The following is a 57,188-nucleotide window of genomic DNA, read 5'->3' on the forward strand; positions in this document are numbered from 1 at the left end:
CTCGATCAGTTCGCGGGTTTCGATCCGCACCGGTTCGAATTCGCGCCGGCCTTCGCGGGTGAGGTTGAGGATGGCCGAGATCAGCCGGTCCATCTTGGCGATCGAGGATTTGATGAAGCCCAGCGCCTCGGTGAAGTCTTCCGACAATTGCTTGTCGGGTCCTTCGAGGACGGGCTCGGCGCTATCGGTGGCGTTGTCAGCCGTCGCCGGCGCGGCCGATTGCGCGCGCGCCAGGGTCGCGATCCGCTTGAAGATGTCGCTGCGCAGTTCCTCGAGCTCGCTGGTAAAGCCCATGATGTTTACCAGCGGCGAGCGCAGATCGTGGCTGACGATATAGGCGAAGCGCTGGATCTCGTCATTGGCTTCGCGCAGATCGGCGGTGCGCTCGTCGATCGTGGTCTCGAGGTGGATATTGTTGTCGCGCAATTGGGTTTCGGCATCGTCGCGGGCGCGCGAGGAGCGGCGCACCAGGAAGATCGAGATGCCGGCGAGCGCGATCACGAGGCCGGAACCCGCCACCGTCACCGCCGAGGCCAGTTGTTGCGTGCGGTCCGCGGTCGCGGTGCGCAGGGCGAACAGCCGGTTCTCCTCGGCGCGCATCGCGTTGCTGAGGTCGCCGATCTTCTGGACGGCGTCGCTGTTGCCGGCCTCACGCAGCATCGCGATGCCGCCGGCGAGGTCGTTGCGTTTGACGAATGCGATGGCCTTGGCAAATTCGGCAAGCCGGGCTTCGACCGGCGGCCGCAGCCGCCGGGCGTTCTCGGCCTGGACCGGATTGTCCGAGGTTAGCCGGGTCAGCTTGTCGATATCGGGGAGGATGGTCGCGGTGGCGGACTCGTGCTCGGTCAGGAAGCGAGGCTCTGAGGTCAGGAGATAGCCGCGCGCCGAGCTTTCGGCGCGGCGGATCTGCAACAGCAACGTCGAAAGCTGGTTCTCGACCTCGACCGTATGCACGACCTTGCCGCTGTCCTTGCGGGCCTCATGAACGAGAATGACCGATAAGGCGCTGATCCCCACCAGCACCGAAAATCCCGCCGCAAGCAGCAGGATTTGCCCCAAAGCGCGGCGGCGCTGGGCTTTAGTGTTCACAATGATCTCGCGTCATGAACAAACGAAACAAACCGCCCCTGCCAGACAGGCCCCCAATACCGCTCAACGCCCAGGGGGAACGATTGGTTCCACGGGCAAAAGGGGCCGGTTCAGGGCGTTACTCAGGAAGTCTTGGTCTTTTCGGCCTGGCCGGCGAGATACTGCTCCAGCCAATGGATGTGGTAGTCGCCGTCGATGATACCGGGCTCGCGGACCAGGGCGCGGAACAGCGGCAGGGTGGTCTCGATACCTTCGACCACCATCTCGTCCAGCGCGCGGCGCAGCCGCATCAGGCATTCGCCGCGGGTCTTGCCGTGAACGATCAGCTTGCCGACCAGCGAGTCGTAATAGGGCGGGATGACGTAACCCTGATAGACGGCGGAATCGATCCGGACGCCGAGGCCGCCGGGTGGATGGAATTGCGTGATCTTGCCCGGCGAGGGACGAAACGTCTGCGGATTTTCCGCATTGATGCGGCATTCGATGGCGTGGCCGATGATGGCGATCTCGTCCTGCGTCGCCGGCAGGTCGCCGCCGGCGGCGATGCGGATCTGTTCCAGCACGAGGTCGATATCGGTGATGCTTTCGGTGACGGGATGCTCGACCTGGATGCGGGTGTTCATTTCGATGAAATAGAACTCGCCGTCCTCGTACAGAAACTCGATGGTGCCGACACCGAGATATTTCATGTCCTGCATCGCCTTGGCGCAGGTGGCGCCGATCTTGGCGCGTGCGGCGGCAGAGAGAACCGGTGAGGGGCCTTCTTCCCAGACCTTCTGGTGACGGCGCTGCAGCGAACAGTCGCGTTCGCCGAGATGGATGGCGCCGCCGCGGCCGTCGCCCAGCACCTGGATCTCGATGTGGCGCGGCCTGGTCAGATATTTCTCGAGATAGACCGAAGCGTCGCCGAACGCGGATTTGGCCTCGTTGGAGGCGGTCGAGAGCGCCATCAACAGCTCATCGGCCGTGTGCGCGACTTTCATGCCGCGTCCGCCGCCGCCGGCAGCGGCTTTGACCAGCACCGGAAACCCGATCGCCTTGCCGATCGCCATCGCGTCGTCTTCGGGGCCGACCGCGCCATCGGAGCCGGGCACCACGGGAATGCCGAGCTTCTTGGCGGTCTTCTTGGCTTCGATCTTGTCGCCCATCAGGCGGATGTGCTCGGCTTTCGGGCCGATGAAATGCAGATTGTGCTCGGCGAGGATTTCGGCGAAGCGGGCGTTCTCGGACAGGAAGCCGTAGCCGGGATGCACCGCATCGGCGCCGGTGATCTCGCAGGCCGCGAGCAGCGAGGGGATGTTGAGATAGCTGTCTTTTGACGGCGGCGGCCCGATGCAGACGCTTTCGTCGGCAAGCCGCACATGCATCGCGTCGGCGTCGGCGGTGGAATGCACGGCGACCGTGGAGATGCCGAGTTCCTTGCACGCACGCAGCACGCGAAGGGCGATCTCGCCGCGATTGGCTATCAGGATCTTGTCGAACATCGCAGCGCCTGACGTTGACGGATTCTATTCAATGATCACCAACGGCTCGCCGAATTCGACCGGTTGGCCGTCCTCGACGAGAATCTGCGTCACGGTGCCCGCGCGCGGCGATGGAATCTGGTTCATCGTCTTCATGGCTTCGATGATCAGCAGGGTCTGTCCCACCGACACCTTGGTGCCGACCTCGATGAACGGCTTGGCGCCGGGTTCGGGCGCCGAGTAGGCGGTGCCGACCATCGGCGAGGGGACGGCGCCGGGATGTTTGGCCAGATCGGCGATCGCCGCCGGGGTCACGTTGGCGGCCGGTGCCCCGTGCGCCGACGGGGCCTGCTGGTAATTGCCCGGCATCGAAGCTGTGACGGTGATGTTGCGCGCCACGCGCACCCGCAGGCCGGCGCGCTCGATCTCGATTTCGGTGAGGCTGGTTTCGTCCAGCAGCAACGCCAGTTCGCGGATCAGCGCACTGTCGTCGCTCTTGAAATTTGCGGCTGATTTGTTGTCAGGCTTGCTAGCCATATGCGGGGTCCGGAATTCTCTGGGGGATGACGGCTGAGGCGCCAGGCTTTTGATTATCAGGCTTTTGCCTTGACGCCGATTTTGGCGGCAAGGCCGTTGATTGCGAGCCGGTAACCGTCGATCCCGAACCCGCACAGCGATGCGAAGGCGGCTTTGGCCGTGAACGAATGGTGCCGGAAACTCTCGCGAGCGTGAATATTGCTGATGTGCACTTCAACGGTCGGGATTTTCACTCCGACCAGCGCGTCGTGCAGCGCGATCGAGGTGTGGGAATAGCCGCCGGCATTGATGATGATGCCGACCGTTTTCTTGGCGCGGGCCTCATGGATGAAATCAATCAGCTCGCCTTCGCGGTTGGACTGCCGGCAATCGGCCACAAGGCCGAATTGAGCGGCCGCCTCCGCGCACAATTTCTCGACATCGGCGAGGGTGGCATGGCCATAGGTCTCGGGCTCGCGCGTCCCCAACAAATTGAGGTTCGGGCCGTTGAGTACAAGGATTGTCGGTTGGGCCATCCGGATTCCAGCAAAGGGGGGCGGGTAGATCGCGGGGGGTTATAGGTAACAACGCGGCCAAGGGGAAGCCTGATGGGGGTTTTGAACACCCTTCAAGCGCCTCAACCGGTTCGTAAAAAGGCCTATGGAACCTACGGAAATCACTCATTAACCAAGGTTAAAGAGCGCGAAGTCCCGACGCAAAAGGGGCGGGCATTGCTGCCCACCCCCCAATTGCCGTCACTGCGAAGGACGTTAGCCCTCGATGATGTAGACGATCTCATGCGTCTGCGGGCGCACGATCACATAGCGGCCTTTGACCAGGATGACCTGATAGCCGCGCCATTCCGGATAGATCTCGACGATCCGCGGCGGAAGCGGATAGAAGGTGACCGAGCTCGGAACCCGCGTGCCAACCGAGATATTGAAGTTGACGTTGGTGGTTTCCCGGATGCTCGTCTCCGACTTGATGGCGGTTGTGATCTGCGAGCGCTTTTCAGCCGGAGGTGCTGCGGTTGCCGAAGTCGCGGCGTTGCCGGTGGTGGCGCCCGACTTGCTGTCGGTCTGGGCCGTGCCGGTCTTGCTGTCCGCCGCACCCTTGCTGTCGGTTGCGCTCTTGGAGTCCATGCCGGTCTTGCTGTCGCGGCCCTCGGCCTTCATGTCCTTGCCGCCCTTGGGTTCGGTCTCGGAGCGCATGCTCTTCTCACCGGCGGGCGACTTGGTGTCCTGAGCGCTCTTGCTCGACGGCATCTTCTCGTTGGATTCCGCGCCCTTTGCGCCCTTCATGTCGGAAGCGCCGCCGCTGTCGCGCTGCATCGTGCCCGACCCGGCTCCGCCCGGTGACGGCGCGGTCTGCTGGGTCGCGGGACCAGCCGACGGCGACTCTTTGCTCATGCCGGTGCCCTGCGCATTTGCAAAGCCCGTTCCGGCGATCAGTGCCGCGACGGCGGCTGAAATCAGAAAACGATTAGACATAGAATTCTCCTCACGTGGATGCATTGCCCGCACCGACAACGAAAGGAGATGTGCGATGTTCCTGCCCAATCGCGGTTCCATCAGATTAGTTTGATGAATGCGGGGTGAATTTGAAACTCAACTTGGCAAGACGCGTTTTCTTGACCCGAACCGTTGCCCCCCGCATCAAGTTCGGGGCAGGCGTTCGCTCGAAAACGCTGTTAACCGCAGGCCCAGTCGAACTCCATCGTTTCGAGATCGAGCTGAGCGTTGCCGCCGCCGAAATTGAAGCCGCCGAAATGCTCTTCGATTTCGAGATAGGTCGCGCTGTACTTCGGCGTCCATTGGCAGGGAAACATCGTGCCGCCGAGATGATTGCGCCCGGACAGCCGCTCCAGTTCGAACCGCTCGGCGCCCTTGCTGTAGGGCGCGATGTAATCGCCGAGTTCATCCTTGTGCAACAGCTTGTCGCGCGGCGGACGGCCGACATTGGGATCGCCGTCACGCACCGCGACCGCAATGCCGTAGGCGTGGTGGCCGATCTCGGGCACGCGCCCGAACAGCCGGTACCAGTACTTGTTGGCGATCTCATCGACGCTGTCATAGCTGGCGATCTGAAGATCGAAAGCCGCGCGCGCCGAACCGCTCTCAAGCCAAGGCGGCGCCGGATTCGCTTGCAGCAGCGCGTTGCCGGCGAGGCGAGGGGGCTGACACAGCGGTCCTGCGAACTCGGCTTCCGTCAACCAGATCGCTGCGAAATTGTGGTCGATGACGTCTTTCATCCGGAATTCCATCCGGTGCCGATTCTGCTTGTAGAGCCAGAACGGCAACAGATCGGGATCGGCCGGACGGTCCGATGCCTCCGACGTGAGATATTCGGCGATCGTCTCGACTTCGCTCGGCTCGTCATGCTGCTGATCGGCGAACATCGTGAGCGCGACATAGTCCGCGCCTTTGGTGCGATACTGCTCGGGCAGCTTCAGCGTGAAGCAGGGCTGCATCGGAAAGCCGTCATACGGGCTGAGCGGCCATTGGCTCTCGCTAATTCCGGGCGGCAGGCCGTAGCACCAGCCGTGATCGGTATTGGTCCCGCGGGCGGGCGCGGTCTTGAGGAGTTCGAGGTCGTAGGCGGTGGTTGGCGGCGTCAGGCTCATGCGGGGGTCCTGTTGGTGCGAGCCCTCTTAGTGCCTGGTAGCGTCGCCGCGGTTCAGCCGCAGCAGGCATGCGGCAAAAAAAATCCGGCTGCGATGCAGCCGGATTTTGTCCGTCGAATGATACAGGGCGTTTGGCTTCAGCAGGTCGCCTTGCCGCAGCGGGCGATGCTGATCTTTTCCTTGAGGCTTTCGACGCCGACCGCGCCGATCACGACCTGCTTGCCGATCACATAGCTCGGGGTGCCGTTCATGCCCATGGCCTCGGCGAGCTTCATGTTCTCCTCGAGGGTGGCGCGGATTTCGGGGCTTGCCAGATCCTTTTCGAGCCTGGCCATGTCGAGGCCGGCTTCCTTGGCGACCGCAAGCGCGCGGGCCTTGTCGGCGGCACCGCGGCCGGTGAGCAGCTTCTGGTGGAAGTCGAGATATTTCTTTCCGGTCGGATCCTGCATCCGCACCGCGACCCCGACCTGGGCGGCTTCGACTGAACCTGTGCTCAGCACCGGGAATTCCTTGAGCACGACCTTCAGCTTGGGATCGCCCTTCATCAATTCCATCATGTCGAGCATCGCGCGCTTGCAGTAGCCGCAATTGTAATCGAAGAACTCGACGAAGGTGACGTCGCCGTCCTTGTTGCCGAGCGTCACGTTGCGCGGCGAGTTGAAGATCGCATTGGCGTTCTTGGCGATGCTGGCCTGATGCTTCTCGGCTTCGGCGGCGGACTGGCGCCTGGTCAGTTCGGCCATCGCCTCTTCCAGCACCTCGGGATGGGCGATCAGGTACTCCCGGACGATGTTCTCGATGTCTTTGCGCTGGACATCGGAGAAGCTCTGCGCGGAAGCCGGCAGCGACGCGCCGCACAGGGCGATCGCGAACAGGGCGGAAGCAAGGTAACGGAGCAAAGGCATCGGTAAATCCTTGGGTGGCGAGTTCCGGGCCGTTCTCATGAAGGCCGGCACTTGGAATACGCTTGGTGTCCAGGTTCGGTTGTCGTGCAACTCAGTTTATTTCCGGTAGCGGCGCTAGTTGCTTCTTTGGCCGGGAAGCGGTTTGGCGCTCACAATATCGTCAGCTTTGACCCATCCCGGGGTCCCGATCGCGAACCGCGTCTTGGCCCGCGAGGCGAGGTCGCGCGCGGTCTTGTTGTCGCCGCGGAGGTACGCGGCCTGGGCCGATGCCAGATCGGCCTGCGCGTAGTCGCCCTTGCGGCCATAGGCCATCGCGAGCTGCATGTAGCCGATCGGGGCTTCGGTCTCGCGCGCCAGCGCCGCGCGCAGGATGGCGATCGCCTCTTCAGTGTAGGCCTTGTTGTCGGACGCCACCAGCGCCTGCCCAAGCAGCATCTCGATGAGCGGGGCGTTGTTGGAAAGCTGTACCGCCTTGCGCAGCGGCGCGATGGCCTCGGCCGGCTTGCCGCCTTCCAGCAAAGCCTGTCCGCGGAGTTCGTAGAAATAGGCATTGGCCGGTTGCAGCTGGATCAGGCTGTCGATCTGGGCCAGCGCGCTGCGCAGGTCGCCATGCAGATAGGTGGTGATGGCGCGCGCATAACGCGCGGGCACGCCGGTGTTGGACAGCGGATAGCGCCGGAAGACGGTGTCCTGCCGCTCCATGAAGCCGGAGATCTTGGCGCGCACCATGTCGTGGCGCATTTGCAGGGCGGGGTCGTCCTTCTTGTCCCAATAGGGGCTGGAACGGGCGAGCTCTTCCAAGGCGCGGACGCGCTCGGCCGGCATCGGGTGCGACTGCACGTAGGGGTCGGCGCCGCGCGCCGCGAACAGGCTCTCATCGGAGAAGCGCTTGAAGGTCTCAAACATGCCGCGGGCCGACTGGCCGGTGGCATTGAGGAATTTCACCCCGGCCTTGTCGGCGTTTTCCTCCTGCTGCCGTACATAGGAAAGCAGAGTGCGCTTGATCACCTCGGCGGGTGCCGACATCGCGGCGGCGCCGGCATTGGCCAGCCCGCTGTTGCCGCCACCGCGCGAGCCCGCCACCATGGCGCCGGCGCCGAGCAGCATGGCGATGATCATCTGGGTCTGCGCGTCCGCCAGCCGCTCGCGAAGTTTTGAGAGGTGACCGCCGGCCAGATGGCCGGTCTCGTGCGCGAGCACGCCGATGATCTGGTTCGGTGTCTCCGATTGCATCATCGCGCCGTAGTTGACGAAGATGCGGCGGCCGTCGGCAACGAAAGCGTTGAAGACGCCTTCGTTGATGATCACCATCTGGATGTTCTGCTTCTCCATGCCGGCGGCGCGCAGGATCGGCCTTGTGTAGTCGCGCAGCAATTGCTCCGACTCGGTGTCGCGCAGCACCGGGGGGCCCTTGTTCTGGGCCGCCGCGAGCGTCGGCGTCATGACAAGCGCGGCCGCCGTGGCGAGGGCGGTCAGTTTCAGCGTCGTTTTGCGGTGCGCGAGGCGGAACAACATGAAGCGATCTATTGGGCGTTGGCGGCGGAACTGGCGGTCAATCGGCGCTCGGGCCGAGCAGCCCTGATTAGATCAGAACCGAACGCCAGTCTCTTGTTTTGACGCTTTTTTCTTCCCGCGGACCAGTATCCACTTGGCTTGAAAGCGCTATAAGGAGCCACCGAATACGGCCAGTCTGGGGCGGTAACGGGTGCCGGAACTCGAAATCGGCGCGAACCGATCAAATTGCAGATAGCGATGCTCGAATCGACTCTTAGGGACGCTGCGAACACCCTGCTAACGGCTTCCAGCCGGAGCGATGTTCCACCTTTCATGGTGATGGACGTGATGGCGGCGGCGGCCCGCATCGAGGCGGCCGGCGGCCACGTCATTCACATGGAGGTCGGCCAGCCGGCAGCGCCCGCTCCAAAGACCGCGCTGGCGGCGGCGCGTCTCGCGCTCGACGACGGCCGGATTGATTATACCTCCGCGCTCGGCATTCCCTCGCTGCGGGCGCGCATCGCCCGGCACTACCGCGATACTTACGGTTGTAGCGTTGATCCTGAGCGGATCGTGGTCACCACGGGCTCGTCGGGCGGCTTCATCCTGGCCTTTCTTGCGATGTTCGAACCGGGCGACCGCGTGGCGGTGAGCGTGCCCGGTTATCCGCCGTACCGGCACATCCTCACCGCGCTCGGCTGCGAGTCGGTGCTGATCGAGACCACGAGCGCGACACGCCACGCGCTGACCGGCGAAGCCTTGCTGGCGGCGCATCGCAAGACGCCCCTCAAGGGCGTGCTGGTCGGCAGTCCCGCCAATCCGACGGGAACCATGATGTCGCGGGAGGCGCTCACCAGCCTGATGGCGGCGGCCGAGAGCGCCGGCATTCGCTTCATCTCGGACGAGATCTATCACGGTCTCGATTACGCGTTCCCGGCGGTGTCGGCCGCCGAGTTGTCGCCGCAGGCGCTGGTAATCAATTCATTCTCGAAATATTTCTGCATGACCGGCTGGCGCGTCGGCTGGATGGTGGTGCCGGAGCCGCTGGTGCGGCCGATCGAACGTTTGCAGCAGAACCTGTCGATCTCGGTGCCGACGCTGTCGCAGATCGCAGCCGAGGCCGCGTTCGAGGGGGCGGCGGAAATGGAAGCGATCAAGCGCGGCTATCAGGAGAACCGCCGCATCCTGATCGATGGATTGCCGAAGGCCGGCCTGACCAATTTCCTGCCGGCCGACGGCGCGTTCTATCTCTATGCCGACGTCTCGCAGTTCACATCCGACAGCTTTGAATTCGCCAGCCGGATGCTGGAGAAAGCCCACGTCGCGGCGACGCCGGGCGTCGATTTCGACCCGATCCATGGACGCGCCTTCGTGCGCTTCTCCTATGCGCGCTCTTCCGACGAGATGCGCGAAGCCGTGAGCCGCATCGCGAAGTGGCTCGGGTAGGGCGCATCAGCCACCATCACTCATCCATATCTGCCATCTAGATCGGGGAACCATCTTGTCCGACACATCTCAGCCTGTCGCTGCACCGCATTTTCCGCTCGCCGCCGTTCTGTGGCCGCATCCTGCAGATCGCTCCGGTCTGTTGCGCGGCGCGATCCTGGTTGCATTGGGAACCGCGTTGCTGACCCTGTCGGCAAAGGTCAATCTGCCTTTGCCCTACGTGCCGATGACGCTGCAGACGCTGGTCGTATTGATGATCGGGGCGGCCTATGGCTGGCGCCTCGGCAGCGCAACCATCGTGGCCTATCTCGCCGAAGGCGCGATCGGATTTCCGGTATTCGCGGGCCCCACCGGCGGTCTTGCGCCGTTGCTCGGTCCCACGGCCGGATATCTCTACGGCTTCGTGGCGGCGGCCTTCGTCACGGGATGGCTGAGCGAGCGTGGCTGGGATCGGTCAGTACCCCTGCTTTTCGTCGCCATGGGACTCGGCCACGTCATCATTCTTGCGGCCGGGTTTGCCTGGCTGGCATTTGGCATCAAGCTCGGCGTTGAAAAGGCGTGGCTGGTTGGAATAGCGCCGTTCGTCGCGGCGTCGCTGATCAAGAACGCGCTCGGCGCTACGCTCATGCCTTTGTTGCGGCGCCCATTCGACCGCCGCTGACCGATCCCGTTCGGACCCCGCAGCAATGCCCCTGATTTCCGCTGGCTGAAATAATTTGGCTGTGCTAGCGGGCGGAGGTGTGGCAGAACGCCGCAGGTCGAACGGGAATATACGTCATGGCGGCAACGATTGCGGCTGACGCGCCGGTGCGCGCAGGCAAGGCCTGGTACAAAATCCTCTACGTCCAGGTGCTGATCGCCATCGTGCTCGGCGCGCTGGTCGGCTGGCTGTGGCCGACGCTCGCGACCAACGACTGGATCAAGGCGCTCGGCGACGGCTTCATCAAGCTGATCAAGATGGTGATCGCGCCGATCATCTTCTGCACAGTGGTGTCGGGCATCGCCCATATCCAGGACGCCAAGAAGGTCGGCCGCATCGGCATCAAGGCGCTGATCTATTTCGAAATCGTCTCGACCTTTGCGCTGGTGATCGGGGTGTTCGTCGGCAATCTGGTCAGGCCGGGCCACGGCTTCGGCGGCGCGATGGCTGACGCGGCCAAGGTCGCCGGTTTTGCCAAACAGGCCGAGGCCCAGAAGTCCGTCGATTTCTTCCTGCACATCATTCCCGACACCGTCGTCGGCGCGTTCGCGCAGGGTGAAATCCTGCAGGTGCTGCTGTTTTCGATCCTGTTCGGCTTTTCGCTGATGGCGCTTGGCAAGCGGGGCCATACCATGCGTTCCTTCATCGACGACGCCGCGCACGCGGTGTTCGGCGTGATCGCAATCGTGATGCGGGCCGCGCCGATCGGCGCGTTCGGCGCCATGGCCTACACGATCGGCAAGTTCGGCACCGGCGCCATCGTGAACCTGATCGGGCTGATCGCGACCTTCTATCTCACGGCGGCGCTGTTCGTCCTGGTCGTGCTCGGCACCATCGCGCGCATGGTCGGATTCTCGATTCTCAAGTTTCTGTCCTACATCAAGGACGAACTCCTGATCGTGCTCGGCACCTCGTCGTCCGAAAGCGCGCTTCCGTCGCTGATGGAAAAGCTGGAGCGGCTCGGCTGTTCCAAGTCGGTCGTCGGCCTCGTGGTGCCGACCGGCTACTCGTTCAACCTCGACGGCACCAACATCTACATGACGCTGGCGACGCTGTTCATCGCGCAGGCGCTCGGTTTCGATCTCACGATAGGCCAGCAGATTACTATCCTGCTGGTGGCGATGCTGACCTCGAAGGGCGCCTCGGGCATCACAGGTGCGGGCTTTATCACGCTGGCGGCGACGCTCGCCGTGGTCGATCCGCGGCTGGTGCCCGGCATGGCGATCGTGCTCGGCATCGACAAGTTCATGAGCGAGTGCCGCGCGCTGACCAACCTCTGCGGCAACGGCGTCGCCTGCGTCGTGGTGTCGTGGTGGGAGGGCGAACTCGATCAAGAGAAGCTGCACGCCAATCTCAACAGGCAGATCGATCCGACCGACATGGAGACGGCGCTGACGACCGATTGACGATCGCTTTTTTGAGGATCGCGTTGTTGCAACAAAAAACCGCCCGGTGTTGCCGGGCGGTTTTTCCGTTTGAATTCAGGTCGTCCTTACTCGCCGCTGCCGAAACGCCGTGACCACCAGCCGGCCTTGCGCGGCGCGGCTTCGCTGGCCGCGGCAGGCGCGGGTTCAACAGGCGCGGGAGCAGGGGCCGTTGCCGCCGGCTCCGCCTCGCTATGGCTGACGGCCGGTGCGGGCTCGGACGGGGCGCTGGTCAGGAACGAGACTTTTTCGCGCACGGTCGAACGCCGCCGCGCGGCGGCCCGGTCGGCCTCCTGTGCGGTTTCCTCGGGCGTCGGCGTCGGCGCGCTGCTGACGGTTTCGGGCGAGGCGTGTTCGGCGGGCTGCCACTGCGGTTGCGGCGGCTGCGAAACGGGCTCGGGTTCGACCAATGTCGGCGCCGGCTCGGCCGAGGGGCCGTCGAAATCGGCAACCGCGCTGGCGACTTCCGAAACCGGGGTCGGTCCGAGTTCGTCCGAGATCGATCCGGCGAGACCATCTTCCGGTCCGCTGCCACGCCGGCGGCGTCCACCGCGACGTCCGCGACGGCGCGGGCGGCGCTCGCCGTTTGGTCCCTGTTCGCCGCGCGCAACGGCACCCTGTTCGTCGCCCTCGTCGTCGTCGGCTTCGCCGTCGTCGGCAACCGTGACCGCGCCATCAGCGCTTTCGGGTGCAACGCGCAGGGCGTCATTGTCGTCGCGCGGGGCTGCCCCTTCACGCGGCTCGCCACGGCCGCGGCGGCGCCGGCGGCGCTTGCGGCGGTGGCCGTCGGCTTCGCTTTCACCGGCGACTTCTTCGCCGCCGGCGGCTTCCTCGGTCAGGCCTTCGGTCTCTTCGGTCTCGACTTCACCTTCGATGTCGAACGGCTCTTCGTCGTCATAGGCTTCCTCGACTTGGGACGGGAACGCCGCGGCCTGCGCCGCCAGCAAGGCCTTGGCGGCTTCCAGCGTGTGCACCTGTTCGCCGCGATCGATGATGAACGATTGCTGGCCGGCCACCGTGGGATCGGCAACGATCGCAAGCGTGACCTTGAAGGCGTTTTCGAGATCGCGCAGATGTCCGCGCTTGTGGTTGAGGACGTAGAGCGCGACGTCGGTGCGGGTGCGCACCACCAGATTGTGGGTCGCGCCCTTCATCAGAATTTCTTCGATGCCGCGCAGCAATTGCAGCGCCACCGACGACACCGAGCGGACATGGCCGCTGCCGCCGCAATGCGCGCAGGGCTCGGTCGAACTCTCCAGCACGCTGGCGCGGATGCGCTGGCGCGACATTTCCAACAGGCCGAAATGCGAGATGCGGCCGACCTGGATGCGGGCGCGGTCCTGCCGCAGGCAGTCGCTCAGCTTGCGCTCGACCGCGCGGTTGTTGCGCTTCTCGTCCATGTCGATGAAGTCGATGACGATCAGGCCGGCAAGATCGCGCAGACGCAGCTGCCGCGCGACTTCCTCTGAGGCTTCGAGGTTGGTCTTGAGCGCGGTGTCCTCGATGTGGTGCTCGCGGGTCGATCGGCCGGAGTTGACGTCGATCGAGACCAAAGCTTCGGTCTGGTTGATGACGATGTAGCCGCCCGAGCGCAATTGCACCGTCGGCGAGAACATCGCATCGAGCTGGCTCTCGACGCCCATCCTTGAGAACAGCGGCTGGCCGTCGCGATATTGCCGGACCGCCCGCACGTTCGAGGGCATCAGCATCTTCATGAAGTCGCGGGCTTCATCGTAGCCGGCCTGGCCGGCGACCTGGATTTCGTCGATTTCCTTGTTGTAGAGGTCGCGCAGCGAGCGCTTGATCAGCGAGCCTTCCTCGTAGACCAGCGTCGGGGCCTGCGACTTCAGCGTCATGTCGCGCACGGTTTCCCACATGCGGATCAGATATTCGAAGTCGCGCTTGATTTCGGGCTTGGTGCGCGAGGCGCCGGCGGTGCGCAGGATGATGCCCATGCCCTCGGGCACGTCGAGATCCTGCACCACTTCCTTGAGCCGCGAACGGTCCTGGGCCGAGGTGATCTTGCGGCTGATGCCGCCGCCGCGGGCGGTGTTGGGCATCAGCACGGCGTAACGGCCGGCCAATGACAGATAGGTGGTCAGCGCCGCGCCCTTGTTGCCGCGCTCTTCCTTGACGACCTGCACCAGCATGACCTGGCGGCGCTTGATGACTTCCTGGATCTTGTACTGGCGGCGCGGACGGAAGGCGCGCTCCGGCACTTCCTCGAGCACATCGTCGCCACCGACGGATTCGACGACTTCCTCTTCGGCATCGTCGCCATCGTCTTCATCATCGTCGTCTTGCTCGTCGCCTTCCGGCGCGGGGGCACGATCCTCGTGGGAGGCGGCGGCGTATTCCTCGCCGGCATACTCGGCGCGCGGCGCGTCATCGGCATGGGCGGCGTTTTCGAGCGCGTGTTCGTCGCCGTGCCGTGCATCATGCGCCGGCTCGTCGTGATGCGCATGAACCTCGTGGCTTTCGGCGCTGGCCGTTACCTCTGCCGGCGCGGCGACGGCCTCAACCGGTGCCGCATCGGATTGGAATGAAGCTACCGGGGCTTCGGCCGCGGCATGATCAGGGGTGTTATCCTGGACGTGTTCTTGGACGCGATCTTGGGCGTGCTCTTGGACGTGGTCTTCCTGGGGGCGACCCTGTTCATGCGAATGATCGTCGTGATCATGCGCAACATACCCATGATCGTGGCCGTGGTCGGCTGTATCGGCGGGATGGTGATCGCCATCATGGGCGCGGGCTTCGTCGGGGTGTGCGCCTTCATGCAAGCGCTGCGCCTCGCCCTCATAGGGCTGGGCGGCCTGCGCCGGATCGATCGCGGCGTTGTCGACGACGTCACTCTGGACCCGTTCGCCATGGCCGCGGCGGCGGGCGTTGCGGTGGCGCGAACGGCCGCGGTGACGGTTGGAGGAGCGGTTCTCGCTCTCTTCCTCGGCCTCGCGATGGGCGCGTTCGTCGGCCTCGATCAGCGCCTGCCGGTCGGCGACCGGGATCTGGTAATAGTCGGGATGGATTTCGCTGAAGGCCAGGAAGCCGTGGCGGTTGCCGCCATATTCGATGAAGGCCGCCTGCAGTGACGGCTCTACGCGCGTGACCTTGGCGAGGTAGATATTGCCGCGCAGTTGTTTGCGCTGGGCGGTCTCGAAATCAAATTCTTCGACGCGATTGCCGCGGACCACGACGACCCGGGTCTCTTCCGGGTGGGTGGCATCGATCAACATCTTGTTGGGCATTTTGGAGCTCTTGACGGCGGCGGGCGCGGTGCATGGCGCGCGCATATTGCGCGGCCCGGTGACGCGACGGTCCACCTGATTCGGGGGTGAGGGGAAGGCCAAAACGCAAACCTTGGCGCCGCGCCGAACGGGGAGCCACCGGAACAAAACGACGTGCGAAGCTTTCGCTTCGCGTCGGCGCGATCGTTCGGTGGATCCTGGTCGGCAACACAGTCTGGCGCATCAAGCGTCGGCCCGTCTGAACATGTTGGCGGCAAAATTGACCGCCGTGTCTATCGCTGAAGGCCCGGCGCGGCGCATTCGCGCTCGCCGGCCATCGCATATCGGACCATTTTGGGGTCCAGATAATCAGTTCTGCCGTGTCTCAAACCGTCCCTGGAGCAAGATAGTACCTTGCAAGTTAGTACCTGGGATCGGACGCCGCTCGGGCTCGAAACCGCCTCTCCGTGTCAGCCGCGCGCAGCGCTGGCTGGTGGAGGGATCGGGAAAGACGCAGGTCCCTTCGACTTGGAAGGTTCCGGCGCTGCACCGGGAGGCTGAACGCGACACAACCGGGAGTATTAGCCGTCAGCACCTCGTACATACGTGGATTGCCCGCCGGGTGCAAGGGAGCGTCAGGGAGCGTCAAGGCAGCGTCAAGGCAGCGTCGCAGCACGGCAACACTCATCCCTTTTCGCTTTTCGACCCTTAAGCTTCGATTAACCCTGTGGTTCTAATGCGGTAAGAGGGCTGCCTTGGAGGCGTCGAATCGTTGGCTAACCGCGCAAATCACCGGGTTTTGCTGGGGTGCGGCCTGTTGTGCGCCGCAGCATTGGCGTGTGCCAATTTCATCACCCCGAGCGCTGCGCAGGGGCCTTCGCCTGGACCCGCTGCGGCAAGCGCCTCGAATTTTCCGGTGGCCTCCGATGCAAGGCTGGCCGGCGACAGCAAACAAACCCGCTTCGTCCTCGATCTCGACAGGCCGATCCAGTTTCGCGCCTTTGCGCTGGCCGATCCCTATCGCGTGGTCGTCGATATTCCCCAGGTCAGCTTCAAGCTGGCCGCGGGCACCGGCAGCACGGGGCGCGGGCTGGTCAAGGCGTTCCGCTATGGCCTCGTCATGCCGGGCGGTTCGCGAATCGTGTTTGACCTGACGGGACCGGCCAAGGTCGCCAAATCCTATGTGCTGGAAGCGGCCAACGACCAGCCGCCGCGGCTGGTGCTGGAGCTGGAAGAGGTGGACCGGACCGCCTTCGTGCAATTGCTGGCGCCCGAGAATCGCCCCGAACTGAGGCCGGCGATTGCTTCCGCCAATGCCGCGGTCGGTCCGGACGATGCGCCGGCGGCGGCAAAGCCCGCGCAGGCGCAGGATACCCGACCCCTGATCGTGATCGATCCCGGCCATGGCGGCATCGACAACGGCACCCAGGCCGGCGGCGAGATGGAAAAGAATCTGGTGCTGGGATTTGGCCTCGCGCTGCGCGATCGCATCGAGAAATCAGGCAAATACCGCGTCGTCATGACCCGTACGGACGATACGTTCATTCCACTGAACGACCGCGTGAAGGTCGCGCGCACCCAGTCGGCCGCACTGTTCGTCTCGATCCATGCCGACGCCCTGCCGCGCCGGGAGGGCGATGCCCACGGCGCCACCATCTACACCTTGTCCGACAAGGCCTCCGACGCTGAAGCCGAGCGGCTGGCCGAGGCCGAGAACAAGTCGGACGCCATTGGCGGCGTCAATCTCACCGACGAGCCGACCGAAGTCGCCGACATCCTGATCGACCTCGCGCAGCGCGAGACCCGAACGTTTTCAAACCGGTTCGCCCGCATCTTGATGGGCGAGATGAAGACCACGGTGCGGATGCACAAGCACCCGTTGAAATCCGCCGGCTTCCGCGTCTTGAAGGCGCCGGACGTGCCCTCGGTGCTGGTCGAACTCGGCTATGTCTCGAACAAGGGCGACCTCGAGCTCCTGATGTCGGAGAACTGGCGGAACAAGACCGTCGGATCGATGGCGCAGGCGATTGATGCATTTTTCGCCAAACGGCTGGCAACCGCCGGACCCGGCAAATGAAAAGCCGTATGAAAATGCTGATTAAATGCACGCGATGCTGTGAAGGAAGCCCTAGTTTGGCCACAGCGGCAGCGGTATAGAAAACTACCGCAGGGTCTTCGGAATCGGCCATTATTGTCCGTCGGCCCCTTTATTGTTGGTACGCGCAACGACGGGTCCGTCGGGCGAGGGCTTGAGCGCTTCGATTTGCGCTTGGATTTTGATGGCAAGGCAGACGCCGCAAGTCACGGCGCAAGGGTTGGAACGGAACTTCGATCATGCGCTTGCTGGTGCGGTTTTTGGGATTCTTGTTCGCTGCCGGAACCGTGGTGTTCCTGGTGGGCGTCGCCGGCGTCGCCGGCGCGATCTGGCATTTCTCCAAGGACTTGCCGGATTATTCGCAGCTTCAGGATTATGAACCGCCTGTGATGACGCGCGTGCACGCCTCAGACGGCGCGCTGCTCGGCGAGTATTCCAAGGAGCGCCGACTCTATCTGCCTATCCAGGCGGTGCCGAAACTCGTCATCAACGCGTTCCTCGCCGCCGAAGACAAGAACTTCTACGAGCATGGCGGCATCGACTTCACCGGCATGGCGCGCGCGGCGGTGCTGTATGCGCAGAACTACGGCTCCAACCGCCGGCCGCAGGGTGCGTCGACCATCACCCAGCAGGTCGCAAAGAACTTCCTGTTGACCAATGAGGTCTCCTTCGCCCGCAAGATCAAGGAAGCCTTGCTGGCGATGCGTATCGAGCGCGCCTATTCGAAGGATCGCATCCTCGAACTCTATCTCAATGAAATCTATCTCGGCCTCGGCGCCTACGGCATCGCGGCGGCGTCGCTGGTCTATTTCGACAAGTCGGTGAACGAGCTTACGATCTCGGAAGCCTCGTATCTGGCGGCGCTGCCGAAAGCGCCGGCGGCGCTGCATCCGGTGCGCAACCGCGACCGCGCGATCGAACGCCGTAACTACGTCGTCGATCGTCTCGTCGAAAACGGCTGGATCAAGCAGGCCGATGCCGACAAGGCGCGCAAGGATCAACTCCTGGTCACCAGCCGCGGTACCGGCGCGCATATCTTCGCCGGCGAGTATTTCGCCGAGGAAGTCCGGCGCGACATCTTCGAACGTTACGGCGAAAAGAAGCTCTATGAAGGTGGCCTCTCGGTCCGGGCGACGCTCGACCCGAAGATGCAGGTGATGGCGCGCAAGACCATGGCGGCCGGCATGGTCAATTACGATGAGGCGCAGGGCTGGCGGGGTGCGCCAAGCAAGCTCGACATTACCGGCGATTGGGGCGTGAAGCTGGCCGACGTCAAGGCGCTGAGCGATATCTCGCCCTGGCGGATGGCTGTGGTGCTGGAGACCAGCGACCAGTCGGCCCGGGTCGGTTTCCAGCCCGGACGCGAGCTCGGCGGCGCCGTCGCCAAGCAACGGCAGACCGGCATCATCACCATCGATGGCGTCAAATGGGCCAAGGCGGCGTCGGGGCCGACCAAGGGCAGAACGCCGACATCGGTCGCGCAAGTGCTCGCACCGGGCGACGTGATTTATGTCGATCCGCTGTTCGGCAAGGACGGCAATCCGGTGGAGGGGCAGTATCGCCTGCGCCAATTGCCTGAAGTGTCGGGTGCGATGGTGGCAATGGATCCCTGGACCGGCCGCGTGCTGGCCATGGTCGGCGGATTCTCGTTCGACCAGAGCCAGTTCAACCGCGCGACGCAGGCGTACCGGCAGCCGGGTTCCTCGTTCAAACCGCTGGTCTATTCAGCGGCCATGGACAATGGCTACACGCCGTCGACCGTGGTGGTCGACGCGCCGATTGAAATCGATCAGGGGCAGGGCGCCGGCGTCTGGCGCCCGGAAAACTATTCGTCCGGCAAGTACAACGGTCCGGTGACGCTGCGCAATGCGCTGCGGCAGTCGCTCAACACGGTGACGGTGCGGCTGGCGCAGGACATCGGCATGCCCCTGATTGGCGAATATTCGCGGCGCTTCGGCGTTTACGACGAACTGCCGAACTATCTGTCCTATTCGCTTGGCGCCGGCGAAACCACGGTCATGCGCATGGTCACGGCCTATTCGATGTTCGCCAATGGCGGCCGCCGCGTGAAGCCGACTTTGATCGATCGCATCCAGGACCGCTACGGGCACACCATCTACAAGCATGACGCGCGCGAATGCCGCGGCTGCGACGCGCCCGGCGGCTGGAAGAATCAGCCCGAACCGCAACTGGTCGACCGCCGCGAGCAGGTGCTCGATCCGATGACGGCCTATCAGATCACCTCGATGATGGAGTATGTCGTGCAGGCCGGCACCGCGACTGTCGTGAAGGAAGTCGGCAAGCCGATCGCCGGCAAGACCGGAACCACCAACGATGCGAAGGACGCTTGGTTCATCGGCTTCTCGCCGGACCTCGTGGTCGGCATCTATGTCGGCTACGACAAGCCGCGCACCCTCGGTGGCAAGGCGACCGGCGGTGCGCTGGCCGCGCCGATCGCACGCGACTTCCTCAAGCTCGCGCTCGCCGACAAGGCCGCGATCCCGTTCAAGGTGCCGGCCGGAATCAAGCTGGTTCGCGTCGATGCCAAGAGCGGCATGCGCGCAGGTCCCGGCGAAGGTGGCCGGACCATCCTGGAAGCCTTCAAGCCGGGTACCGCGCCGCCGGACAATTACTCCGTCATTGGCGTGGCCGATGCCGACGGGCGCGCCCCGCAGGGATATCAGGGCGGATATCAGGGGGGATACCAGTCGCCCGACTCTGGCCACATCATGCGGCCCGGCGGGCTGTACTAGGCTCGTTGGTGTGAAGAAACCGCTTGGGACCGAACCCCAGGCGGATTGCGCTTTGTAAGAGACGCCGCTACATCCCTGCGAACACTAACTCTATATCTTGACGCGTTTTCTTCACGCGAACCAGTACCCACTTCGCTTGAAAACGCTATATTAGCGGTTTGCACCGCAGATCAGAGACACCATGCGCGCCGAAGTCGAACGCCTCGTTGAAGAGATCAAGCAGTCAGTCGGGCTGCTGAGGAGGCATCTTTGACGTCGAACAGTCCACGGCACGGCTGGCCGAGCTGAACAAGCTCGCCGAAGATCCCAATCTCTGGAACGATCCGCAGAAGGCCCAGAAGCTGATGCAGGAGCGCACCTCGCTGGAGGATGCGCTGCAGGGCATCGGCAAGGTCGAGCGCGAACTCAGCGACAATGTCGAGATGATCGAACTCGGCGAAGCCGAGAACGATGCCGGTGTCGTCACCGAAGCCGAGAACGCACTGAAGGCGCTGAAAAAGGAAGTGGCGCGCCGCGAGCTCGAGGCGCTGCTGTCGGGCGAGGCGGACCGGTTCGATTCCTATCTCGAAGTCCATGCCGGCGCGGGTGGCACCGAAAGCCAGGACTGGGCCGAGATGCTGCTGCGCATGTATACGCGCTGGGCCGAGAAGCACGGCTTCAAGATCGAATATCTGGAAGAAACACAAGGCGAAGAAGCCGGCATCAAATCCGCCACCATCCAGATCTCGGGCCACAACGCCTATGGCTGGCTCAAGACCGAGGCGGGCGTGCACCGGCTGGTGCGGATCTCGCCGTACGATTCCAACGCGCGCCGGCATACCTCGTTCTCGTCGGTCGCGATCTTTCCCGTGGTCGACAACAGCATCAAGATCGACATCGCGGAGTCCGACGTGCGCACCGACACCATGCGCTCGGGTGGTGCCGGCGGTCAGCACGTCAACAAGACCGAATCCGCGGTGCGGCTGACGCATATTCCGACCGGCGTCGCCGTGGTCTGTCAGGCCGGCCGCTCGCAGCACAAGAACCGCGCGCAGGCCTGGGACATGTTGCGCGCGCGGCTCTACGAAATCGAGCTGAAGAAGCGCGAGGAGCAGGCCGCGGCCGATCAGGCCGCCAAGACCGATATCGGCTGGGGTCACCAGATCCGCTCCTACGTGTTGCAGCCCTATCAGATGGTCAAGGATTTGCGCACCGGTGTGCAGACCTCGGACACGTCAGGCGTGCTCGACGGCGATCTCGATGAGTTCATGGCCGCGACGCTGGCACAGCGTGCGTTCGGCACCTCGCCCGGTTCGGTCGAGGATGTGGATTAACCCATGACGACGACAGTCGCTTTCATCGGCCTTGGCCGCATGGGCCACGGCATGGCGGGCCGCTATCTCGACGCCGGCTTTTCGGTTGCGATCTGGAATCGCAGCAAGGCCAAAGCCGAGGATCTGATCGCGCGCGGCGCGCGCTGGGCGGCTTCACCGGCGGCTGCGGCCGAGGGCGCGGATGCCGTCGTCACCATGGTCGCCGATGACGGAGCGTCTCGCGCCGTGTGGCTCGGCCAGGATGGCGCGGCCGCGAAGATGAAGCCCGGCACGCTGGCGATCGAATGCTCCACGGTGTCGTACCAGCACGCGCTCGACCTGGCGCGTGAACTGCGCGGGCGCGAGTTGATCTACATCGATTGCCCCGTCACCGGCCTGCCGAGCGCGGCGGCCGCCGGGAAGCTGACGCTGCTGGTTGGCGCCGACACAGCTGATCTCGATCGGGCAAAACCATATCTGGCGCCGATCAGCGACATAGTCCGGCACTTTGGCGCTGTCGGCACCGGCACCGTCTTCAAGCTGATCAACAATCTGATGGGCGCGGTGCAGATCGCAAGTCTGGCCGAAGGCATCGCGATGGCCGAGCAGGCAGGGCTGGACATGAACCTTGTGGCGGAAGCGCTGGCGACCGGCGCGGTCGCGAGCCCGCAGGTGATCCGTCATTCAAAGCGCATGGTGGCGCGCGATTTCTCCGGCGCGTCGTTCACGGCGGCGCTCCGCCACAAGGATGCCGCCTATGCGGTGCAGTTGGCCGAAAGCCTGCTGGCCCGAACGCCGCCGGTCGGCCGCGCCGCGGTGGAAGCCTATGCCCATGCCAAGGCCGAGATGCCCGACGACGACGAAGGCAGGATGATCGAGATCGTGTCGCGCCCGAAATAGGCGCGTACGTGTTCGGAAATCGGGTGGGCAAGGCTCGCGGGCCGGAATAGATCTGCGCCGAATGCAGATATGAGCCGTACATGACCACCGCCGACAACAGGATCGACGCCCGCGACTGGTCGCTGCTCGGCGTGCTTTCGATCCTGTGGGGCGGCTCGTTCTTTTTCAACGGCGTGGTGCTGCGGGAATTGCCGCCGCTGACACTGGTGCTGCTGCGCGTGGCGCTAGCCTCGATCGTCCTGCTGCCCTTGCTGTGGGTCTACCGGATTGATTTTCCCAAAGGGATTGCAGGCTGGAAGCCGTTCTTCGCGATCGGGCTCTTCAACAACGTCTTGCCGTTCTCGCTGATCGTGGCGGGGCAGACGACGATCCCGAGCGGGCTGGCCTCGATCCTCAACGCCACCACGCCGTTGTTTACCGTTGTGGTGATGGCGGCGGCCGGCGAAGAGAAGCTGCAGGCGCGGCGGATCGCGGGCGTCGTGGTCGGCTTGATCGGCGTCGTCATCCTGCGTGGCTGGAGTTTGGACGGCGACGGATTCTGGGGCGAGCAGGGCATCGGCATCCTGCTCTGCCTCACCGGCGCGTTCAGCTATGGCTTGTCGGCGCTCGTGGCGCGACGGCTGCTGTCGAACTCGCCGCCGCTGGGGACGGCGACGTTTCAGTTGCTGGCTTCGAGCGTCATGATGGTGATTGTCGCCGGCTTCGTCGACCGTCCCTGGCAATTGCCGATGCCGGGGCTTGCGACGTGGGGCGCTGTGATCGGTCTGGCTGTCCTGTCGACGGCGCTGGCCTACATCGTGTTCTTCCAGATCCTGCGGCGCTCAGGCGCGACCAATGTCATGCTGGTGACGCTATTGATTCCGGTCACCGCCATCGTGCTCGGCTATTTGGTGCTGGGCGAACAGATTTCGCCGCGCGAGATCGCGGGCGCGCTGGTGATTGGCAGCGCACTGCTGTTGATCGACGGGCGGGTGCTCGGGTTGTTTCGATGGCCGGCCGTCGTCGGATAGCTAGCCGTTGTTTTCGGTGAATTTCTTGTAGATCCAGCGCCTGCCGTCATGGCGCCGCCAAACCTTGCCGGTCAGCAACCGTCCGGTGATGGATCGCCGAGGAATGAAAATCTTCCGCAAGTGCCAGACTTCGGCCCAGGCGGGCTTCGGACTGAGGCTCAATATTCGTAACCGCTCCTGGCTTTCCGCATGCATGGCGCGCGCTCACGATTTAACGAGGCCGCCGGGCGGAAAATGATCGCCCGACGGCGAAGTTAACAGGGGTTGGAACGAACAAATCGTCCACTGCATGCACGATAGCGCGCGGCGGTCGTGATGCAATTGAAGTCGCTGGTTAAGCTAACCTGTCAACCTTACCGGCGGCTCTTCCATTGCGCGAACCAGCTTGAAAATCTTCCGTTGTCGCGCTCGCCGCCGTGCCAGGCGGCATAGACCGCGCCGTTGTCTGCCACCAACACGACGGCATCGAGGCCTTTGGAACGGCGCAGCGTGTCGATGGCTTGCTGCGGCGTTTGCGCGATTGGACCTGCGACATTGAAGGACGTGTTGACGGATATCTCGACGCCGATGTGACGGCCGAGCGCCTTCAGATAAGCGTGGGTGAGGGGATCGTCATCCGCATTGACGATCTGAATCCGGCCGGTGCCGTCGGCATGAATCACGGCCGGAATCTTGTCGCGTGCGCCCGGCTTCGATTGCGCCGTCAGCACCATGTAATTGTAGGCGTTGTAACCGGCATCGGAGGCGCCCGGCAGCAGCTCGAAATATTGGTGGGCAGCTTCCAGCGTTGCCATCGGCGCCAGCGGGCGGATCGCCTCGCGGTATTTGACGCGCTCGTTGAGCCGCTCTCGCGCGTTGGGGTCACAGGGATTGGCGAGGATCGAGCGGTGGCCGAGCGCGCGCGGTCCGGTCTCGGCGGCGCCCTGATAGAGCGCAATCACGCCGCTCTGCGCGACCACAAACGCCGTCAGGTCGGCGACGGCGTCGCGTCCATCAGCGGTCGAGATATCACCAATGCGCTGCGAGGCGATGTCATCGGCTTCCAGCGCGCTCGCGATGGCTTCATTTGACGGCGGCAGGCCGCAATAGAACGCATGCGTCATCGGCGCGCCGCGCGGGGCGCCCGCCAGATGCGCGAACAGCCACGCCGCGCCGATGGTGACGCCGGGATCGCCGGGCACCGGCGGCACCCACAGATGCAGGCGCGCCTTGCGCTGCTGGGCGTCGGCGAACCAGGCTTCATTGAAATGTTCGAGCAGGCGCATGTTGCCGATCGCGTTCAGCGCGACGCCGCCGGTCAGCACCAGCCGGCTCGCGCCTGTGACGCGCAACAGGTGGTCCACGACATGGATCATGGCGTCCTCGAACACCAATTGCGTCGCGGCCGCCTTGTCGAGGCGTTCCTTGGTGTCGGGACGGTGATGGATGTCCTCGACACGCAGCACCGCGTCGGGATTCCAGAGCTGCTCGGGCTTGAGCGCTGGTCCAAGGATGTCGGTGAGCGCCGTCTTGTAAGGGTTGTCGAACGGGTCGCAATACCAGTTGGCCATCGCGCGGTTGAGCCTGACTTCGCCGGCTTCGCCGAAGTGCAGGACGTTTCGCAGCCGCGCGTAATACGGATTTGTCGCGCGGTTCATGTCGCCCCAGGCGGCCGCGCCCATATAGCGGCCCTCGCTGGAGAGCCAAGTCCAGCCGCCCTGCGTTGAAGAGATCACGCTGTAGAACGCACCCAATGAATCGAACATGCTGTCGTTGCAGTAGAGCCGGCGCATCTTGGCGTGCTGGACGACGTACAACGAGATCGACCCCTGATCGCCGGTGCCATCGAGCACCGCGACCGCCACCCGCTCGCCGTCGTCGGCGAAGGGCGACGCCGCATAGGAAAACCAGGCATGGTTGTCGTGATGCGGCAGGCAGATCAGCGGCAGGCGTTCGGAAAGCCCCATTTGCTTCGCAAGGATCTTCGGCGTGCGCGTCATCTGGTCGAGACGTCGTCCGTCGAAGCCCGCGGCTTCGGTGGTGCGCAGCAGCTTGAGGCTTTGCGGGATTTCTTCCAGCACCGAGCGTGCCAGTGTTCCCGCCAATGTCGGGTAGTCCCAGCTGGTCAGCCAGGCGTCGATATCGGCGATGTCGCGCCCGATGCCACGCAAGGCTGCAACCATCGCATCGACAGAGGCGCGCGGATATTCCGTCGTGTGCTTGTTGCCGGAAAAACGTTCTTCCTCGTTGTTGAGGATCAGGTGGGGGCCATGGGCCTGCGTTACCTCGACCAGCGCCACGCCCGAATTGTGCGTGCCGGGCGCGCCGAGGCCGGCGAGATAGACCGTTTCCCCGCGCGCGAGCTTGTCGCGCACCTTCGCGATGCGCGCATCGGCAAATTTCGAGCCGAGCTGGTGAAAGCCGGCCGCGCCAAACGTCTTCGCCGCCAGCCATCGCGCGGCGCGGAATCCGCCGGCGGCGAGCTTCGGATGTCGGGGACCAATGCGTGTCGTCGGGTTCAATTCCAAGGCGGCCTTGCAGGGGAAACGTGTCGCCATGCATCAATCATAAAAGGCGGCGCGCAACAATGCTGTTTCATCCAGCGGATTAAGCGGCCGCTTGCCAGCCCGCGCGCGGCTTGCGACACTTTGCCGAACGACTTCTTTCCGATCGAGCAGATGCAGCTGATGAAGTTCAACGGCATAAGCTGGGAGCTGTTCGGCGATATCATCGCGGGTGAGGTTGGGCACTAAGCCAGCATTGATTGGTTCAGCTCATCCTGCGCAGGGTCGAGGACGGCGTTTCGCCGAATTTCTTGCCGTAAGCGCGCGCCATGCGGCTGAGATGGGTAAATCCGAGTTCGAATGCGATCTCCGTGATGCTCTCGCCGGGGCGTGCGCTGGTCAGCCGGGCATTGAGGTGCGCCAGCCTGATATCGAGCAGCATCTGCGAAATCGACGTGCCGAAATGGCGGCGGAAGCCGATCTGCAGCGCGCGGATGCCGATGCCGGTGATTTCGGCGAGTTGGGCCAGATCGAGCGGCTCGGCGGCGTGGGCATGCAGGCAATCCCGCGCCCGCCGCAACGGCCGCGGCAGCGTTTCGGCGCGGCCGCCGAACACCTGCATCGCTACGCTCCGGCTGTGGTGCTGACCGTGGAGCAGGGCGCCGAGCAGCGCCTCGCGCAATTCGGCCGCGGCAACCGGTGCCAGGCGGCGGCTGGGTCCGAGACGCTCGGCCAGATCGACCAGGTCAGCGGCCCCTGACAGCAGCTCGCGCCCGCAGGCCTGGTTGAGATCGATCGCCGGCGTAAACTCGACCGCACCCGCCGGCTTTCCTGAAAGCGCTGCGGCCCGCTGTTCGACCAGCCGCCGGTCCACCAGAAGGATGAGTTGGGCGCAATCGCCATCCCATGTCATCCGCGTCGGGATGGTCGGGGAAAGCAGCGAAGCGCGCGTGCCCGGGCTGCTTTCAACCTCGCAGGCCGCGGTTGCGATCCGCGCTGATCCGTGCAGCGGAATCTGCAGCAGAAAAAAGCGGTCGAGGCAGCCGGGATCGATCGATACCGATCCGCCATAGGCGACGTAGTTGATGGAGAACCCTTCGAAGGCGGCGCAATTGTGCTGGGCGTAAAAACCCGGCGCCGACGGGCGAGTGGGCGTCAACTGATGGGGGCAGAAGATGCGTCCGATCGCCTCGGCGGCGGCATCGACATCGCCGGTCGATACGCGATTGAACGCGGCCAGCCTCGCGTCTTGAACCCTTTCGGCAACGGCTGCGCCCATCGTCCTCACACGGCCTTCGGGGTTGTTTGAACCCTATAATATCTCCGGGACGGGTGCTTGGAAAGGCGATTTGGCAACGGATCGTGCCCGATCGTTGCGCCGCCGGCGACATCAGCGCCACGATGATCGTGCGCCGCAACATCACCCGTGCCGTCCAAAAGAAATTCTTCGGCCCCGATGGCGGATTCGTTTTGCGGCTAGACGGCCGGGTGGGTTCGCCGCAGCCTGCGCAAATACGACTGATCTTGACCGATTAACCATCCAACAGGAGACGGCACATGGCAGCACTCGAAAAGGGGATCACCGCTGATGGCACCGGCTACGGCGGCGTGACCTGGAATATCCTGGGCCAGGTCTATTTCCCGAAGGCGGTGACCGATTCCACCTTCGCCTTCGAGACCAACAGCGACCCCGGCCAGTTCGTGCCGGTCCATATCCATCCGACCCAGGACGAATTCATTCTGGTGCAGGAAGGCGAACTCGATCTCAAGCTCGACGGCGTCTGGGTCAAGGCGAAGGCCGGCGACCTGGTGCGGCTGCCGCGCGGCATTCCGCACGGTTACTTCAACAAGTCAGACAAGCCGGCGCGCGCGCTGTTCTGGGTGTCGCCGATGCAGAAGCTCGAAGCGCTATTCAACCGGCTGCACAACATGACCGACCCCGCGGAGGTGGTCCGGGTTTCGGCCGAGCACGAGGTGAACTTCCTGCCGCCCGAGGCCAACGAATAGCGGCGAGCTTTCACCTTCACGTCGGAGACAAATCCATGGTCAAGCAAAAGCAGATCTGCATCATCGGCGCCGGCGTGTCCGGGCTTGCTGCGGCCAAGGCATTTTCGTCGCGCGGACACCGCGTCACCATTGTCGAGCGCAGCGGCGATCTCGGCGGCGTGTGGGAGCCGGCAAGATCCTATCCTGATGTGCAGACCCAAAGCCCGAAAGAGCTTTACCGCTACACCGACAAGGCCATGCCGGCATCCTATCCGGAATGGCCGAAGGGCCCGCAGGTTCATGCCTATCTTGCCGAATACGCCCGCGATCATGGCCTCGATCGCCTGATCCGCTTCAATACCGAGGTGGTGCAGATGAATAGCCGCCCGGACTCCAAGCCGGGCTGGCGGCTCGACCTTCGCGGCCCCGCCGGCAGCACGCCGGAGGACTTTGACTTCGTCGCGGTTTGCATCGGGCAGTTCAACGAACCGAAGACCCTCAGCCTTCGCGGCGAGGACGCGTTCAAGGCGCAGGGCGGACGCATCCTGCACTCCTCGCAATACAACGATGCCGGCCTCGCCAAGGGCAAGAAGGTGGTTGTGCTGGGCGGCTCGAAATCGGCCACCGACATTGCGGTCAACGCGGTCAATTCCGGCGCCAGCGCGGTCACGCTGGTGTACCGCGAGCCGGTGTGGCGGATTCCCTACTTCATCGGCGGCCTGATCAACTTCAAGCGCATCCTCTACATCCGCGCGCAGGAGGAGATGTTCAAGAGCTGGGGCATCGGCGCGCTGTCGCGGTTCAAGCACGCGGTGGCGAAGCCGTTTGTCTGGGCCAACTGGCGCGGCCTGGAAAGCATGCTGAAGCTGCAGCTCAAGCTGAAGAAATGCGACATGGTTCCGAAGCAGCGCATCGAGGATGGCGTCAATTGCTCGGTGCCGATTGCCACGCCGGACTTCTTTCCGATGGTGGCCGATGGCCGGATCAAGGCGATCCGCGGCAGCTTCGATCACTATGACGGCAACAGCATCGTGATGACCGGCGGCGAGCGCGTTGCAGCCGACCTCGCCATCCTGGCCATCGGCTACAAGCTCGGCGTGCCGTTCCTGCCGCAGGCGCTTCGTGACCGACTGGTGGACGGCGACGGCCAGTACAGGCTCTACCGGCTGATCGCCAATCCGGATCTGCCGGACATGGGTTTTGTCGGCTTCAACTCCAGTTTCTGCACGGTGCTGTGCGCCGATCTGGCGGCAAACTGGCTGGTCCGTTACGCCGACGGCCAGCTTGCGCAGCAGCCGAGCCCCGCCGAGATGCGTGACAACATCGAACTGATGCTGCATTTCAAACGCGTGGAGCGGCCGGCGGCCGGCGTCTATGGCGGGCTGTGCGTGGCGCCCTACCATTTCAAGCATTTTGACGAGTTGCTCGCCGACATCGGGACAACAACACGCCGGCGCAGCGCGCTGGCGGAGAAATTTACCCCACCCGACGCGGATGCGTATGCGCGGTTTCTCGCTTCTGCACCGGACTATAAGGTATCGGCATGAAGTGGGGAGACGGCCAATAACCGAGCTAGGCCGCGCTCCGGCTCGCAGGATTTCCCAACGATCGAGGCCGCCGGATTGACAGGTGGCCCGGGCGGCTGCGGCGGCGGTGGAATGGGCGGAGGCGATAAGGGCGCGGACGGTGCATTAATACCGCTGGTCGAGGCTCATCTTACTTTGCATGGGGTTGTTTTCGCGATTTTTTATCTGCGGAGGCGGGAACGGGATCATTGGCGCTTCGCGCTGACCTCTAGCCGGAGCTGAGCCGCACACCGGCGCGCAAAAACTTCTGCGGGTCGACCGCGTCGCCGTCGATCCGTGTTTCATAATGCAGATGCGGACCGGTTGAGCGGCCGGTTGAGCCGACCGCACCGATCACCTGTCCGATCTTGACGACGTCGCCGACCCTGACGTGGATCTCCGACAGATGGCCGTAGCGGGTCGATAGCCCGTTGCCGTGGTCGATCTCGACCATGCGGCCATAGCCGCCCATCCATCCCGATGAAGCCACTTTGCCGTTCGCGGTCGCGCGCACGGGATCGCCGGTCGCGGCGCGGAAATCGAGGCCGGTATGCATCGCCGGCCGACCAAGGAAAGGATCGCTGCGGACGCCGAAGCCGGAGGTAAACTCGACCTCGCCGACGACGGGTTTGCGATAGGGCACCAGCGCCAGAGTCCGATTCAACCGCTCGACCTGGGCACGGGTGGCGTTGATCCGGTTGAGCTGGCGCTCGAACGGGCCGGCATCGGCGCCAAGCTTCACCGGCACGAAGGGGCCGCCGACGCCCGAACGCGGCGTCGCGGCTTCGAGCTGCGCCATGTCGAGGCCGAGATCGGTGAACACGCCGCGCATCCGGCGGACGCGCGATTCCATGCTGTCTTCTACCGAGCTCAGCGCCGCCATCTGGCGCCGCTCGACCTGGTCAAGCGACGTCTGCAGCCGGACCAGGACGTTGTCGACGCCTTGAACCTTGGCGTACTGGTTGGCTTGCTGCTTGGCCACGACCGGAGCGCGCGACTCCAGACGGGCTTCACGATCCGGCGGCGCCACAAAGATCACGGTGTCGCTGATCGGGCTGGGCTTCGGTGTCCCGGAAGCGGGGCTCTCGGCGGCGGCGCCGCGGGCCGACGGCCGGATCGATCCGGTGGCCGTGCTGTCCGGAATCGAGCCGAGCGCGGTGGCGCGGGATTCCAGCGCGGTCTGGCGCTTCATGATCTGGTCGAGCTTCTGGTCGAACTGTTCCTGGTCGAGCAATTGGCGGCTGGTGGTGCGATCGACCTTGGCGCGCAGCTCGGCGATGCGGTCTTCATAGGCGTACTGCATCTCGGCCTGGCGGGCGATTAGCCGAGTCAGGACGTCGTCGCGAAAGGCGAAATAGGTGGCGGTCGCCGCCGACCACATTCCGAGCACGACGACCGTGCCGACGACGATCCAGAACACCACGGGCCCGAACCGCACCTGCTTGCCGGCATGGACAATGGCATATCCGTCATTGGCCGGGGGCAGCGCCGCGGCCTGCGCCACGGGACGTCGCGCCCGGCTGTCATGGGGATGATGGTGCTGGTGGTACTCGGAATGATGACCGGAACGGTACGACATCGGCTCTCCCGCGCCGGTCGGACAGGGGTTCCGTACGGCTGAATTTGCGAGGCCGATTTGACCCACTCATGGTTAATTTTTGGGAAATGGAACCTGGAAAACTATAATCCTTGCGCTGCGGCCAACACGTCGTCGGCGTGGCCATCGACCCGTACATTGCGCCAGATTTTCGCGATCTTGCCGTCCTTGCCGATCAGAACGGTGGTGCGAAGAATCCCAAGGAAGGTCCTGCCATACATGGATTTTTCGCCCCAGGCGCCATACGCCTCCAGCATCTCATGTTTCTCATCCGAAATCAGAGGAATCGAGAGCTGGTGCTTGTCGCGAAAGGACTCCTGGGCCCGTACGGTGTCGGCGGAGATGCCGAGCACCGCCGTTCCGCTTTCGGCGAAGGCGTCCTTGAGCCGGGTGAAGTCGATCGCCTCCCTGGTGCAGCCGGGGGTGTCGGCGCGGGGGTAGAAGAACAGCACCAGTTTTTGGCCGGCGTAATCGGCCAGGGCGACGCTGTCGCCGCCGTCCCGGGGCAGCCGGAAGCCGGGCGCTTTGGCGCCTTCAGCCAGCGCAGCCGCCGGTCCGGGCGCGGGGAGCGGCTTTTCGGCCGGCTTGGGAATCGGCCCGGAATCGGATTTCGGCGTCGCCGATAGGTTGGATTTTAACGATTTCGACGCCGGCTTGTGGGATTCTTTGGTCGAAGCGCTTTTGGCTGCTTTGCCTGATTTTGTTGCGACCGCCTTGCCGGCCTTGGCCGCGGGCGCTTTGACTGGAGCTTTCGAGCTACTGCGGGCTGCCTTCGCCGGGATCGTTTTTTGGGCGGATTTCTTGGCAGGCGCCTTCGCGGATGACTTGGCAGGTGTCTTTGCGGGTGTCTTTGCGGATCCCTTGGAGGATTTCTTGCGCGTTTTCTTGGACATACGCCTTCCTTTCGTCGCTTTCGGCGGATCAACCAATAGGGTATTGCGGGTCTTGTCCCGGCCTATCGGATTCGCTCCGGCTGCTGGGCAAGTTTGATGACCTCGGAGTATGGTTACAAGGAATTCGACGCACCACCCGTCCGCTCGTTGACGGCCCGTTTGATTAAGTCGGCGATTGAGTCCTTGGGCTGGGCTACGAGTAACAGTATTAATCGAGGATTGGCAGCGATGCCGGCACGGGAGCGCTCGATACAGATCGATGGGCGCGCCTGCGGCGACGATCAACCTCAGCGCCAGCACCGAGAGGCAATGGCTAGGAATAGTTCGCCCCAAAGTCCTGGGCTCCAAGGTTCTGGGCTCAAAGGTCTTGGACCCCAAGGTTCGGGGCGCCAAGATCTTGGGCGACAAGGGTCGAATCCGCATGCTGAGGCTCAAATCTCGCAATGGGATGACGAGGCCGGCTGGGATACCGACCAGGACGAGGCGGCGCGCTACCGCGCGCGGCGGCTATTGTCCCGTTCCAATTCCCGTTTTCACCGCTTCAGCGACAACGTTTCAGCGCTGAACCGATGGATCAGCGGCGAACGTTGGGTCAAGCGCCTATCGGTTGTGATTGCGGTGCTGGCCGTGATCTTTGCCAGCTGTTTCGGCGGGCTTTGGTGGCGGCTCGGCGCCGGCCCGATCAATCTCGACCTGGCGACGCCCTGGCTTGCGAAGGCGATCGAGGAAAATATCGGGCACGGCAATACGGTCGAGGTCGGTGGCACGCAAATCGAGCGCGCCGGCAGAATTCGAATCGCGGTGCGTATCCGCGACATCGTGGTCAGGGATCGCGACCAGGCCATTGTCGCAAGCGCCCCGAAGGCCGAGGTGAGATTATCCGGCACCGCGTTGTTGATGGGGCGGCTTCGCGCCGAGAGCCTCAATCTGGTCGATGCCGAACTCGCGGTACGAATCACGCCGGATGGCCAGGTGACGGTATCGGCTGGTGACACGGCCAAACCATTGGCGACCGGCGTAGCCTCGAAGCGCGACGCTGGCCTGGCGCCCACATTCCCGCGGCCGGCACCGCCGCCTGGCACGCCGGCGCCCGAGACGGCACAGAACGGATTGCTGGCCGGCCTCGATTGGCTCGACAGCCTGAGCCTGACCGGTCTCGACGGACAAAATCTCAACGAGATCGGCTTGAAGAACGGCAATCTGGTCGTCGACGACCAGCAGCGCGGCAACAAGTGGACCTTCGACAATATCAGCATGAGCCTTCGCCGGCCGAACGCCGGTGGGGTGGCGCTGAGCGTTGGCGAGGAGGGCGCCCGGCCATGGTCGCTGCGGGCGGTGATCGGGCCACCGACCAACGGCGTGCGCTCGGTCGATCTGCGTGCCGACAAGGTACCGGCGGCCAATATTCTGCTGGCGATGCGGGTCAAGGATCTCACCTACAGCGCAAACCTGCCGCTGTCGGGTGAACTGAAAGGCGAACTCGGCCGCGATGGCCTGCCGACCTATTTCCGTGGCAAGCTGACCGCTGGTGCCGGCAACATCATCGACAGCGATACGCCCGATTATCCGATGGCGATCGATGCGGCGGAAATGAACGTCGAATGGGATTCGGCGCGGCGCGTGCTGGTCGCCCCGTTCAAGATCGTTTCCGGCGCCAACCGGGTTACGCTGCTCGGCCATCTCGAGCCGCCGAATGGAACCACGACCGAATGGCAGGCCGGGTTGAGCGGCGGCACTATCGTGCTAGCCGGCAATGAGGGCGAACAGCCGCTGATCTTCAATCGCATCGCGATCGGCATGCGCTTCGACACCGACAGGAAGCGCTTTCTGCTGACGCAGGCAGATATCAGCAATGGCGAGATCGGCGTCGCTGGAACCGGCAGCGTCGATTATTCCGGCGAGGCGCGGCTCCAGCTTGGCTTTGCCGGTACGCCGATGTCGGCCTCCGCGCTCAAGCGGATGTGGCCGGTCCTGATCGTGCCGGAAGTGCGCGAATGGGTGATTGAGCGGATCGAACGCGGCACGCTCCAGCGCATCGAGGTCGGCGTCAATTCGCCGGTGCGAAACTTGTCGCGCAAAGGCCCGCCGATTCCCGACGACGGCCTGGCGGTCACTATCACGGCGACCGGCGTGACGGTGCGCCCCGTCGATGACATGCCGGTCGTGCGCGACGCCGACCTGAAGGCACGCGTGACGGGTCGCACCGCTACCGTCAACATCGGCCAGGGCATCGCCGATACGCCGGCCGGTCGCAAGGTCACGATTTCGGATTTCACCTTCGAGGTGCCGGACATGGCGCCGAAGCCATCGCCGTCGAAGGTGAAATTCCGCATGGATGGAACCATTGCGGCCGCGGCCGAGATCCTGGCATCCGATCGCCTCAGCGACGTCTCCGCCAATTTCATCGATCCGAACGCGAGCAAGGGGACAGTGACGGCTAACATCATGCTCGGCATGCCGGTCAAGGGCGTGCTGACCAAGGCCGACACGACTTATGCTGTGACCGCCGATCTCGGCGGGGTCTCCATCGACAAGCTGGTGATGAACCAGAAGCTGGAGGCGAACACGCTGAAGGTCGTTGCCAACAACAACGGCTATCAGGTCAGGGGCGACGTCAAGATCAACGGCCAGCAGGCGTCGCTGGATTATCGCAAGCCGAACGAGGGCGACGCCGATATCAGGCTGTCGGCGACGCTGGATGACGCCAGCCGCGCGCGGCTTGGGCTGGATCTTGGTCCAGCCGTTAGCGGCGCGATTCCAGTCAAACTGGTCGGCAAGATCGGCGATAACGACACCCGCGTCGGCATCGAGGCCGATCTTACCTCGCTCCGGCTCGACAACATCCTGCCGGGTTGGGTCAAGGTGCCGGGCAGGTCCGGCAAGGCGACGTTCAGCGTCGTCAAGAAGGAGCAGTCGACGCTGTTCCAGGACATCGTCGTCGACGGCGGCGGCGTCTCGATCAAGGGCTCGCTGGAAGTCGACGCGAATGGCGAGCTAATGACCGCGAACTTCCCGACCTATTCGCCGTCGGAAGGCGACAAGACCTCGCTGAAAGCCGAACGCAATGCCGATGGCGTCGTGAAGGTGACGATGCGCGGCGACGTGTTCGATGGCCGCGGCTTCCTCAAATCGGCCATCTCGGGCAAGGAAGCCGACGCCAAGAAGACCAAGAACATCGATCTGGATATCGACGTCAAGCTCGGCGCGGTCGCCGGCCACAATGGCGAGGCGCTGCGCAGCGTCGATGCCAAGATGTCCCGGCGCAATGGCGTCATCAAGACGTTTGCGATGACCGGCAAGGTCGGGCGCGATACGCCGGTGACCGCCGATTTGCGCGGTCGTGTTCAGGGGCAGGGGCGTGACCTGATCATTCTGCAGACCAATGACGCCGGCGCGTTCCTCCGCTTCACCGACACCAACTCGAAGGTCTTCGGCGGTCAGCTCTCGCTCGCGATGGAGCCGCCGACGGTCGAACCATCAGCCAAAGATGGCCTGATCAATATCCGCGACTTCTCCGTCAAAGGCGTCCCTGAACTGGAGCGCGCGGCAGCGGGTGGACCGGCAGGCGTACAAAACGGCGTGTCGTTCTCGGCGTTGCGCGCGGAATTCACCCGGCAGAGCGGACACCTCACGATCCGGGACGGCGTCGTGAAGGGCCCGACGATCGGCGCCACCATCGAAGGCACGCTCGACTATATCGGCAACTCCGTACGCATGAGCGGGACCTTCGTTCCGATGTACGGACTCAACAATATGTTCGGCCAGATTCCCGTGCTCGGCCTGTTCCTCGGCGGCGGCAGCAATGAGGGCCTGATCGGCGTCACCTATGAGGTCGTCGGCACGCCGGCCGCGCCGGTGCTGCGCGTCAATCCGATTTCAGCGATGGCGCCCGGCGTGCTGCGCAAGATCTTCGAATTCAACACGGGCAAGCAGAACAACCCGATCGAATTCCCGCCGACCAATAATTAGGGCGTGAGCCGTTGAGGGGTTTTGTCATCAGCGATTGATCTGGCCAATCGGCATCGTCCCGCGCTAGCTTTAAAAAAACCGGGAGGCTGGCGTCATGCAGATCACCAACGTCCGTGCGCACCATATCCGTATCCCCTATGACGCCGGCGTGGCGAGCTTCAAGCAGGGCGCCTCGGCGATATCGGCACTCGAAATCGTTCTTGTCGAGGTCTCGACCGATGCGGGACTGACCGGCTGGGGGGATGCCTTCAGCTATGTGTGCCCGCGATCCTGTGCCACCGCCATCGATGAAATGATTGCGCCGCAGGCCCGGGGTCTCGAGGTCCCCGACGCCGCCGGCATTCCCGCCTTCATGGACCGTATCCAGCGCAATCTGCATCTGTTCGGCCGCTACGGCATCACGATGTTCGCGATCTCCGCGCTCGATATCGCGTTGTGGGATCTCGCGGCACGCGTGCAGGGCGTCCCGCTGCACCGCCTGTTGGGTGCGCGCAAACGGGCGCGGATTCCGGCCTATGCCAGCCTGCTGCGGATCGGAACACCCGATCTCGTCGCCAGCGAATGCGAGACGGCGCTGCGGCGCGGTTACACCGCCATCAAGCTTCATGAGACGACGGCGCCGGCCGTATTCGCCGCACGGCGCGCGATCGGCGACGGCATCCCGCTGATGGTCGATATGAACTGCCCGATGACGTCGGCGGAAGCCATCGCCTTCGCGCATGAATGCAAGGCGGCCGCACCGATGTTCCTGGAGGAGCCGGTGTGGCCGCCGGAAGATTTTGCCGCGCTGGCCGAGACCCGCACGAAGGGCGGGCTCGATATCGCCGCCGGCGAGAATGCCTGCACGGTTTACCAGTTCCGCCAGATGATGGAGGCGGGTGCGGTCAGCTACGCGCAGCCCTCGGTCACCAAGGTCGGTGGCATCACCGAATATCTGAAGGTGGTTGAGCTGGCCGACGAGATAGGCGTCAGGCTCGCGCCGCATTCGCCCTATTTCGGTCCGGGCCTTCTGGCGACGCTGCAGTTGCTGTCGTTGCGGGACGACAAAACCTTCGTCGAGTTCTTTTACATGAACCGTGCCGCGTGCCTGTGGCGCGGTGCGATCGATGTCGGCGCCGATGGTACGGTCGCGGTGCCGGAAGCGCCGGGGCTTGGCTACGAGCCGGACCGCGAGGTCATGGAGCGGTTTCGGGTCTAGCGGGTGCTTCACCCGGCCGTACGGCCCTTGTTGTGGCCCTGTACCGCCGTCGAAGGCGGCGTCAGGAACGCATCGAAGCGCTCCTTGACGATGGCGTAACATTCGCATGACGCCTTCTCCAGGCCCGCCCGGTCGAGTACCTGGATGGTGCCGCGGCGATAATGGATGAGACCGGCGGTCTGCATTGATTGTGCGGCAAGCGTTACGGATTTCCGGTTCGCGCCGAGCATATGCGAAAGAAACTCGTGGGTGTAAGGCAGCGCTTCCCCGCCGGCGCGGTCGTGCATCATCAACAACCACCTGCACATTCGCTCTTCCGTCGTGTGCATGGAATTGCAGGCAACCGTCTGCTGAACCTGGGAAAGCAGGGTCTCCGAGTAACTAACGAACAGGTCGCGCACGTGTTCGCTGTTTTTGAATTCGTGTTGCAATAGCTCGATCGGGCAGCGAACCGTATGACCCGGGAGTTGCACGAGACAGCGGTTGAACGAGACACGGCTATACATGGCTGCAAACAGGCCGAACGCGCCTTCGCGTCCGATGTTGGCCGTCTCGATGGCGGCGCCATTCTCCAGAACGGTCAATAGCGACAGAACCGAGCCTTGCGGAAAATAGGCGTGTTTGAGCAGACCGCCGGCATCGCAGACCATCTCTTCGAGTTCGAAATCGATCGGCTCGAGGTGGGAATCTATTCGCCTGCGGCTGCCTGGCTCCAGGGCGCCGAGCAGTTGATTGCTTCGCGGGTCATAATCCATTTGCGCCTGGGGCATCGCTTACGGCCGTGATGATCCGAGTGCTTCGGACCGATTTTAGGCACGGCGATTGGCGGATCAGATTTGCACTAATAAGCGGCTCAAGTCTGAGCAAAACAGCTCAGTGGACATTGCTGGGTTCCCGATAGGGATGGCCCAAGGGAGGCGCCAGCGTACACAGCGCCTCGACCAGCGCCGCAATCTGGTAAGGCTTTGCGAGAAAGCAGCTGTCCTGCGGAAGTTCGAAGGGCTGTAGCCGAACTTGTCCCGATACGACGAGAATTTTGATTGGCGGCCAGCGGTTGCGCACCGCGTGGGCCAATTGTAATCCGTTCATGCTGCCGGGCATGTCGATATCTGTGAGCAGCAACGCAATGTCCAAGCGGGATTCCAGCAGCGCCATCGCCGCGTCTGCATCAGCAGCTTCTATGACTGCAAAGCCTGCTTCCTCAACAATCTCTGCGACGCACATCCGCAGCAGTGTGTCGTCCTCTACGATCAGAACGATGGTCGGTGATTTGCTGGGCAATTCTGCAGCCATATTGACGGGAACTTTCCAAAACGGGCTACTGGCTGCCGTGTCCCTGATTGGCCTGCTCGGTCAAATCGGCTGCCATCCGTAGACACTGCGCCTTCAATTCCGGGGCGAGCGACATGGATGCGAGTTCAATGAGGTCCGATGCCAGGCGCAGGCACTCGAGGTCGCGCTTTCGGTTGCTTTCGGAATCGGGCATGCGCACCTCCTGGAAGGTGTGAGTGATCGCACACCGCCTTTCGTGCTGTCGGTGGTCCACACCACAGACCATGACCCACGTATTCGTGATGCTGCAGGAGCGGGCGCTCACGCACCGGGGCGCTGAAGTGAGCTGTTTTGCTCAGACTGACCAACGCCGGGCTGCCATAATGCTCTGAAAGCACTGGCTGAAATCTGAACTGATCCCTGGCGAAGGCCGTGCTCGGGAGGTCCGCGATTGCATTTGCCGTCTGACGCAGTTCAGGAACTATTTAAGTTTCCTGCAGAATCGCCTGATCGGGACGAGCTTCCATACCGACTTCGGCAGCAATCCCTGCTCGGCGAGTTCGGCCGAATCGCCATGCAAACCCGCGACTACCGACAAATCCTGCAGCGGGCCACGGAGTTTTGCGCCGACGGGCTTCAGACGCGATTCGCCAAAGTCTTGGAATATGTGCCGGAAGAAGACCACCTGAGGGTGCGCGCCGGCGTCGGCTGGGACCTCGACACCATTGATAACGTGTCGCTCACCGCCGATCTCGGATCGCCGGCCGGATACGCCTACCAAACCGGGGCCACGGTTATCTCAAATCACCTGGATGTGGAGACCCGTTTCCGGACACCCCAGCTCCTGAAGGATCACGGCGTCAGGCGCGCGATCAACGTGCTGATCGAAAAGGGCGGGGAGGGCAAAACGTTCTTCGGCGTATTGGAGGTCGATAGCGCCGATCCCGGCCAGTTTGACGAGGCGGATGCCGACTTTCTGGCCGGCTTTGCTGGCCTGCTCGGCGTCGCCATCGAACGTCAGCAGGCGGACGCCAAACTGCAGGAGGCACTTGAGCACCAGGCGCTGCTGACGCGGGAGATGAGCCACCGCGTCAAGAACAGTCTAACTTCCGTGGTCGGATTGCTGCGCGTCCAGGCCCGTTCGGCTCTATCCCCGGATGTCAGAAATGCGCTTGAGGATGCAAGCCTGCGCGTCGACACCATCGCCCAGGTACATGATCATCTATGGCGTAGTTCGCACGTCGGTTTTGTCGAACTCGTAGACTTCATGAACGAGCTTTGCAAAAAGCTGAAAGGTACGACGGATGGCCATACGCTGCACTGCCATGCCGACCCAATGCTGCTTTCGGCTGACCATGCCATTCCATTGGGACTCCTGATCAACGAACTCGTTACAAACGCGGTGAAATACGCCTACCCCGAAGGCGGTGGCGTCATCGAGGTCAGTGCGCGGGAAATCGATGAACATCTTCATGTCGAGGTTTCCGACCATGGCGTCGGCCTTCCGCACGGCTTCGACATTGATCAGCCGCAAACCAGTCTGGGGTTCAAGGTGATCGTCGGCATGGTGCGGCAGCTTCAAGGCCACCTGACGCTCACCTCCGGAAATCCCAAAGGGGCACATTTCCTGCTCGACCTGCCTATCCTTCCCCAAGTCAAAGAATAGATTGCGTCGCCTCTCGCGCTGTTCGATCCAGGCAGAACACGTGAAGATGTCGCAGGAACCAATGGGCCAGCGGCCTATTGGTCTCCTGACACATCAACCCCCGGAGAAATTATGAAAACGCTCACCCTCGCGCTGGCAGCCGGCGCTGCGGCGTTGTTTACCACTGCTGCCTCGGCGGCTCCGCTTTCCATTGGCCCGGTCGCATCGGACAGCCATATTCAGAACGTACGCATGGTTTGCGACGAAGACGGCCGTTGCTGGCGTGAGCGCGGGGAGCGCCGCGTCATCCTTCGCGAGTCTCGCGACTCGTATGGCTATGCGCCGCGCGAGCGCTATATCGAGCGCCGCGGCTATGAAGAGCGCGGACCCGGTATTGGAATTCATGCGCCCGGCGTGAGCATTGGTGTCGGCGGCGGTCGCTACTGAGCCACGCGCTGCGAATGACCAAAGATCTGCCCGGCCGACTTTGTTCGGTCGGGCATGATCAATCTTATACAGGCAGATGCGGACCAGCCTGCAATGCTGGCGCTGCGGCCAACCGCTGAGGTGACGATATGCATATGTCGGGCGAGAGTTTGCTGGTCATCTTGTTTGTCGGTCTCGTGGCCGGCTGGCTCGCGGGCCAAATCGTGCAGGGGACTGGTTTTGGGATCGTCGGCGATCTCCTTATCGGGATTGTGGGCGCCTTTATCGGAAGTTGGCTGTTGCCGCAGCTCGGCATTCATCTCGGAACCGGAATCATCAGCGCAATCATCAATGCGACCATCGGCGCGATATTGCTACTCGTCGTCGTGCGGCTGGTTCGTGGTGGCGGTCGATGGCGAAGGAGCTGGTGGCGCCCGTGATGACAATTGCGCCGTCCCTGGATTGTGTCGTCAGCGCCGCAGCGCCGGCACCACCAGGAACGGGATCAATCCCAGCACCACGTTGACCAGCGCGAACACGAACAGCGCGTTATAGTTGTGGGTCCAGTCATGGATCAGGCCGCCGGCCCATGAGCCCAGTCCCGAGCCGAGGCCGCTGCCGATCGAAATGGTGCCGAAGATGGTGCCGACCCGTTTGCCGCGGAAAATGTTCAGTGCCGTCGCGGTGATCAGCGGCCCGCGCGAGCCGATCATGCTGCCGAAAGAGATGATGAAGCCGGTCAGCAGCCAGTAGTTCGGATAATATTGCAGCAGCCAGAGCAGGATGATGCCGACGATCGAAACGCCGTAGCTGAACAGCACTGACGGCCTGCGGCCGATGATGCCGTCCAGCGTCGAGATCCCGAGCATGCCGAACAGCAGCACCACGCCGGAAAAACCCCAGGCCGTGGCGGCCTCGAGGGGCGGGAAGCCGGCGTCGATCAGATACGCCACGATCTGCGCTGTGATGGCGTACATCGCCACCGCGGTGAAAAAGAAGGTCGAGAACAGCGCCCAGAAGACGTGGTTGAGCATCGCGCTCTTCAGTGTCCAGCCATCATCGACCAGGCCGTCGTCGGTCTTCTTGACGACATGCGGCGAGCCGGTCGCGAACAGCCGCCACGGCATCAGCAGCAGCGGCAGCAACAGACACAGCGCGGCGATGCCGAACCATTGATAGGCATCGCGCCAGCCGATGCGGTCGATCAAGAGCTGCGAGGCCGGCAACAGCACCAGGATGCCCGCACCGGTCGCCGAATAGAGGATCGCCATCGCGGTTGGCAATCGCGGCCCGAACCAGCGGCCGAGCAGGATCGAATTCGGCACCACGCCGATCAGCGCGATGCCGATGCCGACGCACAATCCGGTGGAGAGTTGGAACTGCCACAGCGCCTGTGCGCGGGAGGCGACCAGGAACGAGCCGCCGAGCAGCAGCAATCCAAGCGAATAGACGAGGCGGGGTCCTGAGCGGTCGAACAGCCGGCCGACGAACGGCGCCATCAGCCCGCCCGCGAGCCAGGTCAGCGAATAGACCGAGACCACTTCGGCGCGGTCCCAGGCGAAACTCTCCGCGATCGGTTTCAGGAAAACCGTAAAACTCTCGCCAAGGCCGCGGCCGACCACCGACAACGCAAAGCACAGCGCCAGCACGTTGAGGGCCGTGCGCGCCGGCTTGAGCGGCGGAGTCAACGAGTCTCCCCTTGGCGTCTTTTGATCCATGGAAGGCAGGGAGCGCGTTTCTGCGCCGCCGAGCAAGCGCGTAAAGCGAATGCGCCTATGCAGGCTTGAGCAGGACGTGCTTCTTCTTGCCCATCGACAGCTTGATGACGCCTTCCTGCGTGAGATTATCCGCGTTCAGGACCATCTTCTCGTCGGTCACGGCAGCATCATTGACGCGCAGCCCGCCGCCTTTGATCTGGCGGCGCGCCTCGCCGTTCGATGCGACGAGGCCGGCCTTGACGAATGCTGCGAGGACGCCGATGCCGGCATCAAGTTCGCCGCGCGGAATTTCTACCGTCGGCAGGCTTTCCGAGACCGCGCCTTCCTCAAACGTCTGCCGCGCGGTTTCGGAAGCGGTGTCGGCGGCATCGCGGCCGTGCAGCAGCGCGGTTGCTTCCGTTGCCAGCACCTTCTTGGCTTCGTTGATCTCGCCGCCCTGCAGCACCGCAAGCTTGTTGATTTCGCTCATCGGCAGGATCGTGAACAGCTTCAGGAATTTCACGACGTCGGCGTCCTCGACGTTGCGCCAGTATTGCCAGAAATCGTATGGCGAGAACGCGTCGGCGTTGAGCCACACCGCTCCTTGCGCGGTCTTGCCCATCTTGGCGCCCGAGGCTGTGGTGAGCAGCGGCGTGGTCAGTGCGAACAACTGTTCCGTGCCCATGCGGCGGCCGAGATCGACGCCGTTGACGATGTTGCCCCATTGGTCGGAGCCGCCCATCTGCAAGCGGCAGCCGGTGCGCCGGGCCAGCTCGACGAAGTCATAGGCCTGGCAGACCATGTAGTTGAACTCGATGAAGCTCATCTCCTGCTCGCGTTCGAGCCGCAGGCGCACCGAGTCCATCGTCAACATGCGGTTGACCGAGAAATGCCGGCCGATGTCGCGCAGCATTTCGATCCAGTTCAGCTTGGTCAGCCATTCGGCGTTGTCGAGCATGATGGCGTCGCTGGCGCCGTTGCCGTAGCGCAGCACCTTTGAGAACACACCGCGGATCGAAGCCTTGTTGGCCTCGATTTCCGCGATCGAGCGGATCGCCCGCGACTCGTCCTTGCCGGAGGGATCGCCCACCATGGTGGTGCCGCCGCCCATCAGGGTGATCGGCTTGTTGCCGCTTTGCTGCAGCCAGTGCAGCATCATCATGGTCAGGTAATTGCCGATATGCAGCGACGGCGCGGTACAATCGTAGCCGACATAGGCGGTCGCCTGGCCTTTCGCGGCGAGCGCGTCGAGGCCGTCGAAATCGGAACATTGGTGGATGAAGCCGCGTTCCTGTAAAATGTTCAGGAAATCTGATTTAAATGCGGTCATTGGTCTGCGACTCTGATCATTCTATTTTCACGGTAATTGTAACGAGTTGCGGAACCATAGCGGAATGGGCTGCCGCAAGCGCTTGCGGTGTGGCATTATAAGATGTCCGTGTTTGGCACAAGCTGGTCGTCGTCGGCGGGACGATTCGAGCAGGGCGTGGCGAAGGCACGATTACGATGATGTTGACGGCCATAGGTTTGATGAGCGGTACCTCGCTCGACGGGGTCGATGTCGCCATGATCGAAACCGATGGCCGGAAAGTCCGGGCTTTTGGGCCATCCGGATATCGACCCTACAGCGAAATGGAGCGCCGCCTGCTGCGCCAGGCGCTGTACGAGGCCGTCAACCTGCCGCAGCGCGATGCGCGGCCTGGCGTCCTGCGGGACGCCGAACAGGCCGTCACTTTGGCCCATGCCGAGGCGGTGGCGGCCTTTACCGCGCAACACCGCATTTCCGCCCAGGACATCGACATCGTCGGCTTTCACGGCCAGACCGTGCTGCACCGGCCCGAGCGCCGATTGACGGTACAGATCGGCGATGCCGCAGCCTTGGCAAAGGCGATCCACATCCCCGTCATGCATGATTTCCGCGCCGCCGACGTCGCTGCCGGCGGGCAGGGCGCGCCGTTCGTGCCGGTCTATCACCGCGCGCTGGCCCAGTCGCTCGAGCGCGAGGGTCCGATCGTCGTGGTTAACATCGGCGGGGTCTCCAACATCACCTATATCGACGGGACCGACACGCTGATCGCCTGCGACACCGGGCCCGGCAACGCGCTGCTCGACGACCACATGTACCGTGTCCTGAACCAGCGCTTCGACACCGCCGGCCAGACCGCCGCGCAAGGCAAGGTCAATGACGCCTGGATTGCCCGCGCGCTGGCGCTGCCGTTCTTCACAAGACCGCCGCCCAAATCGCTCGACCGCAATGATTTTGCCGCGCTCAAGGTCGACGGGATGTCGCCCGCGGACGGCGCCGCGACCCTGACCGCGTTCACGGCCGCATCGATCGCCCGGATCGTGCCGCTGCTGCCGAAGGTGCCGAAGAGCTGGATCGTGGCCGGCGGCGGCGCCCGCAACCTGACCATGCTGCGGATGCTGCGCGATCGGCTTCAGCCTGCGGCCGTCGAGGCTGCGGATGGGCTCGGCTGGGCCTCGGATGCGATCGAGGCGCAGGCCTTCGGCTTCCTCGCGGCGCGAGGGCTCAAAGGCCTGCCGCTGAGCTATCCGGCCACCACGGGGGTGCCGATCCCGATGACCGGGGGGCTGATGGCCCGGCCGTAGCGGCCGGGATCAAGATCTGTTGTGCAACTGCATTGATCTTGACGACTACATGCACGTGCATCTAATTTGATGCAAATGCATGAAGCGAGCCGTTTGGCCTCGCCCTTGGAGGTCGTCATGACGGCAAAACTCACTTTGATCAGCCACAAGCTTTGTCCCTACGTTCAGCGCGCCGTTATCGCGCTGAACGAGAAGGGTGTGCCGTTCGAGCGCGTCGATATCGACCTCGCCAACAAGCCGGACTGGTTCCTGAAGTTGTCGCCGCTCGGCAAGGTGCCGGTGCTGATCGTGCGCAGCGAGGACGGCGAGGTCGCGCTGTTCGAGAGCAACGTGATCTGCGAGTACATCGAGGAAACCCAAACGGGTGCAAAACTGCATCCGCAGGACGCGTTGCAGCGGGCGCAGCACCGCGCATGGATGGAATTCGGCTCGACGATCCTGAGCGAGCTGTGGGGCCTCGAGACGACAGGCGATGCCGCGGTGTTTGAAGCCAAACGCGTCGCGGTGGCCGCGAAGTTCGCACGCGTCGAGGAGGCGCTGGGTTCGGGTCCATTCTTTGCCGGCGAGAAATTTAGTCTCGTGGACGCCGTGTTCGCGCCAATCTTCCGCTACTTCGATGTGTTCGACGAACTGATCGACCTCTCGATCTTCGCAGAGACGCCGAAGGTGCGCGCATGGCGGACGGAACTGGCAAAACGGGACAGTGTCCGCAACGCCGTCGGCACCGACTATCCACAATTGCTGCACGCGTTCCTGGTTCGCCATAACGCGCACATGCTGAAATTGGCAGCGTGAACGCGTAGGATGGGTTGAGCTCTTCGCGAAACCCATCACTCATTCTCGGGCAGCAATAGATGGGTTTCGCGAAGGAGCTCAACCCATCCTACAATTCTACAATTCCGTGGCCATTTTCGCGAGCGTCGCGATCGTGTTCATGTTGCGCGCGGTGCCTGCTTTCGCGGCAGGGATCACCAGTTTCGATCGCCCGATGCCGTCGCCGTAGTGGACGAAGATCTCGCGCGAGCCCAATCCGATTTCTTCGTCCTTGCGGCCTTTGACGGCGGCCAGCGTATCGGCCGGTGGCTTGGCATCGAGGAATATCGCTACCGTCCGGTTGCCCGGCGCCTTTGGAAACGGATTGTTGTTCAGAACGGCCTGCATCTCGGCCGCGGTGCGCACCATGACGCCGACGGCTTTGCCGGCATAGGCTTCAAGCCGCGCTTCGAGCGCCTTCTTGACCGCAGATTCGGATTTGCGGCTCGTGAACACCACATTGCCGCTGGCGATGTAGGTGCGGACGCTATCGAACCCGAGCGCCTCGCACATCGTCTTGAGCCCGCTCATCGGCAGCTTGCCGGTGCCGCCGACATTGACGGCACGCAGCAAAGCGACGAAGGCGGTCATCGCAAACGGCTTGATTTAGCGGACGTTGGCGAGCCGCATGTCGAGATAGCCGGTCACCGTTTCCATCAGCGGCTGCAATTTGCCGTCGAAGAAATGGTTGGCGCCGGGGATGACCTGCTGGTCGATCACGATGCCCTTTTGCGTCTTGAGCTTCTCGACCAGCGTGTTGACGTCCTTCGGCGGCACCACCGCATCCTTTTCGCCATGCACGATCAGGCCCGACGACGGGCAGGGCGCGAGGAACGAGAAGTCGTAGAGATTGGCCGGCGGCGCGATCGAAATAAAACCTTCGACCTCGGGCCGGCGCATCAACAGCTGCATGCCGATCCAGGCGCCGAACGAAAAGCCCGCGACCCAGCAGGCGCGCGCTTCGGGATTGATGGTCTGCGCCCAGTCGAGCGCGGACGCCGCGTCCGACAATTCGCCGGTGCCGTGGTCGAACGATCCCTGGCTGCGGCCGACGCCGCGGAAATTGAAGCGCAGCACCGAAAAGCCGCGATGCGCGAAGGCGTAGTAGCACTGGTAGACGATCTGGTGATTCATCGTGCCGTGAAACTGCGGATGCGGATGCAGGATCATCGCGATCGGCGCGTTCTTCTGCTTCGCCGGATGATAGCGGCCTTCGAGACGGCCTGCGGGACCGGTGAAAATAACTTCGGGCATGGATGATCCTTGGAAGTGCTTCTTGGCGACGGAATTGATCCGCGGAGAAACGGCAATCAGGCGTCGTTTGGGAGATGCGCGCGCGGCGCCCCGTGAACTGTCGGCCGCGTTCTAACATGAGGCGAGGGGCAAAAAGCAAGGTTTTTATGCGCCCGCAGCCGGGCAAGGGTGAATCCGGCGCCGGGGATAAGTATTTGATGGATTTTAGAGATTTCTTTTCGCCGAGAGCCGCCTCGGTGCCGCCATGGCAAGTCGGCCGCTCAACTTGAAGCGGTAATGCGTTCAAGCGAGGCGATGGCGTTGCGGTAGCGCCGGCTGCCCACAGCGGTCTGTCCGGTGTCGAAGGTAAGCTCGAAATCTCCCGATGGCTTCAACGCCACGGCGGTCACCCGGTCGAGATTGGCCAGCCGTGTGCGGTGGACGCGTGCCAGTTTGAAGCGCGCAAGCTGAGCCTCGGCCGCTGCCAGCGTTCCGCGGACCAAATGGCCTCGACCATCGGCGAGGCTATATTCGACATAGTTCCCGGCCGAACTGATCCAGATAATCTCTTTGGGTTCGATGCGGATGCGGGTGGTGCCGTCGCGAAGCCAGACCATATGCGGCAGCTCTTCGGCTGCCGTGGCGGGGGCGGCCGCCGCAACCGCCCCGATCTCCCGTCGGCTGTCGATCAGCCACATGCCGCCACCGATCAACAGGCAGGTGACCGCGTCCTTGCGAGCCTCATAGAGCACGGTCGCGAGCGAGAGGTGGAAATCATAGCTGCCGCCGAGCATCCACAGCACGAGTTTACGCAACGCCACCATCCCGGTGATGTGCACGGCGGAGAAGACGATGATCGCCGCGATCACCAGCGCGATACGGACCAGCCCGCGCGGTTCCCGGCGGATTCGCCTGACGGCGGCGAACAGGGCCGGCGCCAGCAGGATGATGACGGCAATGCTGGTCATCTCCCAGAGCAGCGGCGTCTTGAGGTTATACGGGCCGCCGCGCCGGGCGATGTCGTCCGCGATCGACAGCGCATTGACGCTGCCGATCGCAAGCGCGACCGCCCCGACCCCGGCATAGACCAGCCAGTCGGCGCCGGTTATCCCGCGAAGCAATCCGCTGGTCCCACGCGAGGTCGTCTCGTCCCAAGCAGGCTGGTTTTGATCCCAAACCGGCTCGACGCCACGGCCATCAGGCGCATTTTTGACGTCGGTCATCCAACTTCGTCGCACATTGAGGGATCAAGCCATGTGGCAGCAAACCATATCACAATCACCGGACAGCGCTCCCGGCTCCGATCGGCGCATCGATCTCGACTGGGTGCGGATCGCAGCCTTCGGCCTCCTGATCTTCTACCATGTCGGCATGCTCTACGTTTCCTGGGGCTTCCACATCAAGAGCGCGCATCGGATCGTTGCGCTGGAACCGGTGATGCTGGTGCTCAATCCGTGGCGGCTGGCGCTGTTGTTCCTGGTTTCGGGCGTGGCGACCCGCTTCATGCTGGGCAAATACAAACTGGGGCCGCTGCTGCGGTCGCGGTCGGCGCGGCTATTGATACCCCTGGTGTTCGGCATGCTGGTGATCGTGCCGTCGCAGGCCTATGACCAGATCGTCGAGGCGCTTGGCTATCCGGCCGGCTTCGTCGATTTCTACCAGCGGCATTATTTCGCTTTCGGGCCGCAATTCTGCCCAACCCCCTGCATCCTGCTGCCGACCTGGAACCATCTCTGGTTCGTAGCCTATCTGTGGGTCTACACGGTGGCGCTGGGCGGCGTGCTGTGGCTGGCTCCGGGGCTTCTCGGCTGGATCGAGCGGCGGCTGGCATCCGCGCTGTCGGGCGTGCTGCTGCTGGTCGTGCCGCCGCTGCTGCTTGCGGCCTATCGCCTGGTCCTGCTGCCGCACTTTCCATCGACGCACGCGCTGTTCGGCGACTGGTACAATCACGCGCTGTTCGCGACCGTCTTCCTGTTCGGCTTCGTGCTGGTCCGCGCTACGGCCGTCTGGGAGGCGATGGAGCGTCTGCGCTGGCTGGCGCTGTCGCTGGCGGCCGGATTCTTTTTGTCCTTTCTCGCCGTGCGGGCGAACAGGTACGGCGGCGTGCCGCTGAAAATGTATGCCGGCGTTGCCTACGCTTCTTATCAATGGCTTTGCATGGTCGCGCTGCTCGGCTTCGCGCGGCGATGGCTGACCGCGGATTCGCCGGCGCGGCGCTATCTCACCGATGCGATCTTCCCGTATTACATCGTGCACCAGACCGCGATCATCATGATTGCGCATGCTTTGCACGGACAGGGTCTGCCAGCCTGGCTTGAGGCGGGGATCGTCATTTTTGGAACGATCGCGGCCTGTGTGGCGACCTATGAGATCGTTCGGCGCGTCACTATCTTGAGGCCCTTGTTCGGATTGCGGATGGCATCCGAACCGGCCATGCCGGTGCGGGCGAGGAGCCAGCCCGCGCAATGATTGGCCGCCTGGAAGCGTTTTCGAGCGAAGTGGATGCCGGTTCGCACAGCAATCAAGTTTACGCAGATTGCGTAGACTTATCTGCGGTAGAAAACGCGTCAAAACAAGAGACTAGAGCTTCGGTTCTGATTCAATCAGAACCGATAATGCTCTAGGGAAACGTGCTAAGACGGCGCATGCCCGACCGGATCTATCTCGACTGGAACGCGACCACGCCGCTTCGCCCGGAAGCCAAGGCGGCGATGGCGGCGGCCTGGGAGTTCGCCGGCAACCCGTCCTCGGTCCACGCCGAGGGCCGCCAGGCGCGCCGGCTGGTCGAGGACGCCCGCGCCGCGGTCGCCGCGGCGGTCGGCGCCCGGCCGCAGGACGTGGTCTTTTTGTCAGGTGGAACCGAGGCCAACGTGCTGGCGCTGACGCCGGGCTTGCGGCGGGGCGCGGGGCAGCCGGTTCAACGGCTGCTGGTGTCGGCCATCGAACACGCCTCTGTGCTGTCGGGCGGACGCTTTCCACCCGACACGATCAAGACCATCAAGGTCACGGCCTCAGGCCTTGTTGACCTCGACCATCTGCGCGAGCTGTTGGACGGCCCTCCCGCGCTGGTATCGGTGATGCTGGCCAATAATGAGACCGGTGCCATTCAGCCGGTGGCGGAGGTGGCCCGGATCGTCCATCAGGCCGGCGGGCTGCTGCATGTCGATGCGATCCAGGCATTCGGGAAAATAACCTTTGATATCAACTCGATCGAAGCCGATCTGATCACGCTTTCTGCGCACAAGATCGGCGGCCCCAAGGGTGTCGGTGCTGTGGTGTTGGCCGGGGACGTGCAGGGGCTGGAGCCGCTGCTGCGCGGCGGCGGACAGGAACTGGGCCGCCGGGCGGGCACCGAGAATGTGGCCGGGATTTCGGCGTTCGGGGCCGCTGCCAGAGCGGCGATGGCAGCGCTGGGCACGGATGCGGGACGGCTGCAGGGGCTGAAGGATCGCCTCGAGGACGGTCTGAAGCAGACGCCGGGGATGATCGTGTTCGCTGAACCTGCTCCGCGGTTGCCCAATACCACACTGTTCACCGTTCCCGGCCTAAAGGCCGAAACGGCCGTAATTGGCTTCGATCTCGCCGGTATTGCGGTATCGTCTGGCTCGGCCTGCTCGTCGGGCAAGGTCCAGCCGTCGCATGTCCTGGACGCGATGGGCCAGGGCCGGGAACTGGCTCAGGGAGCTGTGCGGCTCAGTCTGGGGTGGTCTACATCACAGACAGAGATTGAATTGGCCCTCAAGGCTTGGCGAACGCTCGCCAATACCTTACTTAAGAGCGACGAAACACAGGTTGAACGGTTCTAAGCAATCGGTTCTGAACCAATCAGGATCGATCAGGCCGGAACCGCCGGATTGATCCACCGCGGTCCTTGAAACCGCGAGCGGAGGATGAAATGGCTGCCGTACAGGAGACGGTCGATCGCGTCAGGCAGATCGACGTCGACCAATATCGATATGGATTTGAGACGCTGATCGAGTCCGACAAGGCTCCAAAAGGGCTGTCGGAAGACACCGTCCGCTTCATCTCCGCAAAAAAGAACGAGCCGGCCTGGATGCTGGAATGGCGTCTGGAGGCCTATCGCCGCTGGCTGACCATGACCGAGCCGCAATGGGCCCGCGTCAACTATCCCAAGATCGATTACCAGGATCTCTATTACTATTCGGCGCCGAAGCCGAAGAAGACGATCGGTTCGCTCGACGAGATCGATCCCGACATCCTGAAGACCTACGAGAAGCTCGGCATTCCCTTGCGCGAAGTCGAGGTGCTGGAAGGCGTCGTACGCCCCGAGGGCCAGCGCAAGATCGCGGTCGACGCTGTCTTCGATTCGGTATCGGTCGCAACCACGTTCCAGAAGGAGCTGAAGCAGGCCGGCGTGATCTTCATGCCGATCTCGGAAGCGATCCGCGAACACCCTGAACTCGTGAAGAAGTATCTCGGCACGGTCGTGCCGACCTCGGACAATTATTTCGCGACGCTGAACTCGGCTGTCTTCTCCGACGGGTCGTTCGTCTACGTGCCGCCGGGCGTGCGCTGCCCGATGGAGTTGTCGACTTACTTCCGCATCAACGAGCGCAACACCGGCCAGTTCGAGCGCACGCTCATCATCGCCGACAAGGGCTCTTACGTCAGCTACCTCGAAGGCTGTACTGCGCCGCAGCGCGACGAGAACCAGCTGCACGCTGCCGTCGTCGAACTCGTCACGCTCGACGATGCCGAGATCAAATATTCGACCGTGCAGAACTGGTACCCCGGCAACTCCGAAGGCAAGGGCGGCATCTACAATTTCGTCACCAAGCGTGGCGACTGCCGCGGCAACAATTCCAAGATATCCTGGACCCAGGTCGAGACCGGATCGGCGATCACCTGGAAATACCCGAGCTGCATCTTGCGCGGCGACAACTCGCGCGGCGAGTTCTATTCGATCGCGATTTCGAACGGTCACCAGCAGGTCGACTCCGGCACCAAGATGATCCATCTCGGCAAGAACACGACGAGCCGGATCATCTCCAAGGGTATCGCCGCCGGCGTCTCGCAAAACACCTATCGCGGCCTCGTCACCGCCCACCGGAAAGCAACGGGCGCGCGCAACTTCACCGCCTGCGATTCGCTCCTGATCGGCGATAAATGCGGCGCGCACACCGTGCCGTATGTGGAAGCCAAGAACTCCTCGGCGCTGTTCGAGCACGAAGCCACCACGTCGAAGATTTCGGAAGACGTGCTGTTCTACTGCGTGCAGCGCGGGCTCAGCCAGGAAGAAGCCGTCGGCCTCGTGGTCAACGGTTTTGTGAAGGACGTGCTGCAGCAACTGCCGATGGAGTTCGCGGTGGAAGCGCAGAAGCTGATCTCGATCTCGCTGGAGGGGAGTGTTGGCTGATGGTTGAGCCGGACAATCTCGTGTTGGAACAGCTGCCGGTGATCCGTGGTGATCTCGGCAAGCTGTTCAACGAGATGCAGACCATGCGGGTGGAATTGACGGCAATGCGCCAGCACATGGCGGGAATGCTGACCATACAGGAACATGATCACGTTGATATCGCTGACATCAAGAGCCGCCTCGATCGCATCGAGAAGCGCCTTGAACTGGCGGAATAACTTTAGGACCGAACACAATGTCACTGCTTGAAGTCAAAGATCTGAAAGTCCGTGTCGAGGAGCGTGAGATTCTCCATGGGCTGTCGCTCACGGTAAACCCGGGCGAGGTGCACGCGATCATGGGGCCGAACGGCTCCGGCAAATCGACGCTGTCGCACGTCATCGCCGGCAAGCCCGGCTACGAAGTCACCGGCGGCGAAATCCTGTTCAGGGGCGAGGACCTCCTGGAGATGTCCCCGGACGAGCGCGCCGCCAAGGGCGTGTTCCTGGCGTTTCAGTATCCGGTCGAGATTCCCGGCGTCGCCACCATGAACTTCCTGCACGTGGCGCTGAATGCGCAGCGCAAGGCGCGCGGCGAGAGCCAGCTGACGACGCCGGAATTCCTGAAGAAGGCCTATGCCGCGGCGGCCAGCCTGAACATTCCGCGCGACATGCTCAAGCGCGGCGTCAATGTCGGGTTTTCCGGCGGCGAGAAGAAGCGCAACGAGATTCTGCAGATGGCGCTGTTCGAGCCGGCCGTCTGCATCCTCGACGAAATGGATTCCGGCCTCGACATCGACGCGCTGCGCGTCGCGGCCGACGGCGTCAACGCGCTGCGTTCGCAGGGCAGGGCCATGGTCGTCATCACCCACTACCAGCGGCTGCTCAACTACATCGTGCCGGATTTCGTGCACGTGATGTCCAAGGGCCGCGTCGTCAAAAGCGGCGGCAAGGAACTGGCGCTGGAGCTCGAGGCTTCCGGCTACGCCCAGTTCGAAGACGCAGCCTGAGGCGGGATACGGATTTTGTGATGAATGTGGCTTTGGTAAAAAACGAGACCGGGAGCGCGCTGAGCGACAGCTTTGCGATCGCGCGCGACCGGCTTCCCGGCACCGGCAAGGTCGCTGCGGCGCGCGAGGCGGCTTTCGCAGCCTATGCGCAAGCGGGCTTGCCGCATCGCCGGATCGAGGACTGGAAATACACGGATTTGCGCGCGCTGATGCGCGAGGTGCTGCCGCTGGCGCCCGCGCCGGATACCGCGGAGTTTTCGCGCGCGGCTAGCGCCGCCAAGCTGCACGCCATCGACGGCGTCCGCCGGCTGGTGTTGGTCGACGGCGTCTTTGCGCCAAAGCTTTCCGAACTCGGCGGTCTCGAGAAGGGCCTTGTCATCCGCACCCTGCGCGAGGCGCTGGAAACCGGCGACGCCGCGCTTCAGGCGCTGCTGTTCACGCCTGACAATGCCAATCCCATGGTGGCGCTGAATAGCGCGATGATGACCGACGGCGTGGTGATCGATGTCGCGGACGGCGTCGTGCTGACGCAGCCGCTGCAGATCGTCCATATCGCCAGCGGTACGGTGCCGGCGGCGATGTTCACGCGCTCGCTGCTGCGCCTCGGCAAGGATGCCGGTGCGACCCTGGTTGAAAGCTATATCGCGGCCGAAGGCGCCAAGGCCTATCAGGTTCACGATTCCCTGATCATCTCGATCGGCAACAATTCACGCCTCGATCATGTCCGTCTCAACGAAGATGGCCGCGACGCGTCAAATATTTCCTCTGGTGTGGTGAGCCTCGGCGCACACGCGCACTTCAACACCTTTGGCATGATGTCGGGGGCCGGCGTCAGCCGCTACCAGGCGACCATCGCGTTTGCCGGCGAGGGCTCCAGGGTCGAGACCAACGGCGTCAATCTGCTCAACGGCAAGCAGCACGCCGACACCACGCTGTTCATGGACCACGCGGTGCCGCATTGCGACAGCCGCGAAATCTTCCGCGCCGTCGTCGACGACCGCGCCCATTCGGTGTTCCAGGGCCGCATCATCGTGCGTCCGCATGCGCAGAAGACCGACGCCAAGATGATGACGCGGGCGCTGCTGCTGTCGGACGACGCCGAGGCGGACAACAAGCCGGAATTGGAAATCTTTGCTGACGACGTCACCTGCGGCCATGGCGCGACCACCGGCGCGCTTGACGAGAGCCTGCTGTTTTACCTGCGCGCGCGCGGCCTGTCCGAGAAGGAAGCCCAGGCGCTGCTGATCCAGGCCTTCGTCGGCGAGGCGATTGAATCGATTGTGAATGACGGCCTGCGCGAGCTTGCGATTGCAGCGGCGCAGCGTTGGCTGGAGGCGAGGGGTTGACCATGCATCCGGCGGTAAAGAATGGCGCCTATGACGTCGCGCGGGTGCGGGAGGATTTTCCGGCGCTGGCGATGAAGGTTTATGGCAAGCCGCTGGTCTATCTCGACAACGCCGCCTCCGCCCAGAAGCCCACCGCCGTGCTCGACCGCATGACGGAAGCCTACAAGAGCGAATACGCCAACGTGCATCGCGGGCTGCATTACCTCGCCAACGCCGCCACCGAAGCCTATGAAGGCGGCCGCGCCAAGGTGGCAAAATTCCTCAACGCCGCGCGTACCGAAGAGATCATCTTCACCCGCAACGCCACCGAGGCGATCAACCTCGTGGCGTCGTCCTGGGGTGAGCCCAACATCAAGCCCGGCGACGAGATCATCATCTCGATCATGGAGCACCATTCCAACATCGTGCCCTGGCATTTCCTGCGGGAGCGCCACGGCGCGGTCATCAAATGGGCGCCGGTCGACGACGAAGGCAATTTCCTGATCGAGGAATTCGAGAAGCTCTTGACCGACCGCACCAGGCTGGTCGCGGTCACCCAGATGTCGAACGCGCTCGGCACCATCGTGCCGGTCAAGGACGTGGTGAAGCTGGCGCATGCCCGCGGCATTCCGGTGCTGATCGACGGCAGCCAGGCCGCCGTGCATCTGGCGATCGACGTCCAGGACATCGACGCCGACTTCTACGTCTTCACCGGTCACAAGCTGTACGGTCCGACCGGCATCGGCGTACTCTACGCCAAGCATGAGCACCTGGTCGCGATGCGCCCGTTCAACGGCGGCGGCGAGATGATCCGCGAAGTCGCGAGAGACTGGATCACCTATGGCGATCCGCCGCATAAATTCGAGGCCGGCACGCCCGCGATCGTGGAATCGATCGGGCTGGGGGCCGCGATCGACTACGTCAATTCGATCGGCAAGGAGCGCATCGCCGCCCACGAGCACGACCTCGTGACCTACGCCCAGGATCGCCTGCGAGAAATCAATTCGCTGCGGCTGATCGGCACCGCGCGCGGCAAGGGACCGGTGATCTCGTTCGAGATGAAGGGCGCGCACGCCCACGATATCGCCACCGTGATCGACCGCCAGGGCATCGCGGTCCGCGCCGGCACCCATTGCGTGATGCCGCTTTTAGAGCGGTTCAATGTCACAGCCACCTGCCGGGCGTCCTTTGGGATGTATAATACCCGTGAAGAAGTCGACCATTTGGTGCAGGCGCTGATCAAGGCGCAGGAATTGTTTTCATGACCGACACAGCCGAAGTCAAAACCGCCAACATGGAAACCCAATCGGCGCTGCCGCCGGAGGAGACCGAGCGTCTCGGCGGCGAGATCGTGGCTGCGCTGAAAACGGTGTTTGACCCGGAAATTCCGGCCGACATCTACGAACTCGGGCTGATTTACAAGGTCGATTTCAAGGACGATCGCAGCGTCGACGTGATGATGACGCTGACCACGCCGAACTGCCCGGCGGCGGGCGAACTGCCGACCATGGTGGAGAACGCGGTTGCCAGCGTTCCCGGCGTCGGCGTCGTCAACGTCAATCTGGTGTGGGAGCCGGCCTGGACGCCGGACCGAATGTCCGACGAGGCCCGCCTCGTCCTCAATATGTGGTGAAGGGTCCTGGTGCCGAAACTATCCGGTGTTCTCGAGACCGCACTCTACGTCGATGACCTCGACCGCGCCCGTGCATTCTACGAAGACGTGCTTGGGCTGGTCGCGCTGACGCGTGATTCGCGATTTTTTGCTTTCGATGTCGGCGGCAGCAATGTGCTTCTGCTGTTTCGTCGCGGCGCGACGCTCGACACGCTCCATTTGCCCGGCGGGACTATTCCGCCGCATGACGGCAACGGCCCGATCCATGTGGCCTTTGCCATCACGGCGGACGAACTGGCGGCCTGGGAAACGCGGCTTGGCGAGCACAGTGTCGCTATCGAAGGCAGGACCGACTGGCCGCGCGGCGGAAAGAGCATCTACTTTCGCGACCCGGACCGGCATCTGCTGGAACTGGTGACGCCGGGAGTTTGGGCGATTTATTAGGGGCGATCTGCGAGTAGGAATACGGTTTCGTTCGGACGGGTTCTAACCAAATTCGGGATATCAGACCTTCACAGCAGGAATTTCGTTGTTATTTTAACGGTATAGGATTTCGTCGCCACCGCGCGGCGTAAGGAGATCCACTGCAATGGACACCACCGCACCCGTCTCCAAGCCGAAGCCCCGGCCGCGCCCGCAGGTCATGAAACTGACCGAAGCGGCGGCGCAGCGCATTACGGAGCTGACCAAGCGCGCCGATTCCGAAATCGTCGGCCTGCGCGTCGGCATCAAGAACGGCGGCTGCGCCGGGCAATCCTACACCGTCGAATACGCCCACGAGGTCCGTCCCACCGACGAGGTGGTCGAGGACCGCGGCGTCAAGATCCTGGTCGATCCCAAGGCCGTGCTGTTCCTGCTCGGCACCGAGATGGACTACAAGGCCGACAAGATGCAGGCCCAGTTCATCTTCAACAACCCCAACCAGGTCTCCGCCTGCGGTTGCGGCGAGTCGGTGCAGCTGACGCCTGCGAAGGTCTGACAGTCGTCCCGGCCTTGAGCCGGGACCCATAGCCACCGGCCGCAGTTGGTTTGCACGCTAGTCGTTATCTTCCTTTTCCAACAACGCGGGCCGCGGCGTATGGGTCCCGGCTCGAGGCCGGGACGACAGCGAGGGTGTGAGCCACACGCATGGATCGCGATTTCCTGATCGACCTGTTTGCCGATTTCGGACCGGTGACGATCCGCCGGATGTTTTCCGGCTTCGGCATTTCCGCTGACGGAACCAACTTCGCCCTCGCGCTGCGCGCCGGGCTGTATTTCAGGGCCGATGAAACCACGATCCCGCAGTTCGCGGCGGAGGGCTCGCAGCCGTTTTCGTATCAGACGCGTACGAAAACCGTGACCGTGAATTCGTATTGGCAATTGCCGGCGCGGCTGTTCGACGACTCCGAAGAGCTGAGCGATTGGGCGAGGGCGGCGCTGGCCGCCGCGCAGCGCGCCGCGTTGCGCAAGCGTCCGAAGGCGCGCAAGGCGGCGAAGAAAACCGTTGCCAAAGCCGCGAAGAAGGTTGCCGCGAAAAAGCCGGCGGTCAAGAAGAAGTCAGTTCGTAGGGTGGGCAAAGCGAA

General features: G+C 63.3%; 51 protein-coding genes (2 of these 51 running past the window's edge). 28 read left to right on the forward strand and 23 right to left on the reverse strand.

Annotated elements, in window-relative coordinates; all coding sequences use genetic code 11:
* From JQ574_RS23720 to JQ574_RS23755, 8 genes are all read right to left on the reverse strand, one after another.
* Positions 1-1,089: the 5' portion of a CHASE3 domain-containing protein gene (locus JQ574_RS23720; RefSeq protein ID WP_212206694.1), read on the reverse strand. It extends 444 nt beyond the left edge of the window; only the first 1,089 of its 1,533 coding nucleotides appear in the window; the start codon lies at positions 1,087-1,089; its stop codon lies beyond the left edge, outside the window.
* Between the two features lie 122 nt (positions 1,090-1,211).
* Positions 1,212-2,573: an acetyl-CoA carboxylase biotin carboxylase subunit gene (accC, locus tag JQ574_RS23725; protein ID WP_212206696.1), complete on the reverse strand. Its 1,362-nt coding sequence runs from the start codon at positions 2,571-2,573 to the stop codon at positions 1,212-1,214.
* 24 nt (positions 2,574-2,597) lie between these two features.
* Positions 2,598-3,089 carry an acetyl-CoA carboxylase biotin carboxyl carrier protein gene (accB, locus tag JQ574_RS23730; RefSeq protein ID WP_212206698.1) on the reverse strand — a complete coding sequence of 164 codons (492 nt, stop codon included), beginning with the start codon at positions 3,087-3,089 and terminating at the stop codon, positions 2,598-2,600.
* A 56-nt stretch (positions 3,090-3,145) separates the two neighbouring features.
* Positions 3,146-3,604 carry a type II 3-dehydroquinate dehydratase gene (gene aroQ / locus JQ574_RS23735; protein WP_212206707.1) on the reverse strand — a complete coding sequence of 153 codons (459 nt, stop codon included), beginning with the start codon at positions 3,602-3,604 and terminating at the stop codon, positions 3,146-3,148.
* 234 nt (positions 3,605-3,838) lie between these two features.
* Positions 3,839-4,558, reverse strand: a complete 720-nt coding sequence (locus JQ574_RS23740) for a DUF1236 domain-containing protein (protein ID WP_212206716.1) — start codon at positions 4,556-4,558, stop codon at positions 3,839-3,841.
* Between the two features lie 200 nt (positions 4,559-4,758).
* Positions 4,759-5,691: a hypothetical protein gene (locus JQ574_RS23745; protein ID WP_212206718.1), complete on the reverse strand. Its 933-nt coding sequence runs from the start codon at positions 5,689-5,691 to the stop codon at positions 4,759-4,761.
* Positions 5,692-5,828: 137 nt separating this feature from the next.
* The gene (locus tag JQ574_RS23750; RefSeq protein ID WP_212206720.1) at positions 5,829-6,596 is read right to left on the reverse strand and encodes a DsbA family protein; all 768 of its coding nucleotides are present in this window, start codon (positions 6,594-6,596) and stop codon (positions 5,829-5,831) included.
* Between the two features lie 114 nt (positions 6,597-6,710).
* Positions 6,711-8,111, reverse strand: coding sequence for a M48 family metalloprotease (locus tag JQ574_RS23755; RefSeq protein ID WP_212206722.1), 1,401 nt, complete (start codon positions 8,109-8,111; stop codon positions 6,711-6,713).
* 237 nt (positions 8,112-8,348) lie between these two features.
* On the opposite strand from JQ574_RS23755, the gene JQ574_RS23760 reads away from it, so the two are divergent.
* The 3 genes from JQ574_RS23760 to JQ574_RS23770 all read left to right on the forward strand — a co-directional run bounded on the left by JQ574_RS23760 (position 8,349) and on the right by JQ574_RS23770 (position 11,642).
* Positions 8,349-9,536, forward strand: a complete 1,188-nt coding sequence (locus JQ574_RS23760) for a pyridoxal phosphate-dependent aminotransferase (protein WP_212206724.1) — start codon at positions 8,349-8,351, stop codon at positions 9,534-9,536.
* Between the two features lie 109 nt (positions 9,537-9,645).
* Positions 9,646-10,197, forward strand: coding sequence for a biotin transporter BioY (locus JQ574_RS23765; RefSeq protein WP_249119548.1), 552 nt, complete (start codon positions 9,646-9,648; stop codon positions 10,195-10,197).
* A 116-nt stretch (positions 10,198-10,313) separates the two neighbouring features.
* The gene (locus JQ574_RS23770; protein WP_212206728.1) at positions 10,314-11,642 is read left to right on the forward strand and encodes a dicarboxylate/amino acid:cation symporter; all 1,329 of its coding nucleotides are present in this window, start codon (positions 10,314-10,316) and stop codon (positions 11,640-11,642) included.
* A gap of 86 nt (positions 11,643-11,728) precedes the next feature.
* On the opposite strand, the gene JQ574_RS23775 is transcribed toward JQ574_RS23770, so the two are convergent.
* Complete coding sequence (locus tag JQ574_RS23775) at positions 11,729-14,905, reverse strand: ribonuclease E/G (protein WP_212206730.1); 3,177 nt, start codon at positions 14,903-14,905, stop codon at positions 11,729-11,731.
* A 751-nt stretch (positions 14,906-15,656) separates the two neighbouring features.
* Between JQ574_RS23775 and JQ574_RS23780 the strand changes: the two genes are divergently transcribed.
* The 5 genes from JQ574_RS23780 to JQ574_RS23800 all read left to right on the forward strand — a co-directional run bounded on the left by JQ574_RS23780 (position 15,657) and on the right by JQ574_RS23800 (position 22,934).
* Positions 15,657-16,961, forward strand: a complete 1,305-nt coding sequence (locus tag JQ574_RS23780) for an N-acetylmuramoyl-L-alanine amidase (RefSeq protein ID WP_212206732.1) — start codon at positions 15,657-15,659, stop codon at positions 16,959-16,961.
* Between the two features lie 257 nt (positions 16,962-17,218).
* A complete protein-coding gene (locus JQ574_RS23785) occupies positions 17,219-19,732 on the forward strand; it encodes a penicillin-binding protein 1A (protein WP_212206734.1) in 2,514 nt (837 codons plus the stop codon).
* Between the two features lie 181 nt (positions 19,733-19,913).
* A protein-coding gene (gene prfB, locus JQ574_RS23790) for a peptide chain release factor 2 (protein WP_212206736.1) occupies positions 19,914-21,045 on the forward strand; the annotation gives its coding sequence in 2 pieces (ribosomal slippage) (positions 19,914-19,982 and positions 19,984-21,045; 1,131 coding nt in all).
* Between the two features lie 3 nt (positions 21,046-21,048).
* Positions 21,049-21,924: an NAD(P)-dependent oxidoreductase gene (locus JQ574_RS23795; protein WP_212206738.1), complete on the forward strand. Its 876-nt coding sequence runs from the start codon at positions 21,049-21,051 to the stop codon at positions 21,922-21,924.
* An 80-nt stretch (positions 21,925-22,004) separates the two neighbouring features.
* Positions 22,005-22,934 (forward strand): DMT family transporter, encoded by a 930-nt coding sequence (locus JQ574_RS23800; RefSeq protein WP_212206740.1) that lies wholly within the window; start codon positions 22,005-22,007, stop codon positions 22,932-22,934.
* Here JQ574_RS23800 and JQ574_RS23805 read toward each other — a convergent pair whose 3' ends face one another.
* The 4 genes from JQ574_RS23805 to JQ574_RS23820 form a co-directional block, all read right to left on the reverse strand.
* On the reverse strand, positions 22,935-23,129 hold the full coding sequence (locus tag JQ574_RS23805; protein WP_212206742.1) for a hypothetical protein: 195 nt from the start codon (positions 23,127-23,129) through the stop codon (positions 22,935-22,937).
* Between the two features lie 158 nt (positions 23,130-23,287).
* Positions 23,288-25,471, reverse strand: coding sequence for a carbamoyltransferase C-terminal domain-containing protein (locus JQ574_RS23810; RefSeq protein WP_212383953.1), 2,184 nt, complete (start codon positions 25,469-25,471; stop codon positions 23,288-23,290).
* 3 nt (positions 25,472-25,474) lie between these two features.
* Positions 25,475-25,663 (reverse strand): hypothetical protein, encoded by a 189-nt coding sequence (locus JQ574_RS23815; RefSeq protein WP_212206746.1) that lies wholly within the window; start codon positions 25,661-25,663, stop codon positions 25,475-25,477.
* Positions 25,664-25,682: 19 nt separating this feature from the next.
* A complete protein-coding gene (locus JQ574_RS23820) occupies positions 25,683-26,696 on the reverse strand; it encodes an AraC family transcriptional regulator (protein WP_212206753.1) in 1,014 nt (337 codons plus the stop codon).
* A 278-nt stretch (positions 26,697-26,974) separates the two neighbouring features.
* On the opposite strand from JQ574_RS23820, the gene JQ574_RS23825 reads away from it, so the two are divergent.
* Both JQ574_RS23825 and JQ574_RS23830 read left to right on the forward strand, forming a co-directional pair.
* Positions 26,975-27,424: a cupin domain-containing protein gene (locus JQ574_RS23825; RefSeq protein WP_192739844.1), complete on the forward strand. Its 450-nt coding sequence runs from the start codon at positions 26,975-26,977 to the stop codon at positions 27,422-27,424.
* 35 nt (positions 27,425-27,459) lie between these two features.
* A complete protein-coding gene (locus JQ574_RS23830; protein WP_212206757.1) occupies positions 27,460-28,950 on the forward strand; it encodes an NAD(P)/FAD-dependent oxidoreductase in 1,491 nt (496 codons plus the stop codon).
* Between the two features lie 247 nt (positions 28,951-29,197).
* Here the strand turns inward: JQ574_RS23830 and JQ574_RS23835 are convergent, their stop codons facing one another.
* Together JQ574_RS23835 and JQ574_RS23840 are read right to left on the reverse strand one after the other, a co-directional pair.
* Positions 29,198-30,547, reverse strand: coding sequence for a M23 family metallopeptidase (locus JQ574_RS23835; protein ID WP_212206759.1), 1,350 nt, complete (start codon positions 30,545-30,547; stop codon positions 29,198-29,200).
* Between the two features lie 101 nt (positions 30,548-30,648).
* Positions 30,649-31,458, reverse strand: a complete 810-nt coding sequence (locus JQ574_RS23840) for a peroxiredoxin (RefSeq protein ID WP_212206894.1) — start codon at positions 31,456-31,458, stop codon at positions 30,649-30,651.
* Between the two features lie 228 nt (positions 31,459-31,686).
* Between JQ574_RS23840 and JQ574_RS23845 the strand changes: the two genes are divergently transcribed.
* Both JQ574_RS23845 and JQ574_RS23850 read left to right on the forward strand, forming a co-directional pair.
* A complete protein-coding gene (locus JQ574_RS23845) occupies positions 31,687-35,427 on the forward strand; it encodes a DUF3971 domain-containing protein (protein WP_212383954.1) in 3,741 nt (1,246 codons plus the stop codon).
* Between the two features lie 94 nt (positions 35,428-35,521).
* Positions 35,522-36,625, forward strand: a complete 1,104-nt coding sequence (locus tag JQ574_RS23850; RefSeq protein WP_212206764.1) for a mandelate racemase/muconate lactonizing enzyme family protein — start codon at positions 35,522-35,524, stop codon at positions 36,623-36,625.
* An 8-nt stretch (positions 36,626-36,633) separates the two neighbouring features.
* On the opposite strand, the gene JQ574_RS23855 is transcribed toward JQ574_RS23850, so the two are convergent.
* The 3 genes from JQ574_RS23855 to JQ574_RS23865 all read right to left on the reverse strand — a co-directional run bounded on the left by JQ574_RS23855 (position 36,634) and on the right by JQ574_RS23865 (position 38,111).
* The gene (locus tag JQ574_RS23855) at positions 36,634-37,395 is read right to left on the reverse strand and encodes a Crp/Fnr family transcriptional regulator (RefSeq protein ID WP_212206766.1); all 762 of its coding nucleotides are present in this window, start codon (positions 37,393-37,395) and stop codon (positions 36,634-36,636) included.
* Positions 37,396-37,498: 103 nt separating this feature from the next.
* On the reverse strand, positions 37,499-37,918 hold the full coding sequence (locus JQ574_RS23860) for a response regulator (protein ID WP_212206768.1): 420 nt from the start codon (positions 37,916-37,918) through the stop codon (positions 37,499-37,501).
* Positions 37,919-37,943: 25 nt separating this feature from the next.
* Positions 37,944-38,111, reverse strand: a complete 168-nt coding sequence (locus tag JQ574_RS23865; protein ID WP_212206770.1) for a hypothetical protein — start codon at positions 38,109-38,111, stop codon at positions 37,944-37,946.
* A 360-nt stretch (positions 38,112-38,471) separates the two neighbouring features.
* Between JQ574_RS23865 and JQ574_RS23870 the strand changes: the two genes are divergently transcribed.
* From JQ574_RS23870 to JQ574_RS23880, 3 genes are all read left to right on the forward strand, one after another.
* Complete coding sequence (locus JQ574_RS23870) at positions 38,472-39,563, forward strand: histidine kinase dimerization/phosphoacceptor domain -containing protein (protein WP_312014734.1); 1,092 nt, start codon at positions 38,472-38,474, stop codon at positions 39,561-39,563.
* Between the two features lie 111 nt (positions 39,564-39,674).
* Positions 39,675-39,989: a hypothetical protein gene (locus JQ574_RS23875; RefSeq protein WP_212206779.1), complete on the forward strand. Its 315-nt coding sequence runs from the start codon at positions 39,675-39,677 to the stop codon at positions 39,987-39,989.
* Between the two features lie 128 nt (positions 39,990-40,117).
* Positions 40,118-40,408 (forward strand): GlsB/YeaQ/YmgE family stress response membrane protein, encoded by a 291-nt coding sequence (locus tag JQ574_RS23880; RefSeq protein WP_211994952.1) that lies wholly within the window; start codon positions 40,118-40,120, stop codon positions 40,406-40,408.
* A gap of 30 nt (positions 40,409-40,438) precedes the next feature.
* Here the strand turns inward: JQ574_RS23880 and JQ574_RS23885 are convergent, their stop codons facing one another.
* The gene (locus tag JQ574_RS23885) at positions 40,439-41,686 is read right to left on the reverse strand and encodes an MFS transporter (RefSeq protein ID WP_212206787.1); all 1,248 of its coding nucleotides are present in this window, start codon (positions 41,684-41,686) and stop codon (positions 40,439-40,441) included.
* Positions 41,687-41,741: 55 nt separating this feature from the next.
* The gene (gene tyrS, locus JQ574_RS23890; RefSeq protein ID WP_212206789.1) at positions 41,742-42,995 is read right to left on the reverse strand and encodes a tyrosine--tRNA ligase; all 1,254 of its coding nucleotides are present in this window, start codon (positions 42,993-42,995) and stop codon (positions 41,742-41,744) included.
* 176 nt (positions 42,996-43,171) lie between these two features.
* Between tyrS and JQ574_RS23895 the strand changes: the two genes are divergently transcribed.
* Positions 43,172-44,275: an anhydro-N-acetylmuramic acid kinase gene (locus JQ574_RS23895; RefSeq protein WP_212206790.1), complete on the forward strand. Its 1,104-nt coding sequence runs from the start codon at positions 43,172-43,174 to the stop codon at positions 44,273-44,275.
* Positions 44,276-44,392: 117 nt separating this feature from the next.
* Positions 44,393-45,070 carry a glutathione S-transferase family protein gene (locus tag JQ574_RS23900; RefSeq protein WP_212206792.1) on the forward strand — a complete coding sequence of 226 codons (678 nt, stop codon included), beginning with the start codon at positions 44,393-44,395 and terminating at the stop codon, positions 45,068-45,070.
* Positions 45,071-45,166: 96 nt separating this feature from the next.
* Here the strand turns inward: JQ574_RS23900 and JQ574_RS23905 are convergent, their stop codons facing one another.
* The 3 genes from JQ574_RS23905 to JQ574_RS23915 all read right to left on the reverse strand — a co-directional run bounded on the left by JQ574_RS23905 (position 45,167) and on the right by JQ574_RS23915 (position 47,544).
* Complete coding sequence (locus JQ574_RS23905; protein WP_212206794.1) at positions 45,167-45,679, reverse strand: DUF1697 domain-containing protein; 513 nt, start codon at positions 45,677-45,679, stop codon at positions 45,167-45,169.
* Positions 45,680-45,694: 15 nt separating this feature from the next.
* On the reverse strand, positions 45,695-46,342 hold the full coding sequence (locus JQ574_RS23910) for an alpha/beta hydrolase (RefSeq protein WP_027536583.1): 648 nt from the start codon (positions 46,340-46,342) through the stop codon (positions 45,695-45,697).
* Between the two features lie 260 nt (positions 46,343-46,602).
* Complete coding sequence (locus JQ574_RS23915) at positions 46,603-47,544, reverse strand: LytTR family DNA-binding domain-containing protein (RefSeq protein WP_212383955.1); 942 nt, start codon at positions 47,542-47,544, stop codon at positions 46,603-46,605.
* A 31-nt stretch (positions 47,545-47,575) separates the two neighbouring features.
* Here JQ574_RS23915 and JQ574_RS23920 point away from each other — a divergent pair, with 31 nt between their 5' ends.
* The 11 genes from JQ574_RS23920 to JQ574_RS23970 all read left to right on the forward strand — a co-directional run.
* Positions 47,576-48,790 (forward strand): acyltransferase family protein, encoded by a 1,215-nt coding sequence (locus tag JQ574_RS23920; RefSeq protein WP_212206805.1) that lies wholly within the window; start codon positions 47,576-47,578, stop codon positions 48,788-48,790.
* Positions 48,791-48,966: 176 nt separating this feature from the next.
* A complete protein-coding gene (locus JQ574_RS23925; RefSeq protein ID WP_212206808.1) occupies positions 48,967-50,127 on the forward strand; it encodes a cysteine desulfurase family protein in 1,161 nt (386 codons plus the stop codon).
* A gap of 89 nt (positions 50,128-50,216) precedes the next feature.
* Complete coding sequence (sufB, locus tag JQ574_RS23930) at positions 50,217-51,698, forward strand: Fe-S cluster assembly protein SufB (protein ID WP_212206809.1); 1,482 nt, start codon at positions 50,217-50,219, stop codon at positions 51,696-51,698.
* On the forward strand, positions 51,698-51,916 hold the full coding sequence (locus JQ574_RS23935) for a hypothetical protein (protein WP_212206811.1): 219 nt from the start codon (positions 51,698-51,700) through the stop codon (positions 51,914-51,916). The genes sufB and JQ574_RS23935 overlap by 1 nt, the downstream gene beginning before the upstream one ends.
* Positions 51,917-51,933: 17 nt before the next feature.
* Positions 51,934-52,686 (forward strand): Fe-S cluster assembly ATPase SufC, encoded by a 753-nt coding sequence (sufC, locus tag JQ574_RS23940; protein WP_212031332.1) that lies wholly within the window; start codon positions 51,934-51,936, stop codon positions 52,684-52,686.
* Positions 52,687-52,706: 20 nt separating this feature from the next.
* A complete protein-coding gene (sufD, locus tag JQ574_RS23945; protein WP_212206813.1) occupies positions 52,707-54,032 on the forward strand; it encodes a Fe-S cluster assembly protein SufD in 1,326 nt (441 codons plus the stop codon).
* Positions 54,029-55,276 carry a cysteine desulfurase gene (locus JQ574_RS23950; protein ID WP_212206815.1) on the forward strand — a complete coding sequence of 416 codons (1,248 nt, stop codon included), beginning with the start codon at positions 54,029-54,031 and terminating at the stop codon, positions 55,274-55,276. The genes sufD and JQ574_RS23950 overlap by 4 nt, the downstream gene beginning before the upstream one ends.
* Positions 55,273-55,644 carry an SUF system Fe-S cluster assembly protein gene (locus JQ574_RS23955; RefSeq protein ID WP_212206817.1) on the forward strand — a complete coding sequence of 124 codons (372 nt, stop codon included), beginning with the start codon at positions 55,273-55,275 and terminating at the stop codon, positions 55,642-55,644. Before JQ574_RS23950 ends, JQ574_RS23955 begins: the two co-directional genes overlap by 4 nt.
* A gap of 9 nt (positions 55,645-55,653) precedes the next feature.
* Positions 55,654-56,067, forward strand: coding sequence for a VOC family protein (locus tag JQ574_RS23960; protein ID WP_212206819.1), 414 nt, complete (start codon positions 55,654-55,656; stop codon positions 56,065-56,067).
* Positions 56,068-56,212: 145 nt separating this feature from the next.
* Positions 56,213-56,602, forward strand: coding sequence for an iron-sulfur cluster assembly accessory protein (locus JQ574_RS23965; RefSeq protein WP_212206826.1), 390 nt, complete (start codon positions 56,213-56,215; stop codon positions 56,600-56,602).
* Positions 56,603-56,751: 149 nt separating this feature from the next.
* A protein-coding gene (locus JQ574_RS23970; RefSeq protein WP_212206834.1) for a TfoX/Sxy family protein crosses the window boundary here: on the forward strand, positions 56,752-57,188 show its 5' portion. It continues 22 nt past the right edge of the window; only the first 437 of its 459 coding nucleotides appear in the window; the start codon lies at positions 56,752-56,754; its stop codon lies off the right edge, out of view.

The organism is Bradyrhizobium sp. AUGA SZCCT0158 (assembly GCF_018130065.1).
GTDB lineage: Bacteria > Pseudomonadota > Alphaproteobacteria > Rhizobiales > Xanthobacteraceae > Bradyrhizobium.

Bases quoted from the DNA above. Each gene is read 5' to 3' on its own strand.
- accC (WP_212206696.1), bottom strand. From the start codon at position 2,573: ATGTTCGACAAGATCCTGATAGCCAATCGCGGCGAGATCGCCCTTCGC.
- accB (WP_212206698.1), bottom strand. From the start codon at position 3,089: ATGGCTAGCAAGCCTGACAACAAATCAGCCGCAAATTTCAAGAGCGAC.
- aroQ (WP_212206707.1), bottom strand. From the start codon at position 3,604: ATGGCCCAACCGACAATCCTTGTACTCAACGGCCCGAACCTCAATTTG.
- JQ574_RS23740 (WP_212206716.1), bottom strand. From the start codon at position 4,558: ATGTCTAATCGTTTTCTGATTTCAGCCGCCGTCGCGGCACTGATCGCC.
- JQ574_RS23745 (WP_212206718.1), bottom strand. From the start codon at position 5,691: ATGAGCCTGACGCCGCCAACCACCGCCTACGACCTCGAACTCCTCAAG.
- JQ574_RS23750 (WP_212206720.1), bottom strand. From the start codon at position 6,596: ATGCCTTTGCTCCGTTACCTTGCTTCCGCCCTGTTCGCGATCGCCCTG.
- JQ574_RS23755 (WP_212206722.1), bottom strand. From the start codon at position 8,111: ATGTTGTTCCGCCTCGCGCACCGCAAAACGACGCTGAAACTGACCGCC.
- JQ574_RS23760 (WP_212206724.1), top strand. From the start codon at position 8,349: ATGCTCGAATCGACTCTTAGGGACGCTGCGAACACCCTGCTAACGGCT.
- JQ574_RS23770 (WP_212206728.1), top strand. From the start codon at position 10,314: ATGGCGGCAACGATTGCGGCTGACGCGCCGGTGCGCGCAGGCAAGGCC.
- JQ574_RS23775 (WP_212206730.1), bottom strand. From the start codon at position 14,905: ATGCCCAACAAGATGTTGATCGATGCCACCCACCCGGAAGAGACCCGG.
- JQ574_RS23785 (WP_212206734.1), top strand. From the start codon at position 17,219: ATGCGCTTGCTGGTGCGGTTTTTGGGATTCTTGTTCGCTGCCGGAACC.
- JQ574_RS23795 (WP_212206738.1), top strand. From the start codon at position 21,049: ATGACGACGACAGTCGCTTTCATCGGCCTTGGCCGCATGGGCCACGGC.
- JQ574_RS23800 (WP_212206740.1), top strand. From the start codon at position 22,005: ATGACCACCGCCGACAACAGGATCGACGCCCGCGACTGGTCGCTGCTC.
- JQ574_RS23805 (WP_212206742.1), bottom strand. From the start codon at position 23,129: ATGCATGCGGAAAGCCAGGAGCGGTTACGAATATTGAGCCTCAGTCCG.
- JQ574_RS23810 (WP_212383953.1), bottom strand. From the start codon at position 25,471: ATGGCGACACGTTTCCCCTGCAAGGCCGCCTTGGAATTGAACCCGACG.
- JQ574_RS23820 (WP_212206753.1), bottom strand. From the start codon at position 26,696: ATGGGCGCAGCCGTTGCCGAAAGGGTTCAAGACGCGAGGCTGGCCGCG.
- JQ574_RS23825 (WP_192739844.1), top strand. From the start codon at position 26,975: ATGGCAGCACTCGAAAAGGGGATCACCGCTGATGGCACCGGCTACGGC.
- JQ574_RS23830 (WP_212206757.1), top strand. From the start codon at position 27,460: ATGGTCAAGCAAAAGCAGATCTGCATCATCGGCGCCGGCGTGTCCGGG.
- JQ574_RS23835 (WP_212206759.1), bottom strand. From the start codon at position 30,547: ATGTCGTACCGTTCCGGTCATCATTCCGAGTACCACCAGCACCATCAT.
- JQ574_RS23840 (WP_212206894.1), bottom strand. From the start codon at position 31,458: ATGTCCAAGAAAACGCGCAAGAAATCCTCCAAGGGATCCGCAAAGACA.
- JQ574_RS23845 (WP_212383954.1), top strand. From the start codon at position 31,687: ATGCCGGCACGGGAGCGCTCGATACAGATCGATGGGCGCGCCTGCGGC.
- JQ574_RS23850 (WP_212206764.1), top strand. From the start codon at position 35,522: ATGCAGATCACCAACGTCCGTGCGCACCATATCCGTATCCCCTATGAC.
- JQ574_RS23855 (WP_212206766.1), bottom strand. From the start codon at position 37,395: ATGCCCCAGGCGCAAATGGATTATGACCCGCGAAGCAATCAACTGCTC.
- JQ574_RS23860 (WP_212206768.1), bottom strand. From the start codon at position 37,918: ATGGCTGCAGAATTGCCCAGCAAATCACCGACCATCGTTCTGATCGTA.
- JQ574_RS23865 (WP_212206770.1), bottom strand. From the start codon at position 38,111: ATGCCCGATTCCGAAAGCAACCGAAAGCGCGACCTCGAGTGCCTGCGC.
- JQ574_RS23870 (WP_312014734.1), top strand. From the start codon at position 38,472: ATGCAAACCCGCGACTACCGACAAATCCTGCAGCGGGCCACGGAGTTT.
- JQ574_RS23875 (WP_212206779.1), top strand. From the start codon at position 39,675: ATGAAAACGCTCACCCTCGCGCTGGCAGCCGGCGCTGCGGCGTTGTTT.
- JQ574_RS23880 (WP_211994952.1), top strand. From the start codon at position 40,118: ATGCATATGTCGGGCGAGAGTTTGCTGGTCATCTTGTTTGTCGGTCTC.
- JQ574_RS23885 (WP_212206787.1), bottom strand. From the start codon at position 41,686: ATGGATCAAAAGACGCCAAGGGGAGACTCGTTGACTCCGCCGCTCAAG.
- tyrS (WP_212206789.1), bottom strand. From the start codon at position 42,995: ATGACCGCATTTAAATCAGATTTCCTGAACATTTTACAGGAACGCGGC.
- JQ574_RS23895 (WP_212206790.1), top strand. From the start codon at position 43,172: ATGATGTTGACGGCCATAGGTTTGATGAGCGGTACCTCGCTCGACGGG.
- JQ574_RS23900 (WP_212206792.1), top strand. From the start codon at position 44,393: ATGACGGCAAAACTCACTTTGATCAGCCACAAGCTTTGTCCCTACGTT.
- JQ574_RS23905 (WP_212206794.1), bottom strand. From the start codon at position 45,679: ATGACCGCCTTCGTCGCTTTGCTGCGTGCCGTCAATGTCGGCGGCACC.
- JQ574_RS23910 (WP_027536583.1), bottom strand. From the start codon at position 46,342: ATGCCCGAAGTTATTTTCACCGGTCCCGCAGGCCGTCTCGAAGGCCGC.
- JQ574_RS23915 (WP_212383955.1), bottom strand. From the start codon at position 47,544: ATGACCGACGTCAAAAATGCGCCTGATGGCCGTGGCGTCGAGCCGGTT.
- JQ574_RS23920 (WP_212206805.1), top strand. From the start codon at position 47,576: ATGTGGCAGCAAACCATATCACAATCACCGGACAGCGCTCCCGGCTCC.
- JQ574_RS23925 (WP_212206808.1), top strand. From the start codon at position 48,967: ATGCCCGACCGGATCTATCTCGACTGGAACGCGACCACGCCGCTTCGC.
- sufB (WP_212206809.1), top strand. From the start codon at position 50,217: ATGGCTGCCGTACAGGAGACGGTCGATCGCGTCAGGCAGATCGACGTC.
- JQ574_RS23935 (WP_212206811.1), top strand. From the start codon at position 51,698: ATGGTTGAGCCGGACAATCTCGTGTTGGAACAGCTGCCGGTGATCCGT.
- sufC (WP_212031332.1), top strand. From the start codon at position 51,934: ATGTCACTGCTTGAAGTCAAAGATCTGAAAGTCCGTGTCGAGGAGCGT.
- sufD (WP_212206813.1), top strand. From the start codon at position 52,707: ATGAATGTGGCTTTGGTAAAAAACGAGACCGGGAGCGCGCTGAGCGAC.
- JQ574_RS23955 (WP_212206817.1), top strand. From the start codon at position 55,273: ATGACCGACACAGCCGAAGTCAAAACCGCCAACATGGAAACCCAATCG.
- JQ574_RS23965 (WP_212206826.1), top strand. From the start codon at position 56,213: ATGGACACCACCGCACCCGTCTCCAAGCCGAAGCCCCGGCCGCGCCCG.